Genomic DNA, 56,962 nt, shown 5'->3' on the forward strand with positions numbered 1-56,962 from the left:
GATCATTTATTAAACCTATAGCATTACTACTTTTTTAATAGTATCCTTTTACTACCGGAGCGTATATGTTAATATGAGTTGTATTATTTTGCCTAACATATACTAAACCAGTAAGTTTTCCTTTAACTGCGTTACGCCAAAGAACAAGCGGTTCTAGATTCGGAATAATGCCTGTCCATTTCACATTCAAAGCACTTCCTAAAATTTTAGCATTCAATGTACTAGCGTTTGGGTAATTTAATGCCATAATGAAATTTTTTTCGGGATAGGGCATAAACACATCTAAATTTGATAAGTCAGTCTTGAGAACTAAACTCTCTAGTTTGTAATTGAAACTTTCATAATACTTAATATCTTGCTGAGAAAAACAATAGATTACTTTGTGTACGGGGTCGATTTCAATATTTGCTCTGAAAATTGATACACTTGTTGCAGCTTTTTTTTCTATTTCTAATGTTGAACCATTAAATTTATACAATGTATCCGGTCCAAAAGCAAATACTTTATCTTCTTCCCTATCAATACATAATTTATGAAGGTGATTTATACCATTCCCTCTTCTTACTGATATTTCAATTCTCCCTGTAGCAGTATTAATTTTGTACAAAGGAGTATCTGATTCACTAGAAACATATAAGGCTTCACTTTCTGTTATTTTTAATTGAGCATCCGATAATTTAGTGAAACCATCTTTATGCCATATAACACTACCATCATGAGCACTTAATTTAGTTACATAACTAAATGTTACTAAATATACGCCGTCAGAACCCACTAATAACTTTACATCCCAGTCGGTTTTTGCTAGATTTATACTCCAAAGAAATTCATTCGTTGATAACCGTAGTTTAGCTACTCGACCTGATTTAGCATAAGCTACATAAAGCGCATCATTTTCTTCGTCTACTTCAAAAACTGAGAGAAAAGGGGCGTTTAGGACACCGTAATCCTTTACTTCTACATAGGGATTTACTTTTTTATTTGTATATCCTTCCACTTGCAAACCTCCGCCTATGCGGATCATATCACCTGTCGCCATATTTCTTAGACCTCCTTAAGGTATAAACCTCATCATCTACATGAAGGGTGTATTTTTTTCCGTTATTTTTATTTTCTATAAAACTGTTTCCAAATTTAGTGATGGCTTGTTTTGTTCTCAAAGGTGTCATAAATCTCGTATCATTTGTCCCTTCTTCTGCGATGACTTGAGTCGCTTTTACAAGATTCTCTTCATGCCAAAGCCTGTACCAGCTACCCCATCCAGATGATCCTAAGGTTCTCACTGCGAGATGAGGAACCCTGTTTCCTGATGCCCCACAAGCTATTTGTACAACTCTCGATGCGATTCTTCTAACAACTAGTACTGTACCAGCTGAAGAGAAGCCATTTAATTGTAGGTTCGGACGGTTTAAGGTTGTACTGCTCCAGGCATACCAACCGTTAGATAACGCTTCATCCAAATTGGATATTGTAATAGGGTCACTCTCACCTAATCCTGCAGCAACAAGAGTAGATATTTCCTGCTCAATTTGCTTCAAGTCACTAGGTTGTTTAACATCATTTACTTGTCCATGTGTTTCTGTCACTACGTTTCCTCCTTTATTTGCATTTTTTGAGCATAAGACATACGATGTAGGTTGTTGCTTGTTTTCTAAATCATTTCCAATATAAGTGATCTATCTGTTCCTCTTTACATAGGATCACCCCCTTCCTCTCAAATGTTCTGCAGAATCAAGCATAAAAAAGGACACAGATTGACAACATCTTCTGTCAATCCGTGTCCTGCGGGTTTCGCTCAGACATTTGAATCTATTATTTATAGTATACCGTTCTCGTTGCATCTCGCTTAAGAACGGGTTATATACCTAGTATACTGTAAAAAAATGTATCATGCATCTCTTGGGACACTTCGGACATATCGGACATACTATTTATGCTGATTCATACCTTAGTCAACCTAAAAGGTATTAGAATACACCTAAATGATATATAATCAAGCTGTATTCTATTTTAGAAGGGACTGAACTATGCGCAGATATCAATATGATTAACTCACCCAATAACTACTTTGGAGGGAAAAATATTGATTACAGAGTTGTATACCGAAAGACTACATTTGCGAAAAATGGCACTTGCCGATGCACCTTATCTCTATAGCATCTGGTCCGATCCAGACGTTACTAAGTTCATGAATATTGAGGGTTTCACTGATCAGAGCCAAGCAGTAGACATCATCAACTATCTAGATACCTTAGCGCAAGAAGGAAAAGCGTACCGATATTCCATCATTGAAAAAGAATCTAATCGAGTGATTGGATCGTGTGGCTACAATACTATAGATTTTGAGAATGAGAAAACTGAAATTGGATATGATCTAGCTAAATCCTATTGGGGCAAAGGATTTGCAGCAGAAGCTCTCTCTGCTTTAATAAATCAAGCATTTCATTCCTTACAGCTCAATAGAGTTGAGGCGAAGGTAGAACCTGAAAACGTAGATTCTATTAAACTTCTATCCAAGCTCAATTTCACATTCGAAGGAACGTTGAGACAATATGAAAAGTCAAAAGGAAACTTCATTGACTTGTGTATGTATTCGAGGCTTGTAACGGATTGATTTGAAAGGAGGATAACCCGAAGAGTGCGGGTTATTCTCCTTTTTAAAAAACCTAGTAAGTCTTAAAATCTATTACTTTCAGAAGAGATTTCCATAATATAACTACCTTTTTTTATTAATTAAGTAGAAGCACAAAAAACTCTGACCACTAAGCTGGTAGAGCTGCTTTATCCCTATTCGTTATGCTCTATTAAACCAAAACCTCTCCACGTGCCAACATCAGTTCCATTGCTCGCTACGCAAATCCATCCAGCATAATTCCCTTCACTAGGCTGAGTATTATAAACAATATCTCCTCTACTCCACTTACCTGCTGTAGGAGCAGTGGTTCCCTCTACTCTTTTTCTGTTCCAACTGTTAAGGTTATCCGTTAAACGATCAACAACTGCCCCATTGTCAATTCTTATCCCATTTCGACTGCTACGATCTTGTGCATCTGATGTGTTGTTAACGACAATGGCTTGCCTTACCTCTGCATTATAGAATCGCACTGCCCATGATGCAGGGGTTTCCGTTCTAGATGATTTCAACACGTTCCCTTCTATCACTACATTTTGAAACGTTCCATTAACGAGAGCGACACCTCCTAAGTAGCGCCAATCGTTTAGCACATTTCCTTTTATCACCAAATCTTCAGCAGGTTTTGTGAAAGTCATTGATGTAGTATTCTGAGAGTTATTGATCGAAACAATAGAACCTTTTTCAATGACATTACCACTCACAATAGTCGACTTATTTCCGTCGACACTAATGGCTCTAATAGAATTCCCATCCCCAGTGAAATTAATTTGATTATTATTGATATTGACTTGATGCATTCCTCTTATTCTAATCGCTTCCAATATATTCTGACCTTCATGAGTATTTTTGATTAAATTATTAGAAATGGTGATACATTGCTTTTCTTCAGAAATAAAATCAGTCCCATAAGCACCATAGTACATAATGGAGTATGATGCCGATGCACCAATAAGGATGTTGTTAGAGATAATAATATTTTTCTGTTTGTTTGTTACCGTTAACTGTGGTTCTTGTCCACTATTTTTCCCTTCGAAAATAGTAGAGCCAGTCGTTTCATGTGGCAACATAACAATATTATCAGAGATAATCGCTTCTCCATTTCCAGCATAAAAATCAATTACCTGTTTATTATCAGAGAGCCTTCTGCTACCAGTAATCATATTTCGACTTACAAACAAGTTTTTATTGTAATTTTCTACAAAGTTAGGTTTACCATCATTTTGTTTTACAGAGCCTCCAGTAGATAGCTTCATAAAACGAGTGACTCCATCACATTCAAAGGTATTATCTGTGATCCTGATTTGGTTGAAGCCATCGACCTGGAGCACATTACATCTCTTGAAACCGCTATAATTCCCCTTAAATTGGTTGTTGCGAATAAAAATGTTTTTATATTCATCGGTGTTCGTTGCATTTTGACAATAGATTCTTGTTTGAATAAACGTATTACTTTCAATATCTACGTTTTGGGATCTTTCTAACCAAATCCCTGCCTGGGGATCTGAACCAGTAGTTGCAGTACCTTCAAAAACAAAACCACTAATCCTTACATTTTCCTGATCAATGATTTTAAAACCTGGACCTTTAATCACTGCATTATGACCAACTATCTTCGTATTACTTCTAACTCTTAATAGATTTGCAAAGTGATATACACCTGCTGGGAAATAGATTTCGTTCTTTACATCTAAAACCGCTTGAACCTTCTCTGTACAATCCACATTTTCAGCATTGCATTTATCATATTCGATTAAAGCCCATTGAATATTGTATGACCTATCCATTCATAAACCACCTTTATCATCGTATTTTACTTATATAAGATTATGAGCCACAAGATCCCCGTCTTTCATTCCCACCATTTTTTCTACATAATCTCCAATGATCATGTTCCCAGTAATTATTCTATTACTGATAGGCTTAGAAGTAGAGAAATTAAGGCAACTTGCTGTGTTTCCCTCGGTTTTCTTAAACACGTTATCTTTAAATACTAAATCTGAGGTGTGCTGAGCCAGTACCACCCAATTGTTTCCGCCAGCATTCCAAAATCGGTTGTTCGTTATAACAACATCCTGGGCATCTCTTCCTATCTCAAGAAACCCTGTGTTTTCAAAAATACAATTATGAACCTTTAGGAAGAAATATTCATTTGCATTCACTCGTCCGTTGATGACCATATTTCCGGTATTCCTAAATTCACAAGAGTCTAGGATGACATACATGTATCGAGCTGTGTCTGGAAATATACTTCTGTTAAGAGTGCTAGAACCCGTACACACAAACTTACACCGAATCATTTTCAATGCAGTTCTAAATGTTTCCGTCCATACTGCTTTATCTACAGTTCGTTTATCATTTAACAAATAATCTACATCTATTAATGTGATATCTCTTAGATCCGACATAGGATTTCTTGTACTTCCGCAATTGATTAATGAGGAATTTCTGATCGTTATGTTCTGTAATGCCTTTTCACCCTTTGCTGGATTTCGCACCTCTAACCCTTTCCCGATCCCTTCTGACACTTGTAAATGATTGATCTTTGCTGAACGGCAATTATACATTAAGAAAGCTGGTTTATTGTCAAAGCCTTTAATAATCATATTTTCAATATTAATATTGTGACAGTGATTAGAGGTTGCTCCCTTTACCATAACCACACCTTCAACATTAGAAGCATGCATCTGATACACTTCATTATTGATCATTTTAGAATTAGAAACTCTGTTAAATTCAAAGCCCGCTCCTCTACTGTCCCCATTACCATACACTTTACAGTTAACAAAATATATTTGTTCTAACGTGCGTCCCGAAACATCCAGATTCGGAGCTGTCGCCTGAAAGGCAACCCCTAACTGCGCTTGTACAGTGTAATGCATGTCTAAAACTCCGTCTGGTTCTAAGTCAGGTTGGTGATTTTCTATATTTGTATTGTATATTCGTTGAGTAGGCACCCTTGCATCTGCCACGCAATTCTCAATAGTGATATTTCGGCTCAACTCATAAGAATGATTCGGTTCGATATCAACTGCGCTTCTTCGAACCGCAAAATGACAATCTTTAATTACAATATCCTCTCCCTGGATAATAGAAACTCCTTGTCTAGACAGATCCTTAAATGAACAATTAATAATTTTTACATTTTTTATATGGTAGCCCGGATCATTCGAATTTGCTCTTATATAGATACCGTCATTACCATCAAGCATATCCCCATCAAGAGAAGAGGTTCCGAACAGTAAATTTTTGAATGCACAGTTTTCTATTGTAATATTTTCAGACTCCCTAATCGTAATTAAATGAGCGTTCTTAGAGATTGTTCCTGACTCTTCCCCATTAAAAATGAAGCCTTTGATTTTAATATTTGAAGAGTTTCCTTTAATTTCAAATCTATGTGTGCCTGCCTGCTGTCTTAATTCAGCCTCTTGGGAAAAAAGTGTGATGTTGTGGATGTTATCTAAGCTGATGCGACTGTAACGATAAACTTGTGTACTTGGAAAAAAAATATGTTGTATCCCCTTAGTATTTGCATATTTGATTGCTGCATGAATAGCCGGGGCCCAATCATCGTTAACAACTCGCTGTTTAAACCATTGAATATTAATTCCTCGCTCTTCAAATTCATGTTTCATCTTTTCAATAATCGTAGGGTCGTCACGTCTAAAAAGGTTGGCATCTCCAATTCGTGGATCTTGGAAGCTATGATTTTCTGACATAGAAATATCTCCTTCAATCGTATTTTTATATAGGGGCATATAGTTGGGGATTAGGATGTATTATAAAACACAGGAGGGAATAGGGGTTTATTCCAACCTGTGTTTTTGAGGGGATAGTTAATGATGATTTTTTATCAAAATAAAAAAGATAACCGCTTCCTTAATGAAATGGTTATCTCCTATTGTTAAATCAATTATATTCTGTGTCACCCATAAACATCATAATAATCCCAATTACACACTCTAATTTCTTCCTGTATTTTGACTATCTTTAATTAAATTACATTTGCTTTAATTATTATCAAGTATTCTTCCTCAGTAATCAAATTAGAATTTAAGCATTTTTCTAAAACAGATACATCGATCTTCCCAGACTTATACAACCGCTCTAATATACTTTTCCATCCACTCATATTATGCCAACCCCTTTAATTGTAAGATTTCAAAGGCTACTGCATCTAACTGCTCTTGCATAGCATCCTCTTCTTTGTTAACAGCGAATTTACCAAAAATAAGGTCATCCACAATACTTTCCTTGTGTCCGTTCATTACTTCCTCAAAGTTTTCATCTGTAATGGCTACAAACCCTGAATCGAATGGAGAATGTGCTTGTAAATAAACCATATCATTTAATTTAAGAACATAATATTTTGCATTTGCGTCATTTGTGGGATTTGCAACCTTTACACCGTTATATAGCTCATCGAAATCGTGAAGAGAGTAGTTTATATCTAAGCCTGAGATAAACTCATCCAACTTCTCCTCTGTACATTTTAATTCTACATCTTTATATATCATATTTTATATAATTCCTTTCTTGTATTTATATTTAGTTACTTGATAACCATGATAATAATGCTTTTTGTCCCTTTATATATGATGTTGGAGTGAATTCTTCATTCGCTGAACGCTCAATGTCATCTCCTGACATATTGAATGTTATACCTCCAATAACGTATATTTTTCCATCTACTACGGAGGAGGACAAATGTTGTCTTTTGATAGTCATGGGTGTATCACTCGACCAAAAATTAGTTACTGTGTTGTATACACGATTTTCTGCGTCAGCATTTGACATCGAATTGGTAGTCGATCCTCCTATTAGATATATTTTATCACCTACAGCAGAAGTGGTCATACGCATTTTACCAGGCGATAAACTAACCTTAGTGCTCCATAAGTTCGTAATAGGATTGTATTGCTGATTAACTGAAGATGCCGTATTGCTCCCTGTGTATCCCCCCATGACATATATCATATCGTCAACTACAGATGAGGATAATTCAGATCTTTGAGTAGGCATGCTACTTCTGGTACTCCATGTATCTGTACTTGGGTCATACATGTCATTTCGATTAGAAAGGGAACCATTGTCTAACGTTCCCCCTATAACATATATCTTTCCGTCTACTACAGTGGATGTCAAACCATAAACATTGACAGGTAAGTTAGCCTTAAGAGTCCATGTATTCGTTTCTGGATTGTATTCTTGATTTCTGTTGTAGTCTTGTAAATTTGTGACGCCCCCCAATACATATACCTTTCCTCCAACAACTGAGGACGTTGTTAAATAGGTTGCATAAATCATGTCCGCCTTAGTAGACCAAGTATCTGTTATCGGATTATATTCATCATTTCTCCTATAATTTATGTTGTTATAACCACGTCTACCACCCAAAACATATATTTTTCCATTGATCGATGAAGATGTTAACTTGTGTCTTGCAAGTGGTAAGGGTTTCATATTACGCCATCCTCTATCCTTCAATTCAATACTATTAGCTAAAGCATAAGCAACAGAGTCCATTATGTCACCACCTTACTAACGCTAGATAGTTTACCATCAGTATAGGACAGTGTAGATGTTACCGTGCTCCCACCTGCAATTTCTTCAGTAGTTATCAAATCCCCATCAGTATCATAAGATAAATTAGTAGTCTTAACTACTGTAGCATCGTCTTTCTCTTCCACTTTGGTTAGATTTTCCCCATCATAGGTCAAAGTTATAGTACGAGTATCCGTTTTTAACACTAAAGCTTTCTCTTTCACAATATCCTTGTTTGATGTACCTATGGAAAGCTTTTCTATTGCCTCTTTCGTTGTCTTAGGCGTCATATAATTTGTATGATCCGTCCCTGCTTCTGCTTGTGCTTGTGTCGCCTTAAATCCCTCATGTACGACTCGTAAATCCCTATAAGTCAGTCCATTTGATACTGCACTATATACACCTGTTGGCTCTTCACTCTGCCAAGGAGCATTATCGTTATAGGTTACAAATACATCAGATGATAAAATTTTAGATACCTCATATACTGTACATTGCACATAAGTCTGATATTTCTTAACCCACAAGCTAACTGGCTTACCTGCACCGTCTGAAACAAGCTTAAATGAATCATCCCGTATCGATGTATTCCCATTTTGAGCAAGTGCTAATATTTGTACAGACATATCCATATTTGGCGATGTTGAACTCTGCCTAGCAGATATAGCAATTAAGCAATTGCCGATATTTGCTATAGTGTGCCCGCCAAAAGAAATAGATAATACTATACTTGCATCTCTATTTGAAGGCGGCGGGAATAAAATATCACCTATTTTTGCCCACGTGTTTGTCCCATTTTCAGTGCTGACACCACCCAACATGGTTTCCATGACTTTTCTACTGTGACTCTCTGTAAACTTATCCACTGCTTGCTTGGTTCGTTCTGGCGTCATATACTTATTCGCTGCCGCTCCTGCTTCAGCTTCCGTTTGTGTTGCAATACTAAAATTTTGTACATTTCCCAGTCCCACTTGAGAGTGCGTCACGGAGTGCGGATTATCGGTTCTATTCTCATGTTCATTTACTTTCTCCTGCGCACCTTCGGGTGTTTCTTTTTCATTAATCTCTTGTCCTATTTGATTCATGTCACTGGGTTGTATGACATCATTTAATTTCCAATCGGTCTTTGCCATTAGGCTCCCCCTTTCACTTCCATTGTTTGTATCATGAGATGATCTGTCGTTATTGGTATATTGACCTGATTTGTACTGATCACCTGGTCAGAGGAATCCTTCAACTCAATGAGCGTGATCAGTGATACCTCAGCAACAGGAACCATATAATTAAGAGTCATCACATTCTGATTCACCTTTTTCACTTGAAAATCGGAGATAACATACGTTCCATTGATGACTACTTTATCCACTTTGGTATCAATAAAATGAGCTACTTCTTTCAAAAAATTGGTTTCTATCACTTAACAACCACCTCCGTCCCCATCGAGATAAATGGCTTTTCTCCTACTTTCCATGATCCATCTAGCTTATAATTCCATGTAATGGCTTTTGTCGATAAGCTCTCGTTTACTACTACTCTGTCCTGAAGCGCTGTGTTCTGCTGATACGTTACATTGGCTGGCTTTATTCTTTCAATTGTATGATGGACTTCCTTAAACAAACTGGCATCATCGATCGCCGTAGTAATGGTCAGGATAAAATGTTGAGCATCTATTTCAGCGCGTGTTCTCCCTTGCCCTACTAAAAAATCTAGCTGCTGCTGTAAGTAGTTTAACGTAAAGGGAGGCTTCGTCTGATACCGATTCAGAATACGTAGCCTTCGAAAATCGATAGTTTCCTCTTGAGCATTGGCTTGGATCCCTAACAAACGCTCACGTCTGGTGATCGCTTGGGTATCAGAAGTAGAAACAAAGGCATTGTCAAATACTCTCTGCTTCGTTTTAGTAAGAGCCATTACCTCAGTATCTTCGGTGTTTGTCAGTTCAACAAAATCCAGAATATCTCGGTAGTACGATGGCAAATAATGAATCAGAATTTTCTCTTGCTTTTCTTGCTTCTGTGCTGATGGGTATAAATTACCTAAAAATCGCAGGATGTTATCCTGAGCCAGCTTATCTACTGGGTAAAAAGTAGATTGTGAATCATTGATTTGATAAACTGAAAAACCCATAAACCATGTCATTCAATCACCTCACTTTAAATGGGCTAAACTTCCTGCGATATGCCTCAATCAGATTAGCTTGAGCGATTTCAGATTCTACGCTACTTGGCTCCGCATTCCAAGGCTGGAAGGCTGCATACTCTCGACTGGGAGCCCCTAACTCACCAAAAAATATAGGCTTGTTCCATTTATCATAGAAGGCTTTGATCTCAGCAAAAATGTTTTGCCCTCGTGAATAGATGGTCGAAGCATCCAGATCCTCCATGAGCTGCGTAACGCTAGGAAGCGCTCTTTCTGTCAATTCAAAATAAGCTGATATGGATATAAAGTCTAAGTCAGATGAGCTAAACAAGGGGTTATTCATCTTCTGCTGATAGGCTTCTGTCGTACTTCCTGAACCCGTATCCCAAACGGCTGTAACCCACCAGTTTGTTCGGTATGTGACAAGTCCAGAATAGATTTTCTTGATCTCTCTAAATAAGCCGATCCACTCATCGGAATATGACTCGAGATGCACAAGATTAGAAGATGTATTTAGAGCATACACCTGCAATGGTTGAGCGATATCATGGACTATTTCCCGTAAAATGGATCTCCATGTGACAAAGAACAACTCTACATCCTTTGGTACAATTCCCGTTTCGCTCCCTTCTCCTCCACGCACAAGGGGATAAGGCTCTAGTATTGTTTTCAATCCTTCTTTGTGTAGCGCATGTATAATAGACATCGCTGTTGTTTTGGAATCCAGATTAAGGACCGGTTGGCTTATATCATAATCAGAAAAATCAATAATAACAGGCACGTTTAAGGCATTTAAGCCTAATTTCTTTGCATTTGATATGATCAATGGAATTTGATTTACTTTAGGCAGATACAAATTCCCTGCCTTCATAAGTTGCATATGTTTCTAACTCCTTTCTTACGTCTGAAGGGCTACAGTCCCCAGCTTTGGTATCTCTTCTGGAGTTAATAGAATATTTGTGGATGAACCATTCATAGTGGTCGTAGATACATCAATGACACCGGGAACACTTAAGATCGCAGCATCAATAAAAGCAATCCTGACCACAAGCTGTTCTTCATTTGCCCAGTTTTTTCGTAGTTGAAGTAAATAGGATTCGATCGCTTCCTCGATCAATGGTTGCACTTGGCTTAAAGTCGTATTTGATTCACAAATTATCGTTGTTTCCACATCCATTGTCACTCCACTAACTCCTGCAATAGTGACGGTGTGACCAATTGGAGCAATTCCTATTCCTTGTCCTTGTGCCTGTACTGGATCAATTAAGGTTTGCACTTCCTGCACCAAAACTGAAGAAGGCTCGTTCCAATCACTCGCAATAAGGGTACACTTAACAGTTCCTCCTCCATTCCAGGTTGGAAAAACCTTGCTTCCCCCCACACCCTCTATTCCATTTATTTTTTGTTTATAATCGGACACATTTCCTCCGAAGGCTGGCTCATTTACTGCCTCATAATATCGTTTCCTTAACATGTCATCTGTTTCTTCCTCTTCACCAGATACGAGAATGTCCGTTAATTCAGCACGAGCAAGCTCGGGGTGAAAACGAATGGGAAGCATCGTTCCAAATTGCTGATTTCCTACGGTTCCCGCTTGCTCGCATTCCATGATATAGACACCCGTAGCAAGGGCTTGAATGGCGACATAGGTCACTTGACCAATCGAAAAACGACTTCCTAGAGAGATTTCTACAGGATGGTTTGAACTGTTAAAAAACTCCCCTTTTCGCCTCGCTTTCGTCGCTGGCTTTCGATTCACTCCAAATTCGGCACATCTTCTTGTTAATTCTGTTCCAGAAGCTGTGTCTGCAAAGCTCAGATTATAATGAATATCTAATTCCATATACATTTGAGCTAATTCAGCTGCGGCTGGAGCTAACGCATTAAAAATTAAAGAGCCTTCCCGTTTATCTATGTGATTAGATACTCGATCTAGCATCCTTTTTAAAATCGTTTCATAGGTTTGATGTTCATACACTTTAACTCACCTCCTGTTCAATCGAAAAACGCCCTAACACAGAAACCACATCAAAAGTAAGTAGAATATGATCTCCACGTACTGTGACCTCTACATTCTCTACTCCTTCAATTCGGTCATCCTGATGTAATGCCTCTTCCAACATTCTGGACACTTCTGAACGCACAAGGAGAGGATTTTTACCGATTAAAGTGGTAAGCTCACAGCCATAGTCAGCTGAATAAATCAAATACTTGAACCGTTCTGTATTCAAGATAAAATGAACCGCCTGTTTTATGGCTTCGAGCTCATCGATCATGCCTGTAACTCTTTTTCTTTGAAAATCTATGTTCCATGTCTTGGAAGGCTGCGCCGTTTCTACAATTTCTGCATGTTTTAAATAACCGCTCTCTGGAATCATGAATCTACCACCCTATCTAAAAGCAAAAATTTTTGCCCCCCTTGCATACGAAGCAATAGTACTTTATCTCCGCTTTTTATCCCTTCGCGAAGAGTGTACTCTGTCCCGCCAATGTTTACTTTTACCTCTTTTGTCGCTTCTGTGAGGATTAAAAAATCCTCTGTGAGTGTGAAACGTTGATCCACGTTCACCTCAAGAGGATGGTTCTTAGTTATTGTTCCAAATAAAATTGCGACTGGATTTGATGCCTCAAGTGCATCCATCGCTGCTTGTTTAATCGCTTGTAGCATTAGATCACCTTCAATTCTAAACTCATTGTATGCTCCGCCCCATCAAAACGATGGCTACACTCATTGACCAAAAACGGCTGATTAATCCCATACTCCTCAATTACAATGGGGACATAGCACCCTGCACGAACACGAATATCTCCAATACAATCAAGCTTTAACGATTTTGATTCACGATTTTTAATGACCATTAATTGATCTAAAAGCTCCTTGATCTGTGCCATGTTCTTCTTTTCATCTACCGATTGATAGAGCTGTAGTAGCCCCCACTTTGCTATATTGGCACTGTCCTGAATCATATAGACTTCTCGCCTTCCAGTGTTCTTATTATCTCGGTATAGTTTAATTCGATTATACGTATCACTATCGATGGATTGTTGGGACGAAAAGTTATACATCAGACTGTGATCACCGATATAGAAATCCACGAGTAGATCCTCTACATTTCGTAGGCACAACTCTCCAAAATCATCATAAAAGACATAATTTCGATTGGTATTCCAAAGAGTATGGACAATCGCCTTGTCAATAATATCTAGCAGTTTTTGATTATCCTCTACCATTGAAGGAAGGCGATAGCCTGTTTCAGCAATATGACCTACTTGTAATTTAAAATCCTGAGCTATTCTACGAATGATATCCCCTACCGTCGCATGAGAAAAGACATAGGCGGCTGAAGATAATAAATATCTTACTTGATCGTAGCAAGTAATTTTGACATTTTCGTCCTTGCCACTGTCTATGGTAAATATATAGCCCAAAAACACGTTTCTCTCCTTATATCTCATTCGGACAACATCCCCTGTTCCATATTCCAGTTTTCCTCTCTGGAAAGGGGAGCCTTTAATTAAGGTGAATTCTAAGCTACCTGGACGACCTATTCTGCTTGTCTTCCAAGTGACACTCGTCACAATATCTGAAATATCCCACATGACCCCGTTTTTATTATCCAGAATAATTTCAAGCACTAGCTCCACCACCTGACGGAACCTTGAGAATTCTTCCAACTTTAAGACGTTTCACTTCTGCATCAGAGATCTGATTTAAGGTTTGAATGGACTTCCACTTAGCTCCATCCCCTAATGTTTTCTTAGCCACACTCCACAATGTGTCTCCAGCAACCAACGTATAGGTTTTTGGAGGCTGCTTATCATTAGGGCGAGTTGGTTTCTCTTTTTGTAGAATAGGAATACTCCCTTTTTGAGAAGGGAGAAGAGGTAGAAAACGCCTAGCTGAATAGAATACGTATTTTTTGAGTTTTAATGAATACTCAATATCTCCACCCCCGCCAGCCACTTCCTTCCATTGAAAGCTTTCTATACTAGCAGGTGTATTGATATCAAAGCTAGCTCCCGTAAAAACGAAACGAATGGGTCTTTTGCTTTCCATCCATTTTAATAGATACTCCACATAAAGCTTTGGTTTTAAGACAAGTTCAGTCGCTTCATACGGATACTCTTTCGCTGGAAATACTCCGCTGAACGAATACTCGGAGAGCTTGGGCTCTTTGATTACATTGATTTCACCCATTTTGGAAATTTCGTAGGTTTTTCCTTTCCCTCCATCACTCATCTCAATGGAGCCTGGGTTAATAGGAAGCTGAAAACCTTCTTCTTGATTGTTGAAGCTTAACCATATTCCGTACTCTGACATAATATTACTCCTCTCACTTGATCTCCTTTCTCTTTAAATATCATAGACTGCACGAGCAGAAGAAACGATCTGCGTTTCGAGCTTTTCTGTAATATTGGAAACAATGGTTTCAATATCGTATCCCTGATTGATATCACCAGTTTGAACACTGACTGTAGGAGTTAAACTAACAAAGTTTTGAACATTCTTGATCTCGGCAAGTTCACGCATCATTTTCAGATCTTCACTAGAAATATCTACACTATCCCTGATTTGACCAACTTCCCCTACTTTATTGATGGTATCTATGTTACCTAAGCCCTTCGTTTCAAGCCCTGTACCAAATCCACTCTCACGTCCAGTCCCTGTTCCTATAGGTGGAAGTTCCGGTTTAGAGAATCTAGCTTGTCTTTCAGCTGCTTTTTGAGCTGCATTTGCGTATACTTCCTCTTTCTTCGTCTGTAAATAACCCATTACATCTTTGGCAAATTCACCAACACTAAATTCTGGAACTAAATCAATTGATAATCCTGTTACTTTATTATAAAGTTCCACAACCTTATTAAAACCATCAATAAATTTATTAATTACGAAGTCAATGATTTTTCCAGTCTTCATTGCCCATATATATATCGGCATAAGTAGCACTTGTGCAAGTGAATAAAAAAAGGCTGGTAATGTACTAAAAAAGTTTAATATCCCATTCCAATTTTCATAGAAAGATGCTGCTACAGCATTGTTTCTTTGCCAGAGCCTAGCTAAAGCAACAATTAACCCTACTACTACAGCAATAATTAAAACTAGCGGATTGACACTTAAGATTGCATTGTATAAGCTTGCGCCATAGCTAATATATTTGTCTTCATAGCGAGTATACTGGTCAAAATAGTGGCTGATTGAGTAATTAAGAGATATGCCGTTAAGGCGCTACAATTCCCCAAATTACTGGCTCAATAATTGACCAGTAATTTGTAAAAAAATCAACCACCATCGAACTATATTCTAAGATAGACCCTAGCAGCTGAATGATTGTATCAAAGACTGTTAGAAATACCTCTTGAATGGTTGGCATATGCGCCTGTATGGTTTCAATAAATTCTAACATCACAGGAACAAGTCCATAGCCAATAACTTCTTTAAAGTTGTTCCATTCATTGGCTAACTGTAAAGCGACACCTTGAGGCGTCTGAGCCATATCCTGAGCCAAGCCTCCAAAGCTCTGACCCAACACATCTACTAATAAGGCTGCACGCTCTGCTTCCGATCCTGTTTTTAGAATCTCCATTTGCGCTTCATTAAATGAAACTCCAAGCTTAGAGATTTCTCCCACTTTGCCTCCCATGACTTCTCCTACAAGCTTCGAGGTTTTCATCATCTCCTCTTGCGACACTTCTACCCCATGCATAGCCACAGCAAGATCATACAGAGCGGGGGTTAAGGCTTGAATACTCTCTGCGCCTATATTAAAGCTTCCTAGCTCAGCCATCCCTGTCATCCCCACTTGATCAGCAATCGTGGTCCCTCCCTGCATTTCTGCAGCTAGAAGCTTCATCTGATCCACTTGCTCCTGTGTCGTTCCTCCCACTTTAGACATGATGGAATGAAGACGCTGTTCAGCTGCCACCTGCTGGTTGGCTAAATCTAGCGATTCAGACATAAAGCCTGTTACCAGTTTGTAGCCATCCTTTGCTAACCCTATAATTGCTTTTTTTAGACCAGAGGCTTGCTGCTCTCCTTGCTTTACCGCTTCATTAAATTCACTCTGTTTGCCCTCTGCTTTATCAATTTCTTTAGAAACAGTATTAACAACCTCTCCAGTGACTTCCATACTCTTTTTGGCTTTATCAAATATATGGACGTCAAAAGCATTTTTAAATTTTGGACTAAGATCTTCCAAGTGATGTGCGGTAACATTGGCATACTTATTTAAATCTTGTAAACTAGTCACCATTGGATTTTTCAATTGTAATGTATTTACGATCGTTGCCAATGAATCACCTACTTTCTTTTCATTCGATCCGCTTCTTTTTTCTCGGCAGCAATGCGCTCATTAATACACGCAATTACAAACGCCTTTTCTTCTCTCGGCAAATGGCAGAATTGAGAAGGAAGCAGCTTTAGTTTATGGAGGGCATAGTAGCATAGTTCGCCTCACTATCGCCCCCCTTAATTAGTTTTTTGCCTCTTCTACTAAATCGTCCATATCTCGATCAAAACCGGATAGCTGTTGAATCCTTCTAGATAATTCGGCAATTTCACCAGGCAATAATACTTTAGAAAGGTATTCATCTGGTGTAACACAACCTAGTTTCTGAATACTTTCAGCATCTTTAAAGCTGGGCTCTAATGTATTTTGAATGATAATATCATTATTCATTTTTTGGACGTCTACTTCTACCTGCCGCTTCCCTTTGGTATGAACAATGGTAGATTTTTTACGAATCTGCTCAAAGTCTTCATTGGACATCGCTTTGATCTTAAATTTGAACAGTTCTCCGTTGTTCCCCTTGAATCTATCTGAAATAACCACTTCTTCTGTAATATTATCTACTGGATTTGCATTAAGAAATTCTTGTAAAGTATTCATAGCTATCTCCTCCTTATACGCCTGTTGGTTTCTTAAAGCTATCTGATAAAGCGACATCACTAAATGTGAATGGCATTTCTTCTTCTAAGGCATCATCACTTGTGCTATCGAATTTGAACCAGGCAACACTGTCTAGATTACAGTTTTTTGCAACCACTGTTTGTTTTCCTACACTGGAAATAGGATCTTCATTAGATACTTGCAGATCGAAATAAAAATCCTTTCCTGTTTTAATATAATCGAACATTAGCTTTCTGAATAAGCTAGTCATATAATAGATCGTTAAGGTTCCCGTCCCCTTCCAACCTGTCGATTTTTGACCTACATTCGTCTTCCCTAAAATGGGACATCGGTCTTATTTTTGGTGATCGTTGCTTCTCCTGTTTTAGCATAGAATAATTCTTCTACCTTCCCATCGATCGTAATTAAAGCTTTTGCATATTTCCCACTTAGAGCATCTTGTTCATTCATAAAAGCCATATTACTTCACCATCACTTTCACATAAATTTTTTCAATCGCATCCACTGGGTTGACATAGGTTTCAATAAAGACCGCATCTACTTGTCCCTCTACAGGTGAAACCTGAATATCTGTTTGAGAGTCGAATTGCTGAATTGCTCCCATGGCTTGTAGTTTCTCCAAAAGATTAATACACTCATTCTTAAGCAGGTTACGTCCATCTTCATGATTATCTACTTTGCCAATATAGAAGCTGCTAAAAATATGAACAAAATCGTTATTAATTGAATCTAAGACTCGAACCACACGGTTTTTAGAGAAATGCTTTCCTTTGGTTGGAGTGAATAGCGTTAAGGTATTAATATCCTGCTCCACAACCGCTCTTCCATTATTCTGCGTGAAGAGAAACTCTCCATTTTGTAAAGCTGCAATAATTTGAGAATTAGAGAAACGAGGTGAAACATCAACGGCACCATCATATACTTGGTATGTTAAAGATTCGTTGACCTGTGCACCTGCTGTAGCTCCAGCGACCCATGCTGTTGCTTGTGCGGCAGTTAGGCTAGTTCCATCGGCGAGAATCACACCATTTTTCACGCTAATGATTCCTTCATAATTCGCTGTAGGATAATTTTCTAAGGCAATTTGAATTTTCTTCCCTTCATCCTCTCTTAATCGCTCACAAAAAGAGGTATACAGGGATTTTAGTGTGTTGTCTGTTGAGATCAGAGCCATGGTATCAAAATCATGTACTTCCGCCTCTGTTAAATAGTCTAAATGATCGGCATTCGTTACCGTTCCATTGGCTCCACCCGTTAAAGGAGTTCCCGCTGTTGTAACCAAAGCGCCTGTACCTGTAAACACGACCCAATCATTGTTTTTAAGAGAAGCACTATCGGCAACAGTCTGCACCTCTACTTCTTGCCCACCGACAAATGTCAGAACATCAAATTTAGTGTTATCGTCTAAATTTGTCCGAATGGTTACTGTAATATCATTTCCTCTAGTTCCTCCATGTTTGGCTGTCATGGTCAATTCCCCTACAGTGGCTGTAGCCTTTACCCCTGCATTCAAACGATACAATAAGAGGGTTTTCGCTCTCTTTAAGGCTTCTCGAATGAGCAGCATTTGAACATCTGTCATTGCATAGCCAAGCTTGGAGAACGTATTTTCTCCAGCTTCTACAACTTGGATTTTCTTCGCTTCCCCCCAGTTCAGAGCAAGTGCCATCGTGACAATCCCTCGCTCCCCTACACTTCCTAAAGGTTTGGGTTCACTATTTGAATTAACATATACTCCTGGTCTTACCTTGTTTTGCGTTGTCCATGTACCTCTAGCCATCTATTTGGCCTCCTTTTTCAGAAAATCATCTATTTTTTTTTGAACCTGTTCTACCGTGTATGTTTTTTCATCTTCAAGCAATGCCCGCAGCAGATCACTTTGATGTTCATACTTTTTTGAAGTTAAATATTGTTTTTTGGTATACCTTGCTTTATCTTTACTCACGTACATATCCCCCTTGCTCTAATTTCCTCATGGGTGTATTTGTCGTTCCTTCCTTGTGTATCAGAACGTGGTAATCAACATAGAAATGGAGAACCTGTTCCACAATTTCATGTCGCATTCCCATTCCACGATAACCCTTTTCCTGGATCTGTAGCACGTCCATGATGGAATAAAGCTGTTCAGCCTGATCATGTAATTCACTGTTTTTAGGCTCTACGGCGTAGAAACAAATTTCGAAGCTATGCTTACGCCTATACCTTGTATTCATATCATGGGTTTGGCTTGTTTCTACTAGCTTCACTTCAAGACAAGGAGGAACTACCTCCTCTGCTATTCCTTCACTTAACACATCAATCTCTGGAAAATGTGCTGTTAGAGTCTCAACCACTCTATTAAGTACATGATTCACTGTGATTACTCCCATTTGGTCATCTCCTAGTCCTTATCTTCCAGCTTTTTTGCTTCTTGCGACTCAAATGCTGCCTTATTACGTTTGCTCCCCCTTCATTTAGTTCCATTTTTTCTATCTCTTATCTGTTAACCTTTTTCCTGGTTACATCTAATCACCCCCTTTCTCTTGAATGTGTAAACACCTTGTAGCTCGACCGAATCTACTAACTATAAAATTCCTCTTGGTAATGACTGTACGTTGGAGGAACCTTTATTCTCCCCTCCATAACCGCTTCAATTACTTTTAACCTTATTTCTTGCTCCAGATCATCTCTTTCATTTTTATCTGTGTTCAGTAACGATTTTTTAATTTTGGGATCCATCATAAGCAATGCTTTCGTGAGTATCCCTTTCTTGTCGATGTCCTTCTCCATTCCTTTTCACTCTCTTCCTTTCTCCAACTCATTTTTTATCTTTACTAGTGCTCTTTTCTTGGTTTTGCCTATGTTTTGTGGAGTATCTTTAAACCATTTAGCTACTTCCGTCTGTGTCCATTGATCAATATAAATCAGTTGAAGTATCGTTCTTTCTTTTTCTGTTAATTGGAGTAAGCTATTGTAAAGAACTTCATCTTCTGCAATATCGAGCAGAGTGAACTCAGTATTCATCCTGCTAGATTCTCCATTTTCCCGATCCATGGATAAAGAACTGATCAAAGCCTGGACTCCTTCCCTCTTACAAGTTGATCTAGGAATAGAAGATAGTGTTTCTTTTGTTTTCTACGCTCCCTGTCATAATGATTAGAAAAATAATGAGAAAGGATGGAAATATACTTCATTAAACGATAAAGATAATAATGTTCAACAAAACGCAGATCTAATTGTTCTTTAGCTGCTTTTTTCCCTTCAACAACAACCTCTTTAAGTAAGATCCGATGGGATTCATCTTCTAAAAAGCTTTTTACAATAGGTTGTGCTAAAAAATCCGCATGTTCACTCTCATATTCATGTAAATTCTTGTATCTTTTCATATCCACCCAAGCCTCCATACACAGCCAAAAATTTTCTAGATTCCGCCATTACTTTTTTCATTTCAATTCCCTCCTAATGTGCTAGCTATTATTTTTTTAAGCATAAAAAAAGGACACAGATTGACAACAACTTCTGTCAATCTGCGTCCTGCGGATTTCGCTCAGACATTTGAATCTATTTATTTTAGTTACCACTCTTGATGCATCTCGTTAATAGAACTAGTGATATAGCTAGTATACCTTCAAAAAACATTTCATGCATATCTGGGGACACGTAGGACATATCAGACATTTTTGACATATGAGTGGTCCGTTTCTGGCACTATGTCCAAGTCTTAAAAGACTTGTGTAAATGGCACGAACCATAGGAGGCTAAGCGTTATTTTTACCTTTCTGTTCAAAGCACAAACGTCTCCCATACTCATTGTTCTCATGGGTCAGAGCATACGTCCATTTGAATGAATCATCAAAAAGATAAAGATCTTCCGTATATTTTACAGGTTCCTTCAAGACCTCTTCCATCGGTATCAGTAAGACCTGTTCAATATGAAAGTGGAGAAAAGGCGTGTAGGATGTCTTATCCCATAAGACATAGACAGCTTTCTTTAGAAAGGGCGATTGAAGAATTTCGCTGAGTTCTATCGTATTAGCGGAAATAAAACAATCCCATAAAAATCCATCTTCTTTTTCAAGAATGTAGTTTTTATAATACAAACCTTCTGTATCTATAAAGCTAGCTATGTATTTCTCTCTCAACTTTTTAGATTCTTCTAAGGGTAAAAATACTTCTTTTGAGTTATTCACCTTAGCCCCCTTGGTTTCATTCAATTCATTGAGTTTTATTGTTCATCCCTTGTATCTAGTTCTATTTTTTTCGGCGTGACCATTCCACGTACAAGTTCTTCCTCTACTTGAATAAGGACTTTATCTCCTACTTTAAATCCATTTTGTTCACTATTCTTTTCTTCAAATAAAACGTATACTAAATTACCATGATTAAATTCAGTTAACTCTATTGCTGATTTTGTTTTCAAATCCTGTTCTGAAATATCCCACATGATTTGATAAGCTTGAAAATCCTCTCTATCAACAACACCAATGATATACCCTTTATAATCCCACTTTGTTTCAATTGCTGAGCATCCGGTAATTACTAGGATTAGTAAAACAAAAAATAGCATTCTTCTCACTATTTTACCTCCAGTGTTATTTATAAATTTATTAACTAATAGTTATCTACGAGTTTATTGCTCATCACTTGTATCTAGTTCTATTTTCTTTGCCTTAGCCACATGGTTTTCATCCATTTTTTCTTCTGTCCAGACAAAGACTTTATCACCAATATTATATTTGCTCTCACCTTCATAAAGAAGCACAAGTATATTATCTTTTACTTCAGCATATATGAATTCAGGGTGTTTTGTTAAAACGTCTTCTTTTGTAGTTCCCCAAACGATAACGTATACTTGATCTGTTTCGTTTTCGTTTTGATCTACAATGTATCCATTATAGTCTGGTTCTTTATTATTAGGCGAACATCCAGAAATGGATAAAACTATAACTATGATAAGGAATAGCCATACTCTTTTCATACTTCCCTCCAAATTTAATTGTAGCTATTATTGGCACTACAGCTAATTATCTATAAAAATATCAAGAAACTCTCCCAATTACATTAATTCCATTAATTTTGTTATTTTCGTCTAAATTAAAGATCAATATATAATAAGTCAATTTTTTTGATTCATCTTGATAGGCTTTGTTAATGCTACTTTCATGTTTAGCGAACTCCGATTTCACTAACTTTTCGTTCTCTATAATATATAACAGATGATATGCTTCTAAACCATTATCCCAAGTCGGTCTGTGTCCATATGCTTCTTCAACTTCATCTAAGGTACTTCCCACTCCAATGCCTTTCATCTTGTATCTTGCTCCGTCAAACCAAAATTGAAGCAAAAATCCCTCTTTAAATTGCAATTTTAAATGATCGTATTCATATTCATTATTATTTGCTGAATAGGGTTTCCCTAATTTCTGAATAACTTTCTTTTCTGTATCCCTAAAATCTAGAATAAGTTCTTTTCCTGTTTCTGTATCTTCAAGAGATATCAACTCCGTACCAGGAGTGTTTTCAACAACAGTGCACCCTACTAACAATAAGACTAGTAACAAGCAAAATAATAACCTCATTTTAAAAACTCCTAATTTTTCTTATTTTAACTATTTCATGAACAGCACAGTATATTATACTTAGTATTGTTCATTTAGTTTCTATAAAGGAGTTTTAAAAGGTAGAGCAATAGACAACAATGACTGATAGAATAATATGGGGATGGTCTCTCATCCCCATATTATATTTAATAAAAGGTGTTCGTCATGCAACCTTTTACAAAAATTACCTTAAGTGTAGACATACAATATAAAGATCGAGTGCGTCAATTACTAGAAGAGCAGTTTTTTGCTACTAGTATTCCAATGTCACCAATAAAGATAGATACTTCAAAACTAGGAAAAGATTAATGGTTAATGTTGACGATTATTTTTGGCTAATATCAGAAAGAATGGCTTCCATGTTAGAAGACTGGAAACTATTCCCGTCGAAGGGGACTCTATTGCATTTAAACCTTTGGTATTTTGAACCCATTGTTTGTGTAAATTAAGATAAATGGATGTACACTATTACCTTTGAGGAGATTTAAAAATGGAAGAACTACTAATAAAAGAAGGAAGCTCAGTCGGTTTAATTCATCTTGGGATGGCTAAAGAAGAAGTTGAGCCCATCGTCACATTATACTGTGATAAGTATTGTAACTTACACGACAGCTCGTTTATGCTGGCTTACGACAATGCAGGAAGAATTACTCATATTCAGTTAGTCATAGAGGATTTACGAGAGCATTTTAATTGTACATTAAGAGGAATCGATCTTTTCAACACAAAAGCTGATCAACTTGTAGAGATGCTCGATAAAATCTCTCCCTACATCAGAAATGAAGATGCAGAAATCGGGTATACATACAAGTTTCCAGAGCTAGGAATGGAACTCTGGCGTGGGCGGATATGTACAGAAGAAGACCTTAAAGCGGATTGGTTTAAAGAAATGTCACTCGATAACCAAGAGGACGAAAAAAGATTTCTTTATTTTGAAACTGTGTCTTTTTCAAATAAGCATAGTTTTGTCATTGATCAATAGAAGTACCAGCCACCACAGCTCTGTTAATTATGAGCTGTGGTAAGCCGATTTACCATACACCCCCTCCAAAATGGTGGAAACGTTTTTGTGAAAGGCACATTCGATTCCACGACTTAAGACATCAACTGCTACATTACTTATTGAGGATGGCGCTGAAATGAAGGACATTCAAAAACGGCTTAGACATTCTAGGCATCAAACTACAGCGGATATTTATGGGCACGTCACAAAAAAGAGAAGCCGCCATACTGCAGAACGGTTTGATAAGTTTAATCCAAAAAGAAAAAATGGATAATAAGTTTCGTCCCCAATTTGTCCCCAAACTCATTTTTAGTCCCCAATAACTATTCCAGTAAAAAACAAAAAACACCTCACAAAGTGAGATGTATCAAGGTTATTATGTATGGTGCGGTCGGGGGGATTTGAACCCCCACACCCGTTGGGCACTACCCCCTCAAGATAGCGTGTCTGCCGTTCCACCACGACCGCATAAATAAACAATATATCGGTAATAATTAAAGAAATGGCTGGGCTATTTGGATTCGAACCAAAGAATGACGGAGTCAAAGTCCGTTGCCTTACCGCTTGGCTATAGCCCAACAAGGATTAAAAAAAGCTTCTATGGAAGCCTAAATTCATTTACTTTAGATTAAATGATGGCGGAGCTGACGGGATTCGAACCCGCGGTCTCCTGCGTGACAGGCAGGCATGTTAGGCCTCTACACCACAGCTCCATATTCATTTGAACATCATAAGATGGTGGAGGATGACGGGATCGAACCGCCGACCCCCTGCTTGTAAGGCAGGTGCTCTCCCAGCTGAGCTAATCCTCCATATTGTTAAATACTTGTTTCATTGAAATTGGTGACCCGTAGGGGATTCGAACCCCTGTTACCGCCGTGAAAGGGCGGTGTCTTAACCGCTTGACCAACGGGCCATGATGTAAAGTTTTTCTTTTGAAAATACAAATGGCGGAGAAAGAGGGATTCGAACCCTCGCGCGCCTTACGACGCCTACTCCCTTAGCAGGGGAGCCCCTTCGGCCAACTTGGGTATTTCTCCATATATGGCTCCACAGGTAGGACTCGAACCTACGACCGATCGGTTAACAGCCGATTGCTCTACCGACTGAGCTACTGTGGAATAAGTGGAACAGTTGTTATGATACAATGTCTTGTCCCAAAAATCAAGCCCTTATCCAAAAACTTTTTTTGGAAATTTTCTAGGACCTTCTTTTATGGCGACGGCTTTTACAATATATCATTTTAAATTAAATAAGTCAAGCCTTTATCTCTTATTTACGTTTTGGTCTTGTCATTGCTACCTCATTTCGATACACTTTAACCAAAGAACCCATAGAAAGCGAGTGTATGAAGTGAACTATTGTCTGATTCAGGAAGATAAAAAACTGCGTCTAATTAGTATTGTACCCACACATATGTATCAATTTACAGCCCTTATTTTCCGCTTGCATAAGGAAGTGAATAAGTTAACGGTAGACAAGCTTCCTCTGATTCCAGAAGTCTTATTAGAATGTAATGAGGTTGAAGTAGCGGCTGATTCCATTCAAGTTCAGGATGGTTTAGAGTATATAAATGAGTTAGAAGCTCGTTTTGCAGCATTAAAAGAAGAAAACTATCCATTAATTTCATTGCTAACAGAAATCCGCGCCTTTCAAGCTCAACTTGAGTATTTATTAGAAGAACAAGACTAAGAACCCATTCATATACTGTAGATACCTAAGTATGAAAAACTTCTATTCGAAGCCCTTTCGAAGATGTCGTCTAGTCCTTTTTTTAGAAAAAGCTTCGAAGATTAAGGATCTGAATGGAGGGGGTATCATGCCCGATTGGCTTACACGCCAGTTGCGTCGAGCTTTCCGTAAAAAAGATCGGCGTCAGATATGTATCCTCAATGATTGCTGGTATCTATACCAAAAAACGTATCAGTCTGAACACAGTAAAAAAAATGAACCCATCGAAAACTAAATGGAAAACCCCCAATGTATTGAGTTCCCTCTTCATCCAGACGATAGTCAATAACGTCATTTCCTATTGTGGATGTTGGAGCTACAATCTATTGGGGGTTTATTTTATTCTTCATCCGATCATTGAGTAGCGGTGGTAGGATCAAGCATCGTTAACCCTACTCTCCCTCTTTGGAGATCGATTTGACTAACCCAAACAGTGACAATATCCCCTACAGCTACTATATCAAGAGGATGCGAAACAAAACGGTTTGATAATTGAGAAATATGGACTAAGCCATCATTTTTCAGACCAATATCCACAAATGCACCAAAATCGACAACATTCCTTACTGTTCCTTCCAGCTTCATCCCTACTTGAAGATCTTCTATATGTAAGACATCGGTTAAGAGAAGTGGCTTAGTTAACTGGTCCCTAGGATCTCTTCTTGGCTTCTGAAGGGCTTCAATGATATCCGTTAGAGTGGGGACACCCATCTCTAATTTAGTAGCCCATTCTTCAATGTTCACTTGATTGAGCGCATCGACCAGCTCCTGACTGCCAATGTGTTCCTTCGTAAAGCCCAGTTCCTGAATAAAGCGAACCGCTTCAGGATAAGACTCTGGATGAATAGGAGTTTGGTCAAATGGATCTTCTCCGTCAAAGATTCTCAGGAAGCCTATCGCTTGTTCATATGTTTTTGCTCCCAGCCTCGGAACCTTCATCAGATCCTTTCGCTTCTTATAGACTCCTATTTCCTCTCTATATTTCACAACCTGATTAGCTACCGTCTTATTTAAGCCAGATACATATTGTAACAAAGATGATGAAGCGGTATTAACGTCCACTCCCACTTGGTTTACAGCACTCTCAACAACGAAGGTAAGGCTATCTCCTAACTCATTCTGCGCAACATCATGCTGGTATTGCCCCACTCCAATTGACTTAGGATCAATCTTCACCAATTCAGCTAACGGGTCCTGCAAACGTCTAGCAATGGAAATCGCACTTCTTTCTGCTACATCTAGCTTAGGAAACTCCTCCTTAGCTAGAGGAGAAGCAGAATAGACACTGGCTCCCGCTTCATTAATAATAATATAGGCTAGGTTTTCCTCTCTCTCCTTAATCAGAGAAGCAATAAATTGCTCGGTTTCTCGCGAGGCGGTCCCATTTCCTATCGCAATCACATCAATCTTAAAATCGCTAATATATTGATGTACCCTCGCTTTAGCTTCAGCCACCTTGTTCAGTGGTGGTGTAGGGTAGACCACATCAATCGCTAAGACTTTTCCAGTGGGATCCACTACCGCTAATTTACAGCCTGTTCGATAAGCAGGGTCCACCCCTAAGACAAACTTTCCGCGCACAGGCGCTTGCAGCAAGAGCGATTTTAAATTTTTGGAGAAAACCTCAATAGCTTGTACCTCTGCCTTCTCCGTTAACTCTCTACGAACTTCTCGTTCGATTGATGGAGCAATTAAGCGTTTATAGCCATCCAACACAGCCTGTTCTACATAAAGAGTCGCTGGAGAAGAGGCTTTTTTGATCCATTTTCGTTTCAAGCGAGTTTCAAGTTCCTCTACGGGAGCTAGGATCTGCACCTTAAGAATCTCTTCTTTCTCTCCACGATTAATCGCTAAGACACGATGAGGCACGATTTTGGCGACCGCTTCGCTGTATTCATAGTACATCTCAAATACATTTTTGCCATCCTCTTCATCTTTCTTTTTAGCCGTGATAAGCTGTCCTTTTCGAAAGGTCAGATCTCGAATCCATTTTCTTGAATCTGGATCATCTGAAACCAATTCCGCAATAATGTCCATGGCTCCCTGTAAGGCATCTTCTTCTGTATGTACCTCTTTTTCCTGCGAAATGTATTTAGCTGCTTCTTGCACTGGATCTGTCGTTTGAAACAAGAGCAGCCATTCACTAAACGGTTCGAGTCCTTTTTCCTTCGCAATGGTGGCTCGAGTTCGTCTTTTTTGTTTATAGGGACGATAATAATCCTCTACCTCTTGGAGCTTTTTCGCCTCCAAAATCTGATTCTGTAGCTCCTCCGTTAGCTTCCCTTGCTCATCGATTAGACGAATCACTTCTTCTTTTCGTTGATACAGCCCCCGAAGATATTTCACTCGTTCTTCTATGGAACGAATTTGCTCTTCATCTAAGCCACCTGTCATTTCTTTACGATATCTAGCGATAAAAGGAACGGTATTTCCTTCATCCAATAATTGAACGGTCGTTTTCAATTGTTTAATAGATAAGTGCAATTCCTCCTGCACCTGTTGCAGAATCCGGCTCTGAACCTCTTCTATTTCCATCACTTGAGTCATGTTCTTATTCCTCCTACCTAACTGCCTAAGCCTAAGCCTAAGCCTAAATCCATCTCAGTATACCATACTATATCAATATAGGATTCCCTGTTTCCCTCCTAAAAAAGCCTATAAAACCTCTCCAAGCAATACGGTTAGATCGTCCGTTGCTTCTGCTCCTATTTGTCTTAACACTTCTTGATTGACGGTGCTGTTTGGCATACTTTGGATAAAATGAAGAGTGGAAGGAGCTACTTGAAAGCCATCCGAATACATGATAAATCTGAAAGGACCTTTAACTTGAACCTCTTCCTCTCTAACATGGATTGGCTTACCTGAAAGATAACCAGGTCTAGGTATGCCCCTGATTCCTTCATTCGGGGAGGGAAACAAAACAAGCTGAATATTACCGATAGAAGCATATCGAACCACTTCTTCTTGATAAAAAAATTTCATGATTCCGAGCACCGCCCCCCGTGAATGGTGAAGTCGATGATTACAAAGCAAAAAAATCTCTTTTAGAGAAAGATGGTGGGATTGCTCCAAACACTGTAACACCTGGGAAGCGGCTTGAAATGCTTCCTCACCACTGCCTAAACCATCTGCAATCCCGACGATGATGTACTGCTCTGTGTCATAGGTAAAATAGATATCTCCACACATTCTTTCCCCTTTTTTAGGTTGTTGATATATCGAAAGAATCGCTCGAGAATAGATCACCTGTTTAATCACTTCATCAACTCCGACGTTCCGGCTTTTAATGTTTCCTTTAATTTATTTAGGGCCCTTCTTTGTAATCGAGAAACATGCATTTGTGAAATATGTAATACCTCCCCTGCTTCTTTCTGACTTAACCCTTGAAAAAAGGTGAGATGAATCACTTCCTTTTCTCGATCCGTTAAAACATGAAAAACCTTTTCAATCGTTAACCGCTGATTAACACGATCATAGCCTTCCTCTTGTTCACCGACTAAATCTAATAAGGTAATAGAACTACCTTCTTGTTCAGAATCTATGGTACTATCCACTGAAAGTGCCTGATAACTTCGGCTCATCTCCATTGTTTCCAGCACTTCCTCTTCAGAAACCCCTAGATATTCTGCTATTTCATGAACATGAGGAGAGCGTTGATATTCTGTTGTTAATTCTTCTAATGCTTTTTTTATTTTGGGACCTAATTCTTTAATCCTGCGAGGAACATGAACACTCCACGTTTTATCCCGAATATATCGTTTCATTTCGCCCACAATCGTTGGGACAGCAAAGCTTTCGAAGCTTCTACCATAGGAACAATCAAATCTTGTCAGAGCACCCAATAGTCCTATCATTCCTACTTGGATCAAATCTTCATACAGCTCCTGTCCCCTGGAAAATCGCCGGGCAATGGATTGGATTAAGGATTCATAATGCAATACAAGTTTTGTTTGGACTTCTTCATTTTTTTCGAGTTGATATTCTTTGATCAACTGGTATACCTCATCCTGTTCAAGAGGTTGTTGTGTATGAATAGTCATTCCTCTCCACCTCGTCCCTCCGCTTGTATTTCGTCATGATAATGACAATACCAGAGTCGTTGCATATCTCAACTTTATCCATTAAAGTATCAATTAAAAATAAACCTAATCCTCCCTCAGTTAAGTCCTCAATCGGGGCATGGTGATCAATCGGACGTTTCTTCCCTTCGATTTGTTCGAGATTAAAGCTCTCCCCATGATCAACGACCATAATTTCGATACGATCAGAGTAGACGGTACAGCCCACAATAATTTGCCCTTCATGCCCTTTATATGCATGAGTAATCGCATTTGTACATGCCTCAGCTACGGCAATTTTCATATCTTCTATATCATCATAGGAGAATCCTTGGCGATTCGCCACACCTGAGATTAAAAGCCGAACTACTCCAACATACTCTGCTCTTGCTGGGATTTTCAATTCTACAAAATCATTTATTTTCATCTACTTTTCCCCCCTCGACTGATAGCAACAACTTCGGCAAAACCAGTGATGGAAAAGAGTCGGTCTAAACGTGGAGTTACATTACGCAAGGTGAGATGACTCTGATGCTGTTTTGATGCTTTTAACCCTCCGATGAATACCCCCAGCCCCGTACTATCCATATACTCAACCTCTGACAGATCGATAATGACTTTGTGATTAGAAATCCTTAAAAGAGAGTAAAGCTCCTCCTTAAGCTTAGGAGCTGTATAGACATCCACCTCACCTTTGAGCGTAAGCACTGTTGAGTGTTTCTCCACCGTTTTTGAGATTTCTAAATTCATCCTGATCCCCCGAATCTATTTACTCTCCATTCATTACCCGAAACCTCACCCTTCTAAACCCTTCTTCGAATCACAATCAAGGTCTGATCATCCACCAATTCAAAATTAGACCAGCTGACAAGCTCCTGATGAACAGCTTCAACCATTTCTTGAGCGGGTAGTTGTCTGAATTTTTGAATCAGATCACATAAATCCTTTCGTTCAATAAACTTTCCTTCCTTCTTCGTTTCCGTCACTCCATCTGAAAGAAGAATCACCAAGTCATCCGGCTCTATTTTTTTCTCAAAAAGCTGATAAGTAGTTTCTGCCGATAAACCCAACACAAGCCCTTTATGACAAAGGTCCTCAAACCGATCCTCCCTAGAAGAATAGTAGATACCCGGTTCGTGTCCAGCTGTCGCATAGCTAAAAGAGTGTTTCTTGAGATTATAGGAGCCGTAAATCATGGTGATAAACATACTTGGATCAATATTATTTTCTACGACACGGTTGATACTCCCTAATAAAGCATGCGGCTCCAGCCTTTGTTCAGGCATGCTTTCTATGGCATATTTGATCATCGACATACATAGGGCTGCTGGAACGCCCTTCCCAATAATATCGGCGACAGCTACTCCTAAATACCCATTCACATCTTGAAAAAAATGATAGAAATCACCGCTCATCTGATTCGCCGCCACACTAAGTACACCGATCTCAAGTTCAGCGATATGTCGAGGCACTTCTGGAAGAAGAGCTTGTTGCATCTGGGCAGCTACTTCCAGCTCTGAGAAGAGTTGGATCTGCTTTTCTCTTAAGCTCTGATGCTCCCTATACTGTAAGCCATAGCCAATCATCACCTCTAGTAAAAAATGAAAAGAGTTCAACATATCCGGTTGGAGATCTGGGATAAACCCTTTGACTGAATCAATATGAAAGCTGACAATTTCTTCTGGAGAAACTCCTATTTCAATTAATGATTTGCTAAGCTGTTGCCCCTCATACAGATACCCTTCTTCGTTGGTCCGAAGATAATCATACAAAATTCTCTTATATGATTCTCTTATCTTGTTCTTCAAAGATAGTCCACCCCTCTCTATTTCTATCTCAACCATTTGATCGCTATGATTTCGGTTCCTGCCCCTACTTTCGATTCAATTGTAAAACAATCCATTAATCTCTTAACCCCCGGCAACCCTGCCCCCAGTCCTCCTGAGGTGGTATATCCATCTTGCATTACTTGTCTAATATTGGAGATTCCAGGTCCATGATCTCTTGCAATTACTTGCAATCCTCGTTTTCCCCCTTCCTCTACCAAGGATATATGTATTTCTCCTGTTTTAGCGTACAGGTAGATGTTTCGAGCTAATTCAGAGATGGCAGTAGCAATCCTCGCTTGATCTACATCCCCATAACCCATCTCCTTTGCCATTAACCGACCTGACTGCCGTGCAGAAACAATATCCCATTCTGACTTTACTTCTATACAGGATTGGATTTCCACGGATTATCCCTCCAATTCCTGTTGAAGCTTGGCCATGCCTTGTTCTATATTTAGAGCCGTTTGAACATTGTCCATGGAAATGCCTAAATCAATCAGGGTAATCGCTACAGCAGGACGAATTCCTGTTAATACCACTTTCGTCCCCATAAGGTTCGCCATTAGCACAACGTCCCCTAATACTTTGGCAATAAAGCTATCCACCAATAAAACAGAAGTCAGATCAATAACGGCCCCTTTCGCTTCTGTTTCTCTAATTCGATTCAATAAATCCTCCTGAAATTGGAGCGCTGAATGATCATCTAAATCAATCTGAATGGAGATTAATAAATACTCTTTTAGTTTTAAAATTGGGATTCGACTCATCTTCCATAACCACCTTTAGCACTTAGCATCTTGAATTTGAATGATTTCCTTACCCTGTATAGCCAATGCTTCTTGAATTCCTTTACGCAACGTACTCGTGGTTTGAAATTTACCCAATTGAATCCCCAAATTGACAATCGTTTGGGCAATTTCAGGCCTAATTCCAACTAGAATCGCCTTGGCTCCCACCAAACGGACGGCCTCTGAGGCTTGAATGAGATGATGAGCAACCATTGTATCGACAATCGGTACCCCTGTAATATCTATGAGTACCACCTCAGATTCATACTTAATCACACCATTTAGAAGGTTCTCCATAATAAGACGAGCACGTTCTGTATCAATCGTACCAATAAGCGGCATAACACTAATTCCATCAAACACCGGAATCAAAGGAGCAGACAACTCTCTTAAAGCTAGTTTTTGCAATGTACTCGTCGTTTCCCAATTCCCCGTATACTCTGAAATCAATTGATCGATAATCGAGTCGATCCAATTCTGAATTTCTTGATACACATCTATATTTTGCACCTGATGATTGCTACCCATCTCTTGGATCGATTCCATTAATACCTTTTTAAAAATTTGCAACCCTTTTGTCAAGTATTGCAACGGCCATCCAAGTTGAATTTGCTCTTTGGCAAACAGTTTAAACTGTTCGCTTCTTTCTTCTAGTTGGTAGGGCATACTTTCAATTAATAAGAGGGCAAACTTGCGATTGGTCATCAGATAGACTTCATTCGTAATCATCTGTAGGCGCTGTTCTTCCCGTACACTTGTAATTTCTTTCATCCATTTTTCTATTAAAAGCTCTTTATTTTGCTCTATATATTCCAAAACATAGGGATTCATCTTTTTTCAACTCCTATATATTTGTGAATGGGTATTTGCTCATTACTTCACGTAAGATTAGACACTGGATAGATTGGAAGCTCAAAATAAAAAGTACTACCCTCGCCGTATTTACTTGTAAAACTAATCTGACCGCCATGCTGCCTCATGATCTCCTGACAGATATGTAATCCCACACCAAATCCATGGATTCCTTCATGCTCATCCGTATGGGCACGGAAAAACCTCTCAAATAATCGCGCCTGCTGCTCTTCAGGGATCCCAATCCCTTGATCCTGAACGGAAAAACGAATGGCTCCTTGATGCTGATCTAATACGATACAAATATTCGGATGATGAGGTGCATATTTGACCGCATTGGAAATTAAATTATGGATCACCCTTTTGATTTGCTTTACATCGGCATAAACATACGCCTCTGACAAATGATTGGTGTATTGAATATGATGAAACTCATTCGGGATAATAAATTCATCGAGAGCTTCCTCAGCAATGAGCGAGATGTCATACACTTGTAAATTCATGTCGAACTTCCCTTGATCCATTTTAAAAATCGATAACAGTTCATTGGTCAATTCGTCTAGTCTTATCGCTTCATCCAAAATAACTTTAAAAAAGGTTTGATCTCGATCAATTTCCTGCATTAATTTCAACGTTGGTTGGAAAAACCATTTCATCTCTCGCTCTCGATATCTTTCTAATACCAACTGTGTAAATCCCTTAATAGAGGTTAAAGGGGTTCTTAATTCATGTGCTGCAATCTGAATAAAATCTCGGCGGTTTTTCTCATCACGATTTTCAGCCGAAACATCCATCATCGTCAATATATTATACTGACTATCCGTATGATCAATATGTAAAGGACTCGTACTACATAAATAATAGCTTTCTGCACCCGTTTTTTTATGAATCAGCTTTAATTCATAATTCGTCACATACTCCCCTTTAATCGCCAAAGAAACAGGGAGTTCTTCTGTTCTTATGACCTTATCTCGAAAATCATAATATTCAAACTGAGACTTTATTTCCTCCGAAAGAATCGACACTGAATCATAAATGACATCCCCAATCAGGCTGATAAATGAAGGGTTGGCATGAACCTTCCTTCCTCCTGATCGAAAACGACCAACGGCCCCCCTATGCTATGTATAATTCTTTCCAAATGATAGGCTTGCTTCAGCGTTCGCTCTAGTTTCACTTGTTGCTCATTCAGTTTCTCAAACGCGAGAAGAATCAACGGCTTTTGGCTTTTTTCTTCTGAAAGCCTGATAGGTGAAAGCAAAATATTCCATAACGTTTTTTCTCCCTGACCTGAGAGACAGCATCGTTGAACCGATTTCTCTGTTTGGTCTATCATTACTTCATGAAGCGCATCTATGAATCTAGTATCCTCTTCGGGTGTAAGAACTACATCCAAAACACTTTTTCCAAGTGAAAGATTGGAATCTTCTTGTAGGTGGCTCCCCTTTACATTCATAAAAACAAGCTGAAAATCCCCATCTACGATCCATATCGCTTGAGGTAAGACCCTTAAAGCTTGGTAGAACACATCATCTTGTTTCACAGGAATTTGAACAGTCTGGCACACATACTCTCCCCCTTTATCATGAAATAGTGATGGTATCTTTTTATTGTATAACAAATATCCAATAAAGTGGAAAAATTATCATACTGGTTTCTATTTACGAATGATGGATATCGAACAATATATTTAAGAATTTTCTGAAATAAGATAAAAAATAAAAAGCCCTCCGCTTTATTCTAGGGAAGAGCTTTTTGAACTAGCCTTGAGATGATCAGGCTCTTATTTAAACTTTAAAACTCAATGAGTCCTAAACTAATTTGCAGGGCCTCATCAACTTTAACCATCATTTCTTCATCTAAATGTGTGATTTTGTCCGTAAGGCGTTGTTTATCAATCGTTCGAATTTGTTCTAATAAGATGACTGAATCTCGATCAAAACCGTAGGATTGCGCACTAATCTCTACATGGTAGGTAGTTTAGCCTTCTGAATCTGCGCTGTAATAGCTGCGACGATGACCGTGGGACTAAACCGATTTCCGATATCGTTTTGTATGATCAGTACAGGGCGAACGCCCCCTTGCTCTGATCCGACAACAGGTGAGAGATCCGCAAAATATACATCGCCACGCTTTACAATCAAATCCTACACCCCGCTTACTAAGCGGTCTAAGGTATGATCAGCTTCTTCCTCTGCGAGAAATGCCTCCGATGCCATATTTAGATTAATGCTTGCCATTTCCATATACCCTTTTTTCATGGTTTCACGAATATGACGTTTTTTCCTTTCATACAAATACATCTTCATGGCTTGACGAATCAATTCACTTCGATTGCAATTTTCTCGTTCTACCACACCATCAACTTCTTGCAACAAATGTTGCGGGATGCTGATCATAATTCGTTTCGTATTCGTATTGGACACTATCTCCGCACCTCCAACAATCCACCATTACACCAATTTTTAAGTCAATTACCAACTAATATAATACCATTATGTCGTGCAAAACACAAAATTATACTCCACCAAAAAGAATATTCGTCATGAGCCCCTCATATTCCTGCTTAATGGAAAATTTCACTGTTTTTCGTTTTGACTCTCCTTATAATACATCCTTGGAACACGTTTAGCAAGCTTACAAGGAATTTCGTAATTAATGGTATTTAATGTGTTCGCAATATCGTCTATTTTGATCTCTTGATCTCCTTGTTTTCCAATCAGTGTAACAGGTGTATCCCTTGAATATTCCTGATCAAGCCGAACCATCAGCTGGTCCATACAAATACGTCCCACTATCGGAAATCGTTTCCCCTGTATTAGTACATAAGAAGCATTGGACAGATTACGATCCCAGCCATCGGCATATCCGATGGGAAGAGTGCCAATCCATTCCTCTTTTTTGGTACGGTACGTAAGCCCGTAACTAATCCCTACATGAGAATCCACTTTTTTAACTAAGCTAAGCTTCGTATGCAAGGTAAATGCTTCTTGCAGTTGGAAAGGAAGCTCCTCTCGCACATTAGCAGAAGGATACAATCCATACATACTAATCCCTAAGCGGACCAAATTCGCATATTGGAGCGCTTCTGTACGAAAGATCCCTGCACTATTGGACAAGTGAATATAGGGAACAGTGATCTTCTCCTGCTGCAATCGAGCTACATATTCATTGAATTTAGAAATCTGACGTTCTAGAAAACTCTGATCTCTTTCATCTGCTGTAGCAAAATGAGTGAATATTCCCTCCCACATCAAATTCGGATGTGAACGCTGGGTGTATTTCTTATAAAGAGAAATAAAAGTATCTAATTGTTCCTCTTCCCATAGACCCAAGCGGCCCATACCTGTATCAATCTTAAGGTGGAAGCGGAGGGCGGAATGTTCAGCAGAGATGTACTTTTCGATATCAATAAAAGATTCTATATCGGTGATCGTGATAGACACATCATAAGATTGGGCAATAGAGAAATATTCATTCGCCAAATAACCCATTAACAGGATCGGTGCTTTTATTCCAGCTTGTCTTAGTTCAATCGCTTCTTCAAGTAGCGCGACACCTAGCCAGGTTGCTCCAGCAGCTAGTGCCTCTTCTGCTACTTGTATAGCCCCATGCCCATAACCATCTGCCTTGACAACAGCCATGATTTCTCTCTCTTTTTTTAAGAACTGATAATAGGAGGATACGTTGTGATGGATCGCATCAAGATTTATTGCTGCCCATGTTTGTCGATAATAAGGAGCTTGTTTCCTCATCCTGTTCACCTACTTCGATATACTCTAATCTGTTCCAAATATATCATGTCCTTAGGTTCAAAGCCATATGAAAGAAAAAGAAGAATAGGACTCCCCACTCTTCTTAGACAACAAAAAACATCTCTTTTATCACGTTTTAACCGTCGGTAAGTGAGCTAACCAACAAGTGGAGGAAACACTCCATCTGATAGAAGTCTACTTTATTTACTGGATTGCCCGAATACGGATTGAGCTATGGAAACCATCTCTTCCTCTGGAAGATCTCCCGTTGTAAGTTTAAAATCCACTCCATCGTAGGTCCATAACAAGCTTCTCTCCGTCATGACACCCACCGTAAATCCTAAATCAACCGGCTTTCCTGAGGGCATTGTCACCATTTTTGAACGTGGTCTTTCCTGAATGATACTATAATTGTAGTCCCCTTCATAACGAAGAACCACCATGGGCGATCATCCTGAACAACTTCCTTTTCTTCCACCAATTGAACGTTCATTGGCGTATAGGTTGGATGATACACTCCGAAACTGGCTTGACTATCCTCCGCTTCTTCAGCCATGACCGTCAAGGAGTGTAGCATCGCCCCTTGCATATTGCGTTGCATATCAAAGGCGTCATTCTCAAAAGCATAATCAAATTCAACATTGGAGAATACCACCTCAACAACTACTTTCATATCTGCATCCATCACTTGTACTTTTGATGGAGTGAGGTCTTTTCCAATCCATACCTTTTGATGCGTCAACATCTTATTCTGGTAATTAGCTGCTGTATCAAATACATATTGAGTTCCTTCAGTGGTAAACTGTCGATTCTTATCTGCTAAAATATCCTTAATGAGAGATTCGTATAGGTAGACCTGTCCATGATTCTCTGGCCAGCCACTTTGAAAACGAAAGCTTTTATTCAGGTGAGGGGTCAAGACAAAGACTCCGTCATCATTCCGCAAAATAATTTGAGTTACATCTCTTTCTTTGTTTTTTAAGCCTATGCGGTAATACTCAGGTTTCTGATGCCATACTTCTACTTCATATTCCTGTGGTTCTTGTCCTGTCTGCAAGACAAGGTTAGCATCCATTTTGTAGCTTTTTAATGTTTCTAACTTGTTGGCTAAATCTCCAACTACATCTTCTTCACCCTTACTGCCACAACCGACTAAGACAGCGATCAAGAGAGCAAGCAGAGCGACGAGAAGAAATCCCTTTTTCATATCATCATCCCCTTCATAAGTTTCACGATAAATATCTATGTCTTAGAAGTGGAAGATATGCAGACTAGCTTGACATGCTATGAATTTTTTTCTTCTAATACAACATAAGCCAGTGCATACTCAGCCGTATGTGTAATAGATATGTGAGTAGAGAACCTTTCTTGCCTGCCATGCCAAATGACTTGTGGCGCACCGCCTTCTGAAGGCAGAATAGACACATCCTTCCAGCTGAAATGTGGACCAATCCCCGTCTGTAAAGCCTTTGAGAGCGCCTCCTTGGCAGCAAAACGCCCAGCTACAAATTCTGTTTGTCGAAGGGGACTAAGACCCGAAAAATATTTTTTTTCTTGCTCTGTCAATATGCGCTCTACAAAACGCGGCTGCTCTTTCAGTATTTGATCAATCCTAGCTATTTCCACTAAATCAGTTCCAATTCCCTTAATCATCTTCTTCATCACAACCTTCTAGATCAAAATGTGGTAAACTATTGAGTAAAGTGAGGTGCATGATTCTTGTTTATTCGTTATGAACGATTTGATCAATTTATTCGACTCTATCCCATCGTCACTGGGCTGTTAGCCATTAATCTAGGGTTGTTTCTCCTCTCCATTTTCATTCCATCCTATTATACATATATCCACTATTGGGGTGTAGGCATCAATATCTTCGTTGCCGCAGGAGAGTACTGGAGATTAATTACCCCTGTTTTTTTACATGCTGGGTTAGGGCATGTCTTATTCAACAGTTTTTCCCTGCTTATTTTCGGTCCTGCTCTTGAACGAATCTTGGGCGGCTTCAGATTCACTATTTTATACCTATTTGCTGGATTTATAGGGAATGTAGGTACATTTTTATTCGAAGCGGGGGACTATATGCACTTAGGTGCTTCAGGGGCCATCTATGGGTTGCTTGGCTTATATTTCTACATGCGTTTTTTCCGCCAGGATTTGATTGATCCAGGATCAGCTCAAATCGTCACAACCGTCTTGATTATTGGTGCCATTTATACGGCTGTTATGCCTGGCATTAACATATTAGGTCATCTGTTTGGCTTCGTTGGCGGAACACTTCTGGGACCCGTTATTTTCCCCAAACAAAAAGGCTACTAAATTTAATAAGATTTCCACAAGCGATCATTCCCTTCGATGAAGAATGATCGCTTGTTGTTTTCCCTACCTCCATGTTGCTTTGTTTTATTTTTTATAGCCTCCCTTTTAAAAAATAAAGATTTCCTATAAAAATGCGCCATCTTTTTCTATATTTCTGCATTAAACCCCCTCACCCCAAAGAAAGCGCTTACTTTCAAAGGTTTTTGGCTCGAAGCACGCCTTGTAAAATGCATAAAAAATACATCCTTATATGTATATAATACATATTTATACCTATATAAACTAAGATAAAAATACAACTAAAATGGGTATTTTGCACTAGTATGTTTTTCCATAAATGACTAGAAAAGAGATTGATTCTATGCTATTATAAAGCCAGTTTATAATGCTTGGGGAGTCTAAAAATACCAATTCGAAATGTTTGTCAGTCGAATCATGACGAATTTTCTGAATAATTTTTTTTATCATGTACATCCCCATTTCTTTATGAATATACAATCTGAACAATCGATCAACAATCGATCACAATAGGCAAACAACCAAGAACAATCAAAACGTAGTATAGATAATAGAGGGGTGACACATCATGTCAGCTTTACTGGAAGTGAAAAACTTAAGGACCTGTTTCGTTAGTAAGAAAAAAGTGTTGCCTGTTGTCGATGGAGTAGACTTTAAAATCATGAAAGGTGAAACGGTTGCATTAGTAGGTGAATCAGGATGCGGAAAAAGCATGACCTCTCTCTCCATTATGAGGTTAGTCCCTACACCTGGTGGGGAAATCTCTGACGGAGAAGTCCTGTTCGATGGAACCAACTTGCTAGATTTGTCTGAGAGTCAAATGTGTAAGGTACGCGGAAATAATATCTCTATGATTTTCCAAGAACCCATGACCTCCCTTAATCCTGTATTAACAATTGGCGAACAATTAACTGAAGTATTATGCTACCATCAAAATCTTACAAAAAAAGAAGCTACACGAAAAGCAATCGAATTACTAGAGATGGTTGGCTTCTCTCGTGCAGCTGAAATTATTCACGATTATCCTCACCGTCTTTCAGGCGGAATGAGGCAGCGCGTCATGATTGCCATTGCCATGAGCTGTAATCCTAAATTACTGATTGCTGATGAGCCTACCACAGCTCTTGATGTAACGATTCAAGCTCAAATACTAGAGTTAATGAAAGACTTAACGAATAAATTTGACACTTCTATCTTACTCATTACCCATGATTTAGGAGTCGTGTCTGATCTCGCTGAGAAAGTCATTGTTATGTATGCTGGACAAGTTGTGGAAGAGGCAACGGTAGATCAGTTATTTGATAAGCCTTACCATCCCTACACACAAGGACTTCTTGCTTCGGTACCTACATTAGAAGGAGAAATTGGACGCCTGCAATCGATCAAAGGAAATGTACCGTTACCTGATCAAATGCCACAGGGCTGTCGATTCGCTCCTCGATGTAGTCAGGCCTTGAACCGTTGTCATCTTGAAAAACCAACTCTTAAAGAAGTAGAGCCTAGTCGTTTCGTGCGTTGCTTTCTTTATGAGGATGAGGAGGTCTAACCATGTTGGCAGAAAACCTGACAAAGAACAAGACAGAAAAAATTCCTGCTGAGAAAATACTTGAAGTAACCAATCTAAAAAAACACTTTCCCATTAAGGCTGGATTGATTCAAAAAACAGTGGGACATGTCAAGGCTGTGGATGGCTTAACCTTTTCTGTAAATCGAGGAGAAACGCTCGGAATAGTAGGTGAGTCGGGATGTGGAAAATCAACAGCGGGAAGAACGCTCATCCGTTTGTATGAACCACTGAGGGAAGCATTCTGTTCAAGGGTAAGGATATTACTCATCTTTCCGAAAGAACCTTGCGTCGTTCGGTCCGAAGAGATATCCAAATGGTCTTCCAGGATCCTTTTGCTTCTTTAAATCCAAGAAAGACCTTAGAATCCATCCTAGAAGAACCCTTATTCGTACATAACATAGGAAAAGCAAAAGAACGAAGAGAAAAAGTGGAGGAGCTATTAGCAACCGTTGGACTTAATCCAGCCTTTCGCACTCGTTATCCTCATGAATTTTCAGGGGGGCAACGGCAACGAATAGGGATTGCTAGAGCCCTTTCCTTAAGCCCGGATCTGATTATTGCAGATGAACCTGTATCGGCTCTTGACGTTTCGATCCAAGCCCAAATTATTAATCTAATGCAAGACTTACAGCAAGAGCTTGACTTAACGTATGTATTTATCTCGCATGACCTCAGTGTCGTTCGACACATTAGTGACCGAGTGGCAGTCATGTACTTAGGAAAGATGATGGAGCTTTCGGAGAAGCACGATCTGTATAACGATCCGCTTCATCCATATACTCAAGCACTTCTATCCGCTGTTCCTATACCTAGAAAGCCTGGAACAGCGAAAAGAGAGCGCATTATTCTTCAGGGAGATCTACCAAGTCCGTCAAATCCACCTGAAGGATGTGTTTTTCACACGAGATGTCCACAAGCCATGGCATCCTGTAAATCCATCATACCTGAATTCAAAGAAGTTAAATCTGGCCATTTTGTTGCCTGTCATCTGTACGAATAATAGTAAAAAGATATTCATGCAGAGGACAAGCTAAGATAAAAAATGGGAATTTATTGTAGCTGTTGAGGGGGGATCAACAACAGGAGCTATGGTTAGGCATTATCACTTTTTATTACACAACCACATTTAGGAGGGGTCAGTTTTGAACACGAAAAAAACATTACTTGTCTTTTTAAGCTTCATTCTTGTGTTTTCATTATTTCTAGGCGCATGCGCTAAAACAGACGAAGGAGTAACGTCTGATACAGGGGCACAAGGCGAAAAAGAAACAACAGAAGCAACAGCTAAAGAACCTAAAGTAGGCGGAGATTTAGTTATTGGTGCTTTTGGAAATCCTAAGGATGCAGGAAATCCATTATGGTCTAATGACACTGCTAGTAGTGAAGCCATTAAGGATGTTGTTTTTGACGCTCTAGTAAAGGTCGATGAAAACTTTGTAGCGCAACCATCCATGGCAGAACGCTGGGAAACATCTGATGATGGTCTAACTTGGACTTTCTATTTAAAGGATAATATTAAGTGGCATGATGGAACAAAATTTACTGCAGAAGATGTCAAATTTACATATGATATCCCTAGACACGAAGATTATGATGGATTCCGCGCCAGCGATTTTGAAGCGATCGAATCTGTTAACGTCATCGATCCATTAACTGTAGAAGTGAAGTTTTCTAGACCTTATGCTAAATTCATAATGGTTACAGCAGCTTATGAAATTCTTCCTAAGCATATTTTAGGAGATGTTCCTGTGGCTGAAATGGGAGAGCATGAATTCTCCACTTCTAAACCAATTGGAACAGGTCCTTTCATGTTTAGTGAGTGGAAGGATGGAGAATATGTGAAAGTGGTTGCTTTTGACGATTATCATGCGGGACGTCCTTATCTAGATTCCATTACCACTAGACTATATGCGGACCAGAATGCCTTACTAGCTGCGCTTGAGGGCGGATCCATTGATATGATGATTATTCCCCAACCAGACGTAAATACAGCAAAAGAATGGGAAGAAAAAGGAAGCATCAAGCTGCATGATACTCTTGCTCTTTCCTATACCTACCTTGGCTACAACCTACGTAATGATTTATTCAAAGATGTCAAAGTTCGCCAAGCGATTACACACGCTCTAGACAGAGAAACAATAATCGGAGCTGTTATGGAAGGCTATGGTGAGGTGGCTCACACACCTACAAGCCCACTAAGCTGGGCTTACAATCCTGATACACCACAATTTGAATTCAATGTAGAAAAAGCAAAACAACTTCTTGCTGAAGCTGGCTGGGAGCCAGGTCCAGATGGAATTCTTGTCAAGGATGGAAAGCGTTTCTCTTTTGAATTAAAAACAAACCAAGGAAATAAAGTACGTGAAGATCTTGCGGTTATTGCTCAAGAGCAATTAAAAGAAGTTGGAATTGAAGTGAAGATCAATATTATGGAGTGGAGTGCATTCATTAATGATGTAAATCCTCCTAACTGGAAGTTCGATGCAATCATCTTAGGTTGGGCTCTAGGAATGGATCCGGATCCTAAACCAATCTGGCATTCAGACAACATTCAACATGGAAACAATTCAATTGCTTACTCTCGTTCTGATCTTGATGCCTTAATGGATGAACAAAATGAAACTCTGGACCCAGAGGAAAGAAAGAAAATGATTTGGAAGATCCTAAATGAAATTGCTTTGGATCAACCTTACACGTTCTTATACTATCCAATGGAATTTGTGGCAACTCCGACGAATCTAGAAGGATTTACACAACATCCAAGATTACGCAGATACAAAGCTCATGAATGGTGGTTAGACAAATAAGATTGACTGATCTTACGTGAATAATGAATTGGGGGGAGTCTTCTCCTCCCTTCTTTATGAACAATTCTGAAGGAGGACCTAGAACATGACTTCATATATCATTCGAAGAATTCTTATGGCTATACCCTTACTTCTAGGTATATCCATCCTGACATTTGCCATCATGCATATTGCCCCTGGAGGACCTGTAGAACTTCTTATTGATCCTAGCATTTCTGCTGCCGATACAGAAAAAATGATGGAAAAATACGGGCTGAATGATCCTATTCCCGTACAATATGTGAAATGGATGGGAACGATCCTTCAAGGTGATTTTGGCACCTCCTATATTCGTAAGGGAGTTCCTGTCAGTGAAATGATTATGAATCGCTTGCCTAATACTCTGCTTCTAATGGCAGTTTCCACGGTTATAGCGATCCTGATATCTATTCCCTTTGGTGTGGTTTCTGCTACCAGACAATATACTCCAATCGATTATTCTGTGACTGTAACTTCCTTTCTAGGATTAGCCACCCCAAACTTTTGGTTAGGGCTCATGCTTATTATGTTCTTTTCCATTAAATTCGGCATGTTTCCAACTGGAGGTGTTTCCACGCTTAATGCTGACTTTAGTATTTTGGACCGCATACATCATCTAATTTTGCCTGCTTTTGTTTTAGCAACCGCAGATATGGCTGGTCTAACAAGATACACTCGTTCCAGTATGCTAGAGGTTATCAAGCAAGATTATATGAGAACAGCTAGAGCAAAAGGTTTCAAAGAAAGAAAAGTGATTTATAAGCATGGATTACGAAACGGACTTATCCCTGTTATCACGATTTTTGGTTTAATGTTACCGAGTTTCTTCGGTGGAGCTGTTATCGTTGAAAGAGTATTTAATTGGCCCGGCATCGGCTCACTATTTCTTGATTCTGTATTTATGCGAGATTATCCGGTTATTATGGCAGTCACCATGTTGGCTGCAACATTAGTCGTCATAGGAAATTTACTAGCTGATATTGCCTATGCCATAGTAGATCCTAGAATCGAATACTAGAGAGGGGAGAATATCATGCAAGGAAATGAAAGCGTTACTGAACTATCTCAAGGTCAAATTATAGTCAACCCTCCAATTCAAAAGCCGGATACCTTAACAAAGATCATCGTGCGCAAGTTCTTAAAAAACAAATTAGCTGTCGGTGGATTAATTGTATTAATCATTATCATTGGTTCAGCCATATTAGCACCCCAGCTTGCCACACATGATCCTGCCAAAACAAATTTATTACATAAGTTAAGCCCACCTAGCAGCGAATTTTGGTTAGGAACAGATAATTTAGGACGAGATATCTTTAGCCGACTCCTCTACGGAGCTCGTATATCTTTATTAGTTGGCTTTGCCTCTGTTCTTGGATCCATTACGATTGGAACAGTCATTGGTGCGGTTGCTGGATATTATGGTGGAAGAGTGGATGCCTTTTTCATGCGTTTAGTAGATATCATTATCTCTTTCCCCAATATCTTTCTACTGATTACCTTGGTCACCATCTTTGATCCTGGTATAGACAAGCTGATTATGACATTTGCACTCTTGACCTGGACAGGAACGGCTCGTCTGGTACGTGGAGAATTTCTAACCTTACGATCAAGGGAATTTGTATTAGCAGCGAAAACATTAGGAATGAATAGTGCAAGGATTATTTTCTTTCATATTTTACCAAATGCACTTGGACCGATTATCGTTGCCGCTACTTTAGGCGTGGGTGGAGTTATTTTAGCGGAGAGTGCCTTGAGTTTCTTAGGACTCGGTATACAGCCTCCAACAGCTAGCTGGGGGAATATGCTTCAAGGAGCTCAAAGCTATACAATCATGAAAACAGCTTGGTGGTACCCCTTATTTCCAGGGTTAATGATTGCCATTACGGTACTCGCCTTCAACTTTGTTGGTGATGGATTAAGAGATGCGTTTGATCCTCGTATGAAAGAATAAAAGTCAAGTAATGGCTACTTGACTTTTTTCTTTTCACAATGAATTTTCCATTATCGAATTTGCAAATAAATCGCTAGATTCTCCCGCATAAGTTCAGACTGATAGGAATCATTGGTTTGCAGATGATATTCATTCCCCTTCTTTTCACTCTGATAACCAAAAAATCCTCTGCTCTTCAAAAAGGAATCAATATCTTTGACATCTTCATTCATATTTAATAAAATTTTATGCCCCACAAACGCTCCGTTTACATAAACTTCATAGGTGTCATGTGCCATTTTCAAATGTTCAGCTTCATCCTCCACAAAAGGAAAGGGAGCTACATTATATAGAAAACCATTATGATCTCCAAAAGGAAAACCTCCAAACTGAGCCATACATACCCTCCTTATCTTTCTCAAAAAACTTTTTCAAGTATTTTCAAGTTTATCTCTAGTTTTCCAAGCGAGGTTGGTTTTTATTCCACTCCTGCCATCCTGTACATAGTCTGTGCACGATCAAATCATAACGAAATGAAGATAAAAGGAAAGGAAGTACAAAGAGAAAAAAGAAATATAAGATGATGAAAAATTCCTAAGGAAGAAAGTATATTTTTTTCGTTAAGAGGAATTTTAAGGAGTACCAAGATGATTTTTCATATATCACTGGAATGTTAATGAAAAAAGGAGATGAGCACATGAGAAATCAAGTTATGACCACAAGCACCTCAAGTAACAATAACAATCTTGTCGTTCCAGAAGCAAGACAAGTACTAGATCATATGAAATTTGAAATTGCTCAAGAGTTTGGCGTACAATTAGGACCAGATACAACCTCTAGAGCTAATGGTTCTGTTGGAGGAGAGATGACAAAACGTTTGGTTCAATTAGCTCAGATTGATCTTGCTAACCGTATCCATTAATCATCGATCGTTTTTAAGAAAAACTCGGCTTTGCCGAGTCCTTTTTGTTTTAGTGTTTTTATTGATTCGTTTTTATTATTTGTGCAATCCGCTCCATCCCTTGGACTACCTCTTCTGCTGTGAGATGAGAGAACCCGAAGCAGGCGGCTTTTTGCTTTTGATTTTGAAAATATTCAGATGTATCTGTCCAGACAATTCCTTGCTCTCTGCATCTTGCTATAAGCTGTTCATATTCCTCCCAGCTTTTTTTCCACCAAGCAAATACATGGAGTCCCGCATCCGAATGGATAGGTTCAAAGTAGTCTGCTAGGTGCTCCCGTATCGCCTGCTCCAGCAGCAGATGGTTTTGATCATATATTTTTCGCATTTTCCTTAGATGCTTCTCATAATAGCCATTGTGGATAAAAGAAGCGATTACTTGTTGCTCAATGAGGGAGCTGGGATGTGGATCATAAATCTGCTTGGCTTTTAAAAAGGGTTCTCTCAACCATTTAGGGAGGATAATATAGCCGACTCGAATATGAGAAAAGAGTGTTTTAGAAAAGGTTCCCATATAGACGACTCGATCTGCTTGATCAAGAATTTTCAAGGGTTCAATAGGACGTCCTTGGTATCTAAATTCACTATCATAATCATCTTCAATAATCACTGCCTGTTTCTCTTCAGCCCATTGTACTAGCTCCATTCTTCTAGAAAAGCTTAATACTCGACCCGTGGGAAATTGCCGGCTAGGAGTGACAAATACAAGCTTCGCTGGAAAGTCTGCTATTTTCATTCCTTCATGATCCATCTCCGTCGGAATAGGAATCCCTCCACAAGCTCTAATCGCCCTCACATTGCCTACATAGCCAGGCTCTTCAACCATCACAGATTCACCTGTATCAATGAGCAATTGACATAACAGAGCAATAGCTTGGACTGAACCACTCACAATAGCGATATCCTCTGCCTCCACCTTCATTCCTCTAGCTCGAGCTAAATATTGAGAAATAGCCTCTCTCAGATTGGCTCTACCAGCTGTACTAAATGTGCGGCTTTGCTTCGTGGCTATTTCCTTGCTATTCTTCAAGGCTTGATAATAACAGCGATTCCATTCCTTATAAGGAAAATGGGTAGTATTAGGAATTCCTATTTGGAAGCTCAGCTTCGGTTCAATATTCTCTGTACGGGATCTTAGGGGAAGAGCGTTGACTCGTTGTCCCCAGCGAGAAAGAGGAATGGGCGCTTCCCGCTCTATTTGGGGCTGCTGCTCTCTATAATAATAGCTCACATAGGTTCCACTACCAGGTCGTGTTTCAATATATCCTTCTGCTGCTAGCATATCATAGACCTGCACGATAATTCCTCTAGACACGTGATAAGTTTCTCCTAGCTCACGTGTTGAGGGCAAACGTTCTCCATACGGTAGCAACTGGTTCAGAATCGCCTCACGCAAAAGATGATAAATCGCCAGATATTTGTATTTATATTTTTGTTCATATACATGAAAGGGGAGATCGAAAATCATACCTAGCTGCCTACTCCTCTCTAAATTGGTCTATAAAAATAGTTCTAAATTGGATCTTTTTATTAAACCAATTATACCTTATGATTCTAAATGAAAGAACATTTAAGACAAATAAAAGTGGAGGGATCATATGATTACATACAAAAAAAATATACCTTTAGACGCAAAAGACGTCATCGAGGTATTTAGAAGTTCGGGCATTAGAAGACCGATTGAGGATACAGAGCGAATTCAACGTATGCTTGATCAAGCTAATTTAACCATTTCGGCTTGGGACGGAGAGCAGCTTGTTGGGATCGCTCGATCTGTCACAGATTTTGCTATTGCTGTTACCTATCTGACTTGGCAGTGGCAAAAGAATATCAAAAAAAAGGCATTGGTCAAGAGTTAATTGCCAAAACGCAAGACTCTCTGAGCAGTGATGTAGCCCTTCTGCTTCTCTCTGCTCCCAATGCCATGTCCTATTATCCTCATATCGGGTTTACTCAGGCTCATCATGCATGGTTACTTCCTAGGCAAACCTAATTTAGTTGATCGCTTTATTTCTATATCAGCTTATTTTAATCACTTTGAAGTCATAGGAATCAAGTGATACCTCAATCCCTGTAGAAGTCAAGATGATCTCTTGATTTGTCCATAGATCAAGGGCTGTAGAAGAAGGAGAGTCATAAGAAACAGATAGTGATTTCTCCTTCTTATCAGGTTCATGATAAATAATAAGGTTTCTTCTCCTTGTTTCTTTTCATAGATAAGGATATTCTCCTTATATCCATCCTCTAAGAAACGAAGCTGTGCCCCATTCCCGAAGGCAGGGGAGGTTTTTCTAAGTTGAATCAAGCGTTGAACAAAGGCAAATAGCTCTCGATTCTGCTTCTTCTCATCCCAACGCATACATTCTCGACACCCAGGATCTCTGTCTCCTGTCATGCCAATCTCGTCCCCATAATATAGGCAGGGGGATCCGGTAAAGGAAAGCTGGAATAAAAACATCAGTTTGAGAAGCTTCTTATTTTCTCCGCAAATGGTTAAAATCCTTGGAGTATCATGACTTCCCAATAAATTAAAGGTCACTTCATTAACATGCTCAGGATAAGAATGGAGCACCTTATTGATACGATGGACAAAGGTTTCCGTATCGATTTTCTCTTTCGCTAAATAATCCAATACCGCGTTGGTAAAAGGATAGTTCATGACAGCATCAAATTGATCTCCTTGCAGCCAAGGCATCGAATCATGCCAGATTTCTCCAAGAATATAGGCATCTGGTTTGGCGGCTTTGACCACTTCGCGAAACTTTCTCCAGAAAGCATGATCCACTTCATTCGCCACATCTAAACGCCAGCCATCAATATTAAACTCCTCGATCCAATACCTTGCAACCTGTAATAAATAGTTTTGAACCTCTCTATTTTCCGTACGTAATTTTGGCATGGTGCGTTCAAAAGCAAAAGCATCATAGTTTGGAGGGTTACTATCTTGGACAGGAAATTCACGGATATGAAACCAATCGGCATAAGGTGAATATTCCCCTTTTTCCAATACATCTTGAAATGGAGGGAAGTAGTAACCACTATGATTAAATACAGCGTCCAACATGACACGAATGCCTCTCTCATGGCATTTCTTAACTAACAGCTTGAAGGTTTCCTTATCGCCAAACTGCGGGTCAATCTCTAAGTAGTTGATGGTATCATACTTATGGTTGGAGGCAGCTTTGAAAATAGGGGTGAAATAGATCCCTGTAATTCCGAGCTCAGCTAAATAATCTAGATTGTCAATGACCCCTTGAAAATCACCGCCAAAAAAATTATTAACAGCAGGAGGCTCACTTCCCCACGCTACCGTGTTTGGAGGATTTAGAGCGGTATTCCCGTTGGCAAAGCGCTCCGGAAAAATTTGATACCACACCGTATCCTTGACCCATTCAGGCGCCTCAAACAAATCAGCAGGGTTCAAAAAGGGGAAGCAGAAATAATACGCCGTATCATCTACCTTAATTTCATCGAAAAAACCTTCTTCCGTGTAGATCAGGGTTTCCTCACCACTCTTTAACTCGAAGCCATAACGCAATCTACGATAAGGTGGTTTGATGGCAATAAACCAGTAATCAAAAAGGGAGTCTGACCCACTTTTCTTCATAGCTGCTTTCTGCACATTCCAGCTAGCTCCTTCTTCTAGCACTGTCCAATGATAGGGATCCCCATGAATCAACTGAACTTGTTCTGCATCCCCTTTTTTCGTTCGCAGGCGAATGTGTAGGGTGCTTCCATCATACGCATAGGCAAAATTGTTTTTGGGACGATGATAAATCGCTTCTTTTAACAAGGTAATTCCTCCTTCATTTCACTATTTTTTCTAACAAAAAAAGACAATGCTCGCCTGGGTTGTACCATAGGTAAGCATTGCCCTTCAAACATATTCTTTTTCTACTGTAAGAATAGTAAATATATTCTTTCATGTCAATCCTTTTTTCTATTCTCATCATTTTTCATCATAAATAATGAAGCGTTTCCTTCTTACTCTTCGATCGATAACAAAATTTGAAATTTCCCTGCATTGGTTAGGATCGTTTCAAGGTGAATTCCTTTAATCAGAGTCGGAAATGTATCTGCATCCTTTAAAACTGTGGGAGGAGTAATATCGATTTGGGTTCCTGTTTGAAAAACAATCGTAGAAAGGTTTCCTGCAATCATATTCCCCAATTCTCCAGCAAAAGAATAGAGCATCTCGCCTTCAAGCGGCATTCCGAACATGGTATTGCCGATCGCACTAAAGGTTTGAGTTGGGCCTTGAAACAATATTTTCCCGCTCATTTCTCCTGTAATTCCTATTGCCACTCCCATTTCAGAAAAAGTCTTTCCTTGAATCAATTTAGGGGCTTGTAATTCAATCGCTAAGGGAATGACGAGCTTTATCGATTGAACAGTAGCATTTAGAGTTCGAGTCATTTTTTCGTTGATAGACATTCCTGTTCTCACCCATCTCTTATTTTCTAATACTCGTACAAGTCCTCTTATTACTCTTTATCGGTTATTCCATTCGAAATTTTCAGTAAAAATAAAAAAAAGAGAGATTTCAAGAATCCCTCTTTTTTCCTCTTTGCACTCTAGAGTACACAATCGTTCTTGTTATGCGCTGTGCATTGCCTCGCGCTTCTTTTTCACATCAGCATCCTCTAGGTACTCGTCATATTCCATTCTCTTATCAATAATGCCATTTGGCGTGATTTCAATAATACGATTGGCAATGGTTTGGACAAATTGATGGTCATGAGAAACAAATAGAATGGTACCCTTGAAATCGATCATTCCATTGTTTAATGCCGTAATCGATTCTAGATCTAGATGGTTTGTGGGCTCGTCTAGAATCAGAACATTAGCGCCACTAAGCATCATCTTAGACAGCATACAACGAACCTTTTCTCCCCCAGATAGAACACTTGCCTTCTTCAGGGCTTCCTCACCAGAGAAGAGCATACGTCCTAAAAATCCACGAACAAAAGTTTCGTCTTGATCCTTCGAATACTGACGCAACCAATCCACAAGCGTTAGGTCCACATTGAAATAGGAGGAATTGTCTTTCGGGAAATAGGCTTGTGAAGTCGTAATCCCCCAAGAATACGTGCCTTGATCAGCTTCTATTTCTCCCATTAAAATTCTGAACAAGGTCGTCTTGGCTAATTCATTGGTACCTACGAAAGCAATTTTATCCCCTGTATTAATCGTTAAGTTCAGATTATCTAGAACCTTTTCGCCATCGATCGTTTTGCTTAATCCCTCAATGGTCAGCATTTGTGTTCCAGCTTCTCTCTCTGGCTTAAAGTTGATATACGGGTATTTTCGAGAAGACGGTTTAATATCCTCTAGCGTTAGTTTTTCCAACTGCTTCTTACGAGAAGTGGCCTGCTTCGCTTTGGAGGCATTCGAGCTGAATCGAGCAATAAATTTCTCCAATTCTTTGCGTTTCTCATCCACTTTCTTATTCTGATCTCTAGAGAGCTGTAGCGCCAATTGACTGGACTCATACCAGAAATCATAGTTCCCCACATACAGCTGTATTTTCCCAAAGTCAATATCAGCAATATGGGTACAAACCTTATTCAAGAAATAACGATCATGGGATACCACAATAACCGTGTGCTCATAATTTAGAATAAAATTCTCCAACCAACGAATCGACTCAATATCCAGGTGATTGGTAGGCTCATCTAGTAACAGAATATCCGGGCTACCGAACAAAGCTTGAGCTAAAAGAACACGAACTTTTTCTGGTCCGCTTAAATCCTTCATCATCTTATCATGAAGGTCTTTCATAATCCCAAGACCCGTAAGTAATTCAGCTGCATCAGACTCGGCTTGCCAGCCATTTATTTCCGCAAATTCTCCCTCTAGCTCAGAAGCACGAATTCCATCCTCTTCTGAAAAATCAGCCTTCATATAGAGCGCGTCCTTCTCCTCCATAATTTCAAAAAGACGAGCATGCCCCATCATCACTGTTTTCAATACTTCACACTCATCGTACTCATTATGGTTCTGCTTTAAGACCGCTAGTCTTGCTCCAGGAGTAATAATCACCTCGCCCTTGTTCGGCTCGATTTCTCCAGAGAGAATCTTCAAAAAGGTTGATTTCCCTGCACCATTGGCCCCTATAAGACCATAACAATTTCCAGGAGTAAACTTAATCGTCACATCTTCAAATAAAGCTCTTTTTCCATATCGTAAAGTAACACCACTAGTACTAATCATTTTTGTTTTGTTCCCTGCCTTTGCTTAAGGTAATATCTCTTAACCTACTAATAACCTATTATAGCATAGTTTAGCGTTCAGAATCCCTATGAAGTGAAATTGCTTTTCCAATATCCTTAATTGAAGCTGATTTTCCATACAGTAATACACCGCCTCGGTATACTTTACTAGCCAACCAGCCCATGGCCATAATTGTAGCCACAAGCAGGAAAATCGAGAGGAGAACCTCCCAAAGCGCTGGATCAGAAACTCCCACACGCAGAAACATAATCATAGGGGTGAAAAATGGGATGAACGAAGTTACAACAATAAAGGAAGCCTCTGGTTTAGATAAGCCGAACATGGCAATCATGAACCCCGCTACAATTACTAAAGTGAGCGGTGTCAGGATTCCATTCATCTCCTCCATTCGACTCACGAGAGAACCAAGCATCGCCGCAATCGTTGCGTACAATAAATATCCAAGAATAAAAAAGATTACCGCATAAATCACTGTAGAAACAGGAATCTCTGCAAAATCAACCTTCATCTCTCCAAGCTCCACACTTTTATCTCCAAACTGCAAGGAAATGAACCCAACAGCTATAAAAATAAGCATTTGAACCATTCCTAATAGAGCCACTCCTAAAATCTTCCCAAACATCTGTGTCACAGGATGGACGCTTGAAATAAGAATCTCCATCACTCTGGAGCTCTTTTCCTTAATCACTTCCAGTGCAACTAGATTTCCGAACATGAGTACAGAAAAATAGATCGCGAACAGCAATAGATAAACCAAGACCTTGGATTGAACAATTTCTTCCTCTGTTTTAGCCGTTTCGCTCAAGGCTTCTTTTTCCAGCTTAATGGTTTGAAATAATTGTAACGCTTCTTCCTCTGTTAAATGAAGCTGAGAAGCTTTCCCTTGAAACTGAACATGATTTAGGCCTTGCTCTAATCTTGAAGCTAACAAGCTATCATTTACTTTCAGTGCTTTGTACGTGGCATCCAGATTTCCTTCCGCATCGCTGTTAACCACTACATAGCCGACGATCTCCTGTTCCTCGACTTGTTTCTTCGCTTGCTCCTCATCCTGAAAGGCCAAGAGTTGCAGCTCGTTCTTCGAAGGAGAGGAAGAGCTAAGAAGATACGCTTCTAAGGCCCTGAATATCTCTCCGTTCTGATCGATCACTCCCACATATTCAATCTTTTCCTGATCAAAAAAGCGGATCATATTAGGAATATTAAAAACCACTCCGACCAGCAAGGCTGTCGCAATTGTGGATATAATGAATGATTTCGTTTTGGCATTCGTGATAAACGTATGAAACAAAACAACCCAAAATTTATTCATACATACTCCCCACCTTTTCAATAAAAATATCATTTAGTGAAGGCTCCTCTAAGGAAAAATGGGAAACAAAGCCTTGGGCTGCTGCATAGTTGAGTATCCCTTGTGAAGCTTGGTCATCCGTGACTTGCACGCGATAGCCTTGAGCCATCTTTTTAACCTTAGTTACACCACTCATCTTGCTTAGATCACCTAATTCTGCTTCCGTATGGATTAAAATATTTTTTTTACCAAAGGAACGCTTAATCTCTTTTAAATTTCCATGGACGACAGGATTTCCTTTATGCAGGATGCATAGGTTCTGACATAATTCCTCCACATGCTCCATTCGATGGCTAGAAAAGACCAGAGTGGTTCCCTTTTTACATAGATCATTGACCGCTTCCTTGAGCAGCTCCACATTGACTGGGTCTAGACCACTGAAGGGCTCATCCAAGAATAGCAATTCTGGCTGATGAATGACAGAAGAGATAAACTGTATCTTTTGTTGGTTTCCTTTGGACAGCTCTTCCACCTTTTTATTTTTATAATCTGGAACGCGAAAACGCTCTAGCCACCCCTCCATCTCCTGTAAAACACTCTGCTTCTTCATTCCTCTCAGGCGTCCAAAATACAATAACTGTTCCTTCACAGTAAGCTTAGGATATAACCCTCTTTCTTCAGGTAAGTACCCTACCTTTCCGCTTGTGGAATAATCGATTTGCTCTCCCTTCCATGTAATCTTTCCTGCCGTAGGAGAAATTAAGCCTAACACCATACGTATCGTTGTGGTTTTTCCAGCTCCATTCGCTCCTAGCAAGCCAAAAATCTCTCCTTGAGGAATATGTAACTGCAAATCGTTCACCGCTACTGTTTCTCCGTACAACTTGCTCACACTCTCAATTAGCAGGCTCAACATGACTCACCCTTTCCGTTTTTCATTGACTACATATACGTGCTGCCATCACCTATGGTTTCATCCCTTCCATGTTTTTTTAGGTTATACAAGAAAAAACCAATTTATCTCAAAGGACAAATTGGTTATATCGATCTATTTGGTTATATCGATCCTATGTTGAAGCTCTCTATAGTATTATGGTAAATCAATAAGCATCCACAAAGCCTCAGTAGAAGCAGAAATGTCTAGCTCTGTATGCTCTGTAATCCTTGCCGCATCTCTTCGCTGTAAGGAATGCTCCCCATTAAGCATAAGTTCCCCTTCGATGACAAAAATATAGATACTTCTACCTCTTCTTGGGTAAAACGGATACTCTGCATCTTTTCTAGCCGGGAAAGGTATAGTGTTAGATCCTGGTGAATATGGGCAACCTGTTCTGAAGACTGCTGTGATACAACAGGAAGCAATTGATTGACTAATTTCTCCTGATCAAAGGTAGTATGCTGATAAGAAGGCTCCAAACCTTTTATTGCTGGCAAGAACCACAGCTGTAGCAAATGCGTTTCTTGGTCCGGTAAAGGATTAAATTCTGAATGGTAAATGCCTGTACCGGCACTCATCCGCTGAATCTGACCAAAGGAAGTTGTAGCCACATTGCCCATACTATCCTTATGCTCTAACTCCCCCTTCAGCACAATGGAAACAATCTCCATTTCTTGATGAGGATGCATGCCAAAGCCTTTACCCCCAGCAATGATATCATCATTAAAAACTCTTAACGCACTAAAATGCATATTGTTTCGATCAAAATATTCGGCAAAAGAAAAACTAAAATGACTCTTCAGCCAGCCGTGATCCTCAGCATGTCTTGATGCTGCTGGATAGATTTGAATCATGACAATCATCCCTTTCTACTTTATCATTATTCCTAAATACAAAAAAGTTATTTACTTATTATTATTTAGTTACTATGTTATAATAATATAAATTAAACTTACGAATGTCAAGTAACTATGGTATGATAACAATACAGAGGTGAAAAACAATGGATTATTCAAAAATGTGTCCTAAATACGAATGTGCAATTGAACTTTTAGGAAAAAAATGGACAGGGTTGATTGTCCGTGTTTTATTAGATGGTCCAAAACGATTTAAAGCACTAAAAGAGCAGATTCCCGAAATAAGCGATCGTATTCTAACGGAGAGAATAAGGGAATTAGAAACACTTGGTATTTTAATTAGACATGTCTATCCTGAAACACCTGTACGAATTGAATATGAGCTTACGGAAAAAGGGAAGGAATTAAAGCAGGTTATTGACTCGATTCAGCATTGGTCCGAAAAGTGGATTGAGTGCAAAAATAAGTAAATAGGAAACAACAACGAATAGTCATGAAGTCGAACTATCATGAAATAGATAAAGGCCAAACCGATCTAAATGAAGGTTTGGCCTGCTTAGTTATAAATAATATCTTGATAAAAAGAGTAATGATTTTTCCCTCTTCTTTTGGTCATATACAAGGCGTGATCCGCATGCTTCAATAACGTTTCTATATCATAGCCATCCTCTGGAAAGCAAGCAATGCCAATGCTAAAGGAGGGGGTAATGAGCGTTTCTTTGATACGAATCGTTTCCTTCGACAAGCTAATCACTCGATCAGCCAAAGCAATAATTTCCTCTTTTTTCTCTGTATTCCTTACTATCATGGAGAACTCATCTCCTCCAATACGGGCCACAGTGTCATGCTCCCTTACCATTCCCTGCAACAGCTTGGCCACCTTCTGCAAAAACTCATCTCCTACATCGTGACCCCAGCGATCATTGATGTTCTTAAAATCATCCCCATCCAGATAAAGTACGGCGCCACCCAGATGCCCTCTTTTCGCTTCCTCCACGACCTTCTGTAATTGTTCTAGGAAAAAACGACGATTTGGGATTCCAGTAAGATCATCTATATACACAAGCTTCTCTAGTCTTTCCTCATACTCTCTGCTATCCGTAACATCTCTTGTGATCGCTAAAATGTGAGTACAGATACCGTTTTCATTAATCACGGGCGTTATGTTCGACTGACCATAATACCTATTTTTATTCGGAGCGACAAAA

The 56,962-nt window shown here is 39.2% G+C and carries 67 protein-coding genes, 7 tRNA genes and 4 pseudogenes (1 of these 78 running past the window's edge); 15 read left to right on the forward strand and 63 right to left on the reverse strand.

Annotation, left to right across the window (positions count from 1 at the left end; genetic code table 11):
- Positions 1–34 precede the first annotated feature (34 nt).
- Together JCM10596_RS05880 and JCM10596_RS05885 are read right to left on the reverse strand one after the other, a co-directional pair.
- Entirely contained in the window at positions 35–1,039 is a 1,005-nt protein-coding gene (locus JCM10596_RS05880) for a PQQ-binding-like beta-propeller repeat protein (protein WP_025026320.1), read from the reverse strand.
- Complete coding sequence (locus tag JCM10596_RS05885) at positions 1,026–1,586, reverse strand: pyocin knob domain-containing protein (protein WP_025026321.1); 561 nt, start codon at positions 1,584–1,586, stop codon at positions 1,026–1,028. Before JCM10596_RS05885 ends, JCM10596_RS05880 begins: the two co-directional genes overlap by 14 nt.
- 497 nt (positions 1,587–2,083) lie before the next feature.
- On the opposite strand from JCM10596_RS05885, the gene JCM10596_RS05890 reads away from it, so the two are divergent.
- Positions 2,084–2,614, forward strand: coding sequence for a GNAT family N-acetyltransferase (locus JCM10596_RS05890; protein ID WP_025026322.1), 531 nt, complete (start codon positions 2,084–2,086; stop codon positions 2,612–2,614).
- Between the two features lie 173 nt (positions 2,615–2,787).
- Here JCM10596_RS05890 and JCM10596_RS05895 read toward each other — a convergent pair whose 3' ends face one another.
- The 28 genes from JCM10596_RS05895 to JCM10596_RS06035 all read right to left on the reverse strand — a co-directional run bounded on the left by JCM10596_RS05895 (position 2,788) and on the right by JCM10596_RS06035 (position 22,781).
- Positions 2,788–4,419, reverse strand: coding sequence for a right-handed parallel beta-helix repeat-containing protein (locus JCM10596_RS05895; protein ID WP_025026323.1), 1,632 nt, complete (start codon positions 4,417–4,419; stop codon positions 2,788–2,790).
- A gap of 30 nt (positions 4,420–4,449) precedes the next feature.
- On the reverse strand, positions 4,450–6,351 hold the full coding sequence (locus JCM10596_RS05900) for a right-handed parallel beta-helix repeat-containing protein (protein WP_025026324.1): 1,902 nt from the start codon (positions 6,349–6,351) through the stop codon (positions 4,450–4,452).
- Between the two features lie 414 nt (positions 6,352–6,765).
- Entirely contained in the window at positions 6,766–7,149 is a 384-nt protein-coding gene (locus tag JCM10596_RS05910; protein ID WP_025026325.1) for a hypothetical protein, read from the reverse strand.
- Positions 7,150–7,180: 31 nt separating this feature from the next.
- Positions 7,181–8,158, reverse strand: coding sequence for a Kelch repeat-containing protein (locus JCM10596_RS05915; RefSeq protein ID WP_025026326.1), 978 nt, complete (start codon positions 8,156–8,158; stop codon positions 7,181–7,183).
- Entirely contained in the window at positions 8,158–9,309 is a 1,152-nt protein-coding gene (locus JCM10596_RS05920; RefSeq protein WP_025026327.1) for a hypothetical protein, read from the reverse strand. Before JCM10596_RS05920 ends, JCM10596_RS05915 begins: the two co-directional genes overlap by 1 nt.
- A complete protein-coding gene (locus JCM10596_RS05925; protein ID WP_025026328.1) occupies positions 9,309–9,593 on the reverse strand; it encodes a hypothetical protein in 285 nt (94 codons plus the stop codon). The genes JCM10596_RS05920 and JCM10596_RS05925 overlap by 1 nt, the downstream gene beginning before the upstream one ends.
- Positions 9,590–10,315 carry a putative phage tail protein gene (locus JCM10596_RS24155; protein WP_234410420.1) on the reverse strand — a complete coding sequence of 242 codons (726 nt, stop codon included), beginning with the start codon at positions 10,313–10,315 and terminating at the stop codon, positions 9,590–9,592. The genes JCM10596_RS05925 and JCM10596_RS24155 overlap by 4 nt, the downstream gene beginning before the upstream one ends.
- A gap of 4 nt (positions 10,316–10,319) precedes the next feature.
- On the reverse strand, positions 10,320–11,195 hold the full coding sequence (locus JCM10596_RS24160) for a glycoside hydrolase family 113 (RefSeq protein WP_051541194.1): 876 nt from the start codon (positions 11,193–11,195) through the stop codon (positions 10,320–10,322).
- A gap of 18 nt (positions 11,196–11,213) precedes the next feature.
- The gene (locus JCM10596_RS05940) at positions 11,214–12,293 is read right to left on the reverse strand and encodes a baseplate J/gp47 family protein (protein WP_025026329.1); all 1,080 of its coding nucleotides are present in this window, start codon (positions 12,291–12,293) and stop codon (positions 11,214–11,216) included.
- Position 12,294: 1 nt separating this feature from the next.
- Complete coding sequence (locus tag JCM10596_RS05945) at positions 12,295–12,693, reverse strand: DUF2634 domain-containing protein (protein ID WP_025026330.1); 399 nt, start codon at positions 12,691–12,693, stop codon at positions 12,295–12,297.
- Positions 12,690–12,983 carry a DUF2577 domain-containing protein gene (locus JCM10596_RS05950; RefSeq protein ID WP_025026331.1) on the reverse strand — a complete coding sequence of 98 codons (294 nt, stop codon included), beginning with the start codon at positions 12,981–12,983 and terminating at the stop codon, positions 12,690–12,692. Before JCM10596_RS05950 ends, JCM10596_RS05945 begins: the two co-directional genes overlap by 4 nt.
- Entirely contained in the window at positions 12,983–13,951 is a 969-nt protein-coding gene (locus tag JCM10596_RS05955; RefSeq protein ID WP_025026332.1) for an XkdQ/YqbQ family protein, read from the reverse strand. Before JCM10596_RS05955 ends, JCM10596_RS05950 begins: the two co-directional genes overlap by 1 nt.
- A complete protein-coding gene (locus JCM10596_RS05960; RefSeq protein WP_025026333.1) occupies positions 13,944–14,636 on the reverse strand; it encodes a LysM peptidoglycan-binding domain-containing protein in 693 nt (230 codons plus the stop codon). The genes JCM10596_RS05955 and JCM10596_RS05960 overlap by 8 nt, the downstream gene beginning before the upstream one ends.
- A 33-nt stretch (positions 14,637–14,669) precedes the next feature.
- Positions 14,670–15,254, reverse strand: coding sequence for a hypothetical protein (locus JCM10596_RS05965; protein ID WP_025026334.1), 585 nt, complete (start codon positions 15,252–15,254; stop codon positions 14,670–14,672).
- Positions 15,255–15,534: 280 nt separating this feature from the next.
- A complete protein-coding gene (locus JCM10596_RS05970; protein ID WP_025026335.1) occupies positions 15,535–16,605 on the reverse strand; it encodes a tape measure protein in 1,071 nt (356 codons plus the stop codon).
- Positions 16,606–16,785: 180 nt separating this feature from the next.
- Positions 16,786–17,202 carry a phage tail assembly chaperone gene (locus JCM10596_RS05975; protein ID WP_025026336.1) on the reverse strand — a complete coding sequence of 139 codons (417 nt, stop codon included), beginning with the start codon at positions 17,200–17,202 and terminating at the stop codon, positions 16,786–16,788.
- Positions 17,203–17,215: 13 nt separating this feature from the next.
- Positions 17,216–17,545 (reverse strand): phage tail tube protein, encoded by a 330-nt coding sequence (locus JCM10596_RS24165; RefSeq protein WP_369345609.1) that lies wholly within the window; start codon positions 17,543–17,545, stop codon positions 17,216–17,218.
- Positions 17,539–17,682 carry a hypothetical protein gene (locus tag JCM10596_RS31240; protein WP_369345606.1) on the reverse strand — a complete coding sequence of 48 codons (144 nt, stop codon included), beginning with the start codon at positions 17,680–17,682 and terminating at the stop codon, positions 17,539–17,541. Before JCM10596_RS31240 ends, JCM10596_RS24165 begins: the two co-directional genes overlap by 7 nt.
- A gap of 1 nt (position 17,683) precedes the next feature.
- On the reverse strand, positions 17,684–19,003 hold the full coding sequence (locus JCM10596_RS05985; protein WP_025026337.1) for a phage tail sheath family protein: 1,320 nt from the start codon (positions 19,001–19,003) through the stop codon (positions 17,684–17,686).
- Entirely contained in the window at positions 19,004–19,168 is a 165-nt protein-coding gene (locus JCM10596_RS29710; RefSeq protein WP_199900115.1) for a hypothetical protein, read from the reverse strand.
- The gene (locus JCM10596_RS05995) at positions 19,161–19,592 is read right to left on the reverse strand and encodes a phage tail terminator family protein (RefSeq protein WP_025026338.1); all 432 of its coding nucleotides are present in this window, start codon (positions 19,590–19,592) and stop codon (positions 19,161–19,163) included. The genes JCM10596_RS29710 and JCM10596_RS05995 overlap by 8 nt, the downstream gene beginning before the upstream one ends.
- Before the next feature lie 190 nt (positions 19,593–19,782).
- Positions 19,783–19,992: a hypothetical protein gene (locus tag JCM10596_RS06000; RefSeq protein ID WP_025026339.1), complete on the reverse strand. Its 210-nt coding sequence runs from the start codon at positions 19,990–19,992 to the stop codon at positions 19,783–19,785.
- Between the two features lie 6 nt (positions 19,993–19,998).
- Positions 19,999–20,274, reverse strand: a complete 276-nt coding sequence (locus tag JCM10596_RS24170) for a sigma factor-like helix-turn-helix DNA-binding protein (protein WP_025026340.1) — start codon at positions 20,272–20,274, stop codon at positions 19,999–20,001.
- A complete protein-coding gene (locus JCM10596_RS06010) occupies positions 20,271–20,588 on the reverse strand; it encodes a hypothetical protein (protein WP_025026341.1) in 318 nt (105 codons plus the stop codon). Before JCM10596_RS06010 ends, JCM10596_RS24170 begins: the two co-directional genes overlap by 4 nt.
- Before the next feature lie 372 nt (positions 20,589–20,960).
- Positions 20,961–21,392, reverse strand: a complete 432-nt coding sequence (locus JCM10596_RS06020; RefSeq protein ID WP_025026342.1) for a DUF4275 family protein — start codon at positions 21,390–21,392, stop codon at positions 20,961–20,963.
- Positions 21,393–21,427: 35 nt separating this feature from the next.
- The gene (locus JCM10596_RS06025; RefSeq protein WP_025026343.1) at positions 21,428–21,778 is read right to left on the reverse strand and encodes a hypothetical protein; all 351 of its coding nucleotides are present in this window, start codon (positions 21,776–21,778) and stop codon (positions 21,428–21,430) included.
- Between the two features lie 54 nt (positions 21,779–21,832).
- Complete coding sequence (locus JCM10596_RS06030) at positions 21,833–22,180, reverse strand: DUF3221 domain-containing protein (RefSeq protein WP_025026344.1); 348 nt, start codon at positions 22,178–22,180, stop codon at positions 21,833–21,835.
- Positions 22,181–22,241: 61 nt separating this feature from the next.
- On the reverse strand, positions 22,242–22,781 hold the full coding sequence (locus JCM10596_RS06035; RefSeq protein WP_025026345.1) for a hypothetical protein: 540 nt from the start codon (positions 22,779–22,781) through the stop codon (positions 22,242–22,244).
- A gap of 186 nt (positions 22,782–22,967) precedes the next feature.
- On the opposite strand from JCM10596_RS06035, the gene JCM10596_RS29470 reads away from it, so the two are divergent.
- Together JCM10596_RS29470 and JCM10596_RS06050 are read left to right on the forward strand one after the other, a co-directional pair.
- The gene (locus JCM10596_RS29470; protein WP_159102325.1) at positions 22,968–23,111 is read left to right on the forward strand and encodes a hypothetical protein; all 144 of its coding nucleotides are present in this window, start codon (positions 22,968–22,970) and stop codon (positions 23,109–23,111) included.
- Positions 23,112–23,292: 181 nt separating this feature from the next.
- Positions 23,293–23,784: a hypothetical protein gene (locus tag JCM10596_RS06050; protein WP_025026346.1), complete on the forward strand. Its 492-nt coding sequence runs from the start codon at positions 23,293–23,295 to the stop codon at positions 23,782–23,784.
- A 404-nt stretch (positions 23,785–24,188) separates the two neighbouring features.
- On the opposite strand, the gene JCM10596_RS06055 is transcribed toward JCM10596_RS06050, so the two are convergent.
- The 7 genes from JCM10596_RS06055 to JCM10596_RS06085 form a co-directional block, all read right to left on the reverse strand.
- Positions 24,189–24,273 (reverse strand) — tRNA-Leu (locus tag JCM10596_RS06055).
- A gap of 35 nt (positions 24,274–24,308) precedes the next feature.
- Positions 24,309–24,383 (reverse strand) — tRNA-Gln (locus JCM10596_RS06060).
- Between the two features lie 58 nt (positions 24,384–24,441).
- Positions 24,442–24,518: transfer RNA gene (locus JCM10596_RS06065), tRNA-Asp, on the reverse strand.
- Between the two features lie 23 nt (positions 24,519–24,541).
- Positions 24,542–24,617, reverse strand: a tRNA-Val gene (locus tag JCM10596_RS06070).
- Between the two features lie 29 nt (positions 24,618–24,646).
- Positions 24,647–24,721, reverse strand: a tRNA-Glu gene (locus JCM10596_RS06075).
- Between the two features lie 32 nt (positions 24,722–24,753).
- Positions 24,754–24,845: transfer RNA gene (locus JCM10596_RS06080), tRNA-Ser, on the reverse strand.
- 5 nt (positions 24,846–24,850) lie between these two features.
- Positions 24,851–24,926 (reverse strand) — tRNA-Asn (locus tag JCM10596_RS06085).
- 232 nt (positions 24,927–25,158) lie between these two features.
- Between JCM10596_RS06085 and JCM10596_RS06090 the strand changes: the two genes are divergently transcribed.
- Both JCM10596_RS06090 and cmpA read left to right on the forward strand, forming a co-directional pair.
- Positions 25,159–25,497 (forward strand): hypothetical protein, encoded by a 339-nt coding sequence (locus JCM10596_RS06090; RefSeq protein WP_025026347.1) that lies wholly within the window; start codon positions 25,159–25,161, stop codon positions 25,495–25,497.
- A gap of 127 nt (positions 25,498–25,624) precedes the next feature.
- Entirely contained in the window at positions 25,625–25,771 is a 147-nt protein-coding gene (gene cmpA, locus JCM10596_RS29105) for a cortex morphogenetic protein CmpA (RefSeq protein ID WP_148302520.1), read from the forward strand.
- 119 nt (positions 25,772–25,890) lie between these two features.
- Here the strand turns inward: cmpA and JCM10596_RS06100 are convergent, their stop codons facing one another.
- From JCM10596_RS06100 to acpS, 17 genes and pseudogenes are all read right to left on the reverse strand, one after another.
- Entirely contained in the window at positions 25,891–28,083 is a 2,193-nt protein-coding gene (locus tag JCM10596_RS06100) for a Tex family protein (protein ID WP_439644804.1), read from the reverse strand.
- Between the two features lie 108 nt (positions 28,084–28,191).
- A complete protein-coding gene (locus tag JCM10596_RS06105; RefSeq protein WP_025026349.1) occupies positions 28,192–28,794 on the reverse strand; it encodes a SpoIIE family protein phosphatase in 603 nt (200 codons plus the stop codon).
- On the reverse strand, positions 28,791–29,576 hold the full coding sequence (gene sigB, locus JCM10596_RS06110; RefSeq protein ID WP_025026350.1) for an RNA polymerase sigma factor SigB: 786 nt from the start codon (positions 29,574–29,576) through the stop codon (positions 28,791–28,793). The genes JCM10596_RS06105 and sigB overlap by 4 nt, the downstream gene beginning before the upstream one ends.
- Positions 29,548–30,021: an anti-sigma B factor RsbW gene (gene rsbW, locus JCM10596_RS06115; protein ID WP_025026351.1), complete on the reverse strand. Its 474-nt coding sequence runs from the start codon at positions 30,019–30,021 to the stop codon at positions 29,548–29,550. Before rsbW ends, sigB begins: the two co-directional genes overlap by 29 nt.
- The gene (locus JCM10596_RS06120; protein ID WP_025026352.1) at positions 30,018–30,344 is read right to left on the reverse strand and encodes an STAS domain-containing protein; all 327 of its coding nucleotides are present in this window, start codon (positions 30,342–30,344) and stop codon (positions 30,018–30,020) included. Before JCM10596_RS06120 ends, rsbW begins: the two co-directional genes overlap by 4 nt.
- Positions 30,345–30,397: 53 nt before the next feature.
- A complete protein-coding gene (locus tag JCM10596_RS06125; RefSeq protein WP_025026353.1) occupies positions 30,398–31,402 on the reverse strand; it encodes a PP2C family protein-serine/threonine phosphatase in 1,005 nt (334 codons plus the stop codon).
- Positions 31,403–31,425: 23 nt separating this feature from the next.
- Positions 31,426–31,827 carry an anti-sigma regulatory factor gene (locus JCM10596_RS06130; protein ID WP_025026354.1) on the reverse strand — a complete coding sequence of 134 codons (402 nt, stop codon included), beginning with the start codon at positions 31,825–31,827 and terminating at the stop codon, positions 31,426–31,428.
- Between the two features lie 3 nt (positions 31,828–31,830).
- Positions 31,831–32,190, reverse strand: a complete 360-nt coding sequence (locus JCM10596_RS06135) for an STAS domain-containing protein (RefSeq protein WP_025026355.1) — start codon at positions 32,188–32,190, stop codon at positions 31,831–31,833.
- A gap of 15 nt (positions 32,191–32,205) precedes the next feature.
- Complete coding sequence (gene rsbRA / locus JCM10596_RS06140; RefSeq protein ID WP_025026356.1) at positions 32,206–33,042, reverse strand: RsbT co-antagonist protein RsbRA; 837 nt, start codon at positions 33,040–33,042, stop codon at positions 32,206–32,208.
- A gap of 47 nt (positions 33,043–33,089) precedes the next feature.
- On the reverse strand, positions 33,090–34,088 hold the full coding sequence (locus JCM10596_RS06145) for a sensor histidine kinase (protein ID WP_025026357.1): 999 nt from the start codon (positions 34,086–34,088) through the stop codon (positions 33,090–33,092).
- 23 nt (positions 34,089–34,111) lie between these two features.
- On the reverse strand, positions 34,112–34,630 hold the full coding sequence (locus tag JCM10596_RS06150) for a nitrogen regulation protein NR(II) (protein ID WP_025026358.1): 519 nt from the start codon (positions 34,628–34,630) through the stop codon (positions 34,112–34,114).
- 227 nt (positions 34,631–34,857) lie between these two features.
- Positions 34,858–35,207, reverse strand: a pseudogene (locus tag JCM10596_RS24175) (type II toxin-antitoxin system PemK/MazF family toxin).
- Between the two features lie 3 nt (positions 35,208–35,210).
- A complete protein-coding gene (locus JCM10596_RS06160) occupies positions 35,211–35,462 on the reverse strand; it encodes a CopG family ribbon-helix-helix protein (protein WP_304502746.1) in 252 nt (83 codons plus the stop codon).
- Positions 35,463–35,642: 180 nt separating this feature from the next.
- The gene (gene alr / locus JCM10596_RS06165) at positions 35,643–36,818 is read right to left on the reverse strand and encodes an alanine racemase (RefSeq protein WP_025026360.1); all 1,176 of its coding nucleotides are present in this window, start codon (positions 36,816–36,818) and stop codon (positions 35,643–35,645) included.
- Positions 36,819–37,018: 200 nt separating this feature from the next.
- A complete protein-coding gene (locus tag JCM10596_RS31245) occupies positions 37,019–37,195 on the reverse strand; it encodes a DUF4367 domain-containing protein (RefSeq protein ID WP_369345607.1) in 177 nt (58 codons plus the stop codon).
- A complete protein-coding gene (locus tag JCM10596_RS24180; RefSeq protein WP_051541196.1) occupies positions 37,189–38,025 on the reverse strand; it encodes a LolA family protein in 837 nt (278 codons plus the stop codon). Before JCM10596_RS24180 ends, JCM10596_RS31245 begins: the two co-directional genes overlap by 7 nt.
- Positions 38,026–38,102: 77 nt before the next feature.
- Positions 38,103–38,471, reverse strand: a complete 369-nt coding sequence (acpS, locus tag JCM10596_RS06175) for a holo-ACP synthase (protein ID WP_025026361.1) — start codon at positions 38,469–38,471, stop codon at positions 38,103–38,105.
- A gap of 66 nt (positions 38,472–38,537) precedes the next feature.
- On the opposite strand from acpS, the gene JCM10596_RS06180 reads away from it, so the two are divergent.
- The 6 genes and pseudogenes from JCM10596_RS06180 to opp4C all read left to right on the forward strand — a co-directional run bounded on the left by JCM10596_RS06180 (position 38,538) and on the right by opp4C (position 45,495).
- Positions 38,538–39,134 carry a rhomboid family intramembrane serine protease gene (locus JCM10596_RS06180; RefSeq protein WP_025026362.1) on the forward strand — a complete coding sequence of 199 codons (597 nt, stop codon included), beginning with the start codon at positions 38,538–38,540 and terminating at the stop codon, positions 39,132–39,134.
- Between the two features lie 586 nt (positions 39,135–39,720).
- On the forward strand, positions 39,721–40,698 hold the full coding sequence (locus JCM10596_RS06190; RefSeq protein ID WP_025026363.1) for an ABC transporter ATP-binding protein: 978 nt from the start codon (positions 39,721–39,723) through the stop codon (positions 40,696–40,698).
- Between the two features lie 2 nt (positions 40,699–40,700).
- Positions 40,701–41,719: pseudogene (locus JCM10596_RS24185) on the forward strand (ABC transporter ATP-binding protein).
- A 142-nt stretch (positions 41,720–41,861) separates the two neighbouring features.
- Entirely contained in the window at positions 41,862–43,526 is a 1,665-nt protein-coding gene (locus JCM10596_RS06200) for a peptide-binding protein (RefSeq protein ID WP_025026364.1), read from the forward strand.
- A gap of 85 nt (positions 43,527–43,611) precedes the next feature.
- Complete coding sequence (locus JCM10596_RS06205; protein WP_025026365.1) at positions 43,612–44,562, forward strand: ABC transporter permease; 951 nt, start codon at positions 43,612–43,614, stop codon at positions 44,560–44,562.
- Between the two features lie 15 nt (positions 44,563–44,577).
- Positions 44,578–45,495, forward strand: a complete 918-nt coding sequence (opp4C, locus tag JCM10596_RS06210; RefSeq protein WP_025026366.1) for an oligopeptide ABC transporter permease — start codon at positions 44,578–44,580, stop codon at positions 45,493–45,495.
- A 50-nt stretch (positions 45,496–45,545) separates the two neighbouring features.
- On the opposite strand, the gene JCM10596_RS24190 is transcribed toward opp4C, so the two are convergent.
- Entirely contained in the window at positions 45,546–45,872 is a 327-nt protein-coding gene (locus JCM10596_RS24190) for a hypothetical protein (protein WP_025026367.1), read from the reverse strand.
- 299 nt (positions 45,873–46,171) lie between these two features.
- On the opposite strand from JCM10596_RS24190, the gene JCM10596_RS06220 reads away from it, so the two are divergent.
- Positions 46,172–46,396 (forward strand): alpha/beta-type small acid-soluble spore protein, encoded by a 225-nt coding sequence (locus tag JCM10596_RS06220; RefSeq protein WP_439644805.1) that lies wholly within the window; start codon positions 46,172–46,174, stop codon positions 46,394–46,396.
- A 58-nt stretch (positions 46,397–46,454) separates the two neighbouring features.
- Here the strand turns inward: JCM10596_RS06220 and pdxR are convergent, their stop codons facing one another.
- Positions 46,455–47,903: a MocR-like pyridoxine biosynthesis transcription factor PdxR gene (gene pdxR, locus JCM10596_RS06225; protein WP_025026369.1), complete on the reverse strand. Its 1,449-nt coding sequence runs from the start codon at positions 47,901–47,903 to the stop codon at positions 46,455–46,457.
- Between the two features lie 130 nt (positions 47,904–48,033).
- Between pdxR and JCM10596_RS24195 the strand changes: the two genes are divergently transcribed.
- Together JCM10596_RS24195 and JCM10596_RS31645 are read left to right on the forward strand one after the other, a co-directional pair.
- Positions 48,034–48,294 carry a hypothetical protein gene (locus JCM10596_RS24195; protein ID WP_439644807.1) on the forward strand — a complete coding sequence of 87 codons (261 nt, stop codon included), beginning with the start codon at positions 48,034–48,036 and terminating at the stop codon, positions 48,292–48,294.
- Positions 48,252–48,428, forward strand: coding sequence for a GNAT family N-acetyltransferase (locus tag JCM10596_RS31645; RefSeq protein ID WP_439644808.1), 177 nt, complete (start codon positions 48,252–48,254; stop codon positions 48,426–48,428). The genes JCM10596_RS24195 and JCM10596_RS31645 overlap by 43 nt, the downstream gene beginning before the upstream one ends.
- A gap of 25 nt (positions 48,429–48,453) precedes the next feature.
- Here JCM10596_RS31645 and JCM10596_RS24200 read toward each other — a convergent pair.
- From JCM10596_RS24200 to JCM10596_RS24205, 6 genes and pseudogenes are all read right to left on the reverse strand, one after another.
- A pseudogene (locus JCM10596_RS24200) lies at positions 48,454–50,228 on the reverse strand (glycoside hydrolase family 13 protein).
- Between the two features lie 191 nt (positions 50,229–50,419).
- Positions 50,420–50,869 (reverse strand): chemotaxis protein CheX, encoded by a 450-nt coding sequence (locus JCM10596_RS06240; RefSeq protein WP_025026370.1) that lies wholly within the window; start codon positions 50,867–50,869, stop codon positions 50,420–50,422.
- A 162-nt stretch (positions 50,870–51,031) separates the two neighbouring features.
- Complete coding sequence (locus JCM10596_RS06245; protein ID WP_025026371.1) at positions 51,032–52,648, reverse strand: ABC-F family ATP-binding cassette domain-containing protein; 1,617 nt, start codon at positions 52,646–52,648, stop codon at positions 51,032–51,034.
- A gap of 70 nt (positions 52,649–52,718) precedes the next feature.
- Positions 52,719–53,981 (reverse strand): ABC transporter permease, encoded by a 1,263-nt coding sequence (locus tag JCM10596_RS06250; RefSeq protein ID WP_025026372.1) that lies wholly within the window; start codon positions 53,979–53,981, stop codon positions 52,719–52,721.
- Positions 53,974–54,873, reverse strand: a complete 900-nt coding sequence (locus tag JCM10596_RS06255; RefSeq protein WP_025026373.1) for an ABC transporter ATP-binding protein — start codon at positions 54,871–54,873, stop codon at positions 53,974–53,976. Before JCM10596_RS06255 ends, JCM10596_RS06250 begins: the two co-directional genes overlap by 8 nt.
- A 177-nt stretch (positions 54,874–55,050) precedes the next feature.
- A pseudogene (locus JCM10596_RS24205) lies at positions 55,051–55,751 on the reverse strand (pirin family protein).
- A 149-nt stretch (positions 55,752–55,900) separates the two neighbouring features.
- Here JCM10596_RS24205 and JCM10596_RS06265 point away from each other — a divergent pair.
- Entirely contained in the window at positions 55,901–56,224 is a 324-nt protein-coding gene (locus tag JCM10596_RS06265; RefSeq protein WP_025026374.1) for a winged helix-turn-helix transcriptional regulator, read from the forward strand.
- An 86-nt stretch (positions 56,225–56,310) separates the two neighbouring features.
- Here JCM10596_RS06265 and JCM10596_RS06270 read toward each other — a convergent pair whose 3' ends face one another.
- A protein-coding gene (locus JCM10596_RS06270) for a GGDEF domain-containing protein (protein WP_034680643.1) crosses the window boundary here: on the reverse strand, positions 56,311–56,962 show its 3' portion. 245 nt of this gene lie beyond the right edge of the window; only the last 652 of its 897 coding nucleotides appear in the window; its start codon lies beyond the right edge, outside the window; the stop codon is at positions 56,311–56,313.

It is taken from the genome of Caldalkalibacillus mannanilyticus JCM 10596 (genome assembly GCF_000615945.1).
GTDB classification, from domain to species: domain Bacteria; phylum Bacillota; class Bacilli; order Caldalkalibacillales; family JCM-10596; genus Bacillus_AT; species Bacillus_AT mannanilyticus.

Bases quoted from the DNA above. Each gene is read 5' to 3' on its own strand.
- JCM10596_RS05880 (WP_025026320.1), bottom strand. From the start codon at position 1,039: ATGGCGACAGGTGATATGATCCGCATAGGCGGAGGTTTGCAAGTGGAA.
- JCM10596_RS05895 (WP_025026323.1), bottom strand. From the start codon at position 4,419: ATGGATAGGTCATACAATATTCAATGGGCTTTAATCGAATATGATAAA.
- JCM10596_RS05900 (WP_025026324.1), bottom strand. From the start codon at position 6,351: ATGTCAGAAAATCATAGCTTCCAAGATCCACGAATTGGAGATGCCAAC.
- JCM10596_RS05910 (WP_025026325.1), bottom strand. From the start codon at position 7,149: ATGATATATAAAGATGTAGAATTAAAATGTACAGAGGAGAAGTTGGAT.
- JCM10596_RS05915 (WP_025026326.1), bottom strand. From the start codon at position 8,158: ATGGACTCTGTTGCTTATGCTTTAGCTAATAGTATTGAATTGAAGGAT.
- JCM10596_RS05920 (WP_025026327.1), bottom strand. From the start codon at position 9,309: ATGGCAAAGACCGATTGGAAATTAAATGATGTCATACAACCCAGTGAC.
- JCM10596_RS24155 (WP_234410420.1), bottom strand. From the start codon at position 10,315: ATGACATGGTTTATGGGTTTTTCAGTTTATCAAATCAATGATTCACAA.
- JCM10596_RS24160 (WP_051541194.1), bottom strand. From the start codon at position 11,195: ATGCAACTTATGAAGGCAGGGAATTTGTATCTGCCTAAAGTAAATCAA.
- JCM10596_RS05945 (WP_025026330.1), bottom strand. From the start codon at position 12,693: ATGATTCCAGAGAGCGGTTATTTAAAACATGCAGAAATTGTAGAAACG.
- JCM10596_RS05950 (WP_025026331.1), bottom strand. From the start codon at position 12,983: ATGCTACAAGCGATTAAACAAGCAGCGATGGATGCACTTGAGGCATCA.
- JCM10596_RS05960 (WP_025026333.1), bottom strand. From the start codon at position 14,636: ATGTCAGAGTACGGAATATGGTTAAGCTTCAACAATCAAGAAGAAGGT.
- JCM10596_RS05965 (WP_025026334.1), bottom strand. From the start codon at position 15,254: ATGCCGATATATATATGGGCAATGAAGACTGGAAAAATCATTGACTTC.
- JCM10596_RS05975 (WP_025026336.1), bottom strand. From the start codon at position 17,202: ATGAATACTTTACAAGAATTTCTTAATGCAAATCCAGTAGATAATATT.
- JCM10596_RS31240 (WP_369345606.1), bottom strand. From the start codon at position 17,682: ATGGCTTTTATGAATGAACAAGATGCTCTAAGTGGGAAATATGCAAAA.
- JCM10596_RS05985 (WP_025026337.1), bottom strand. From the start codon at position 19,003: ATGGCTAGAGGTACATGGACAACGCAAAACAAGGTAAGACCAGGAGTA.
- JCM10596_RS05995 (WP_025026338.1), bottom strand. From the start codon at position 19,592: ATGGGAGTAATCACAGTGAATCATGTACTTAATAGAGTGGTTGAGACT.
- JCM10596_RS06000 (WP_025026339.1), bottom strand. From the start codon at position 19,992: ATGGAGAAGGACATCGACAAGAAAGGGATACTCACGAAAGCATTGCTT.
- JCM10596_RS06010 (WP_025026341.1), bottom strand. From the start codon at position 20,588: ATGAAAAGATACAAGAATTTACATGAATATGAGAGTGAACATGCGGAT.
- JCM10596_RS06030 (WP_025026344.1), bottom strand. From the start codon at position 22,180: ATGAAAAGAGTATGGCTATTCCTTATCATAGTTATAGTTTTATCCATT.
- JCM10596_RS06035 (WP_025026345.1), bottom strand. From the start codon at position 22,781: ATGAGGTTATTATTTTGCTTGTTACTAGTCTTATTGTTAGTAGGGTGC.
- JCM10596_RS29470 (WP_159102325.1), top strand. From the start codon at position 22,968: ATGCAACCTTTTACAAAAATTACCTTAAGTGTAGACATACAATATAAA.
- JCM10596_RS06050 (WP_025026346.1), top strand. From the start codon at position 23,293: ATGGAAGAACTACTAATAAAAGAAGGAAGCTCAGTCGGTTTAATTCAT.
- cmpA (WP_148302520.1), top strand. From the start codon at position 25,625: ATGCCCGATTGGCTTACACGCCAGTTGCGTCGAGCTTTCCGTAAAAAA.
- JCM10596_RS06100 (WP_439644804.1), bottom strand. From the start codon at position 28,083: ATGACTCAAGTGATGGAAATAGAAGAGGTTCAGAGCCGGATTCTGCAA.
- sigB (WP_025026350.1), bottom strand. From the start codon at position 29,576: ATGACTATTCATACACAACAACCTCTTGAACAGGATGAGGTATACCAG.
- rsbW (WP_025026351.1), bottom strand. From the start codon at position 30,021: ATGAAAATAAATGATTTTGTAGAATTGAAAATCCCAGCAAGAGCAGAG.
- JCM10596_RS06120 (WP_025026352.1), bottom strand. From the start codon at position 30,344: ATGAATTTAGAAATCTCAAAAACGGTGGAGAAACACTCAACAGTGCTT.
- JCM10596_RS06135 (WP_025026355.1), bottom strand. From the start codon at position 32,190: ATGAGTCGAATCCCAATTTTAAAACTAAAAGAGTATTTATTAATCTCC.
- rsbRA (WP_025026356.1), bottom strand. From the start codon at position 33,042: ATGAATCCCTATGTTTTGGAATATATAGAGCAAAATAAAGAGCTTTTA.
- JCM10596_RS06160 (WP_304502746.1), bottom strand. From the start codon at position 35,462: ATGATCAGCATCCCGCAACATTTGTTGCAAGAAGTTGATGGTGTGGTA.
- alr (WP_025026360.1), bottom strand. From the start codon at position 36,818: ATGAGGAAACAAGCTCCTTATTATCGACAAACATGGGCAGCAATAAAT.
- JCM10596_RS31245 (WP_369345607.1), bottom strand. From the start codon at position 37,195: ATGGTGACAATGCCCTCAGGAAAGCCGGTTGATTTAGGATTTACGGTG.
- JCM10596_RS24180 (WP_051541196.1), bottom strand. From the start codon at position 38,025: ATGAAAAAGGGATTTCTTCTCGTCGCTCTGCTTGCTCTCTTGATCGCT.
- acpS (WP_025026361.1), bottom strand. From the start codon at position 38,471: ATGATTAAGGGAATTGGAACTGATTTAGTGGAAATAGCTAGGATTGAT.
- JCM10596_RS06190 (WP_025026363.1), top strand. From the start codon at position 39,721: ATGTCAGCTTTACTGGAAGTGAAAAACTTAAGGACCTGTTTCGTTAGT.
- JCM10596_RS06205 (WP_025026365.1), top strand. From the start codon at position 43,612: ATGACTTCATATATCATTCGAAGAATTCTTATGGCTATACCCTTACTT.
- opp4C (WP_025026366.1), top strand. From the start codon at position 44,578: ATGCAAGGAAATGAAAGCGTTACTGAACTATCTCAAGGTCAAATTATA.
- JCM10596_RS24190 (WP_025026367.1), bottom strand. From the start codon at position 45,872: ATGGCTCAGTTTGGAGGTTTTCCTTTTGGAGATCATAATGGTTTTCTA.
- JCM10596_RS06220 (WP_439644805.1), top strand. From the start codon at position 46,172: ATGAGAAATCAAGTTATGACCACAAGCACCTCAAGTAACAATAACAAT.
- pdxR (WP_025026369.1), bottom strand. From the start codon at position 47,903: ATGATTTTCGATCTCCCCTTTCATGTATATGAACAAAAATATAAATAC.
- JCM10596_RS24195 (WP_439644807.1), top strand. From the start codon at position 48,034: ATGATTACATACAAAAAAAATATACCTTTAGACGCAAAAGACGTCATC.
- JCM10596_RS06240 (WP_025026370.1), bottom strand. From the start codon at position 50,869: ATGTCTATCAACGAAAAAATGACTCGAACTCTAAATGCTACTGTTCAA.
- JCM10596_RS06245 (WP_025026371.1), bottom strand. From the start codon at position 52,648: ATGATTAGTACTAGTGGTGTTACTTTACGATATGGAAAAAGAGCTTTA.
- JCM10596_RS06250 (WP_025026372.1), bottom strand. From the start codon at position 53,981: ATGAATAAATTTTGGGTTGTTTTGTTTCATACGTTTATCACGAATGCC.
- JCM10596_RS06265 (WP_025026374.1), top strand. From the start codon at position 55,901: ATGGATTATTCAAAAATGTGTCCTAAATACGAATGTGCAATTGAACTT.